At 77.2% G+C, this 53,757-nt stretch carries 62 protein-coding genes, 1 pseudogene and 1 riboswitch (2 of these 64 cut by a window edge); of the genes and pseudogenes, 23 read left to right on the forward strand and 40 right to left on the reverse strand.

Going from position 1 to position 53,757, the window contains the following annotated elements:
• On the forward strand, positions 1–915 hold the end of the coding sequence (locus ACI79R_RS09375; protein ID WP_456573329.1) for a DEAD/DEAH box helicase. Its footprint begins 1,677 nt before the window's first position; 915 of the gene's 2,592 nt are visible here — the last part of the coding sequence; the start codon falls outside the window, past its left edge; it ends in the stop codon at positions 913–915.
• 44 nt (positions 916–959) lie between these two features.
• Here the strand turns inward: ACI79R_RS09375 and ACI79R_RS09380 are convergent.
• The 7 genes and pseudogenes from ACI79R_RS09380 to ssd form a co-directional block, all read right to left on the reverse strand.
• Positions 960–1,310 (reverse strand): annotated as a pseudogene (locus ACI79R_RS09380) (Rv3654c family TadE-like protein); the annotation flags it as partial.
• The gene (locus tag ACI79R_RS09385; protein WP_456573330.1) at positions 1,307–1,654 is read right to left on the reverse strand and encodes a TadE family type IV pilus minor pilin; all 348 of its coding nucleotides are present in this window, start codon (positions 1,652–1,654) and stop codon (positions 1,307–1,309) included. The gene ACI79R_RS09385 and the pseudogene ACI79R_RS09380, both read right to left, overlap by 4 nt.
• Before the next feature lie 35 nt (positions 1,655–1,689).
• Positions 1,690–1,947, reverse strand: a complete 258-nt coding sequence (locus ACI79R_RS09390; protein WP_456573331.1) for a DUF4244 domain-containing protein — start codon at positions 1,945–1,947, stop codon at positions 1,690–1,692.
• A 117-nt stretch (positions 1,948–2,064) separates the two neighbouring features.
• Entirely contained in the window at positions 2,065–2,793 is a 729-nt protein-coding gene (locus ACI79R_RS09395; protein ID WP_456573332.1) for a type II secretion system F family protein, read from the reverse strand.
• Positions 2,790–3,572 (reverse strand): type II secretion system F family protein, encoded by a 783-nt coding sequence (locus ACI79R_RS09400; protein WP_456573333.1) that lies wholly within the window; start codon positions 3,570–3,572, stop codon positions 2,790–2,792. The genes ACI79R_RS09395 and ACI79R_RS09400 overlap by 4 nt, the downstream gene beginning before the upstream one ends.
• Entirely contained in the window at positions 3,569–4,708 is a 1,140-nt protein-coding gene (locus tag ACI79R_RS09405) for a TadA family conjugal transfer-associated ATPase (protein ID WP_456573334.1), read from the reverse strand. The genes ACI79R_RS09400 and ACI79R_RS09405 overlap by 4 nt, the downstream gene beginning before the upstream one ends.
• Positions 4,705–5,799 (reverse strand): septum site-determining protein Ssd, encoded by a 1,095-nt coding sequence (gene ssd, locus ACI79R_RS09410; RefSeq protein WP_456573335.1) that lies wholly within the window; start codon positions 5,797–5,799, stop codon positions 4,705–4,707. Before ssd ends, ACI79R_RS09405 begins: the two co-directional genes overlap by 4 nt.
• Before the next feature lie 126 nt (positions 5,800–5,925).
• Here ssd and ACI79R_RS09415 point away from each other — a divergent pair, with 126 nt between their 5' ends.
• Both ACI79R_RS09415 and ACI79R_RS09420 read left to right on the forward strand, forming a co-directional pair.
• Complete coding sequence (locus ACI79R_RS09415; protein ID WP_456573336.1) at positions 5,926–6,780, forward strand: HAD family hydrolase; 855 nt, start codon at positions 5,926–5,928, stop codon at positions 6,778–6,780.
• 65 nt (positions 6,781–6,845) lie between these two features.
• Positions 6,846–7,115 carry a hypothetical protein gene (locus ACI79R_RS09420; RefSeq protein WP_456573337.1) on the forward strand — a complete coding sequence of 90 codons (270 nt, stop codon included), beginning with the start codon at positions 6,846–6,848 and terminating at the stop codon, positions 7,113–7,115.
• An 8-nt stretch (positions 7,116–7,123) separates the two neighbouring features.
• Here the strand turns inward: ACI79R_RS09420 and ACI79R_RS09425 are convergent, their stop codons facing one another.
• Positions 7,124–8,092 (reverse strand): aldo/keto reductase, encoded by a 969-nt coding sequence (locus ACI79R_RS09425; RefSeq protein WP_456573338.1) that lies wholly within the window; start codon positions 8,090–8,092, stop codon positions 7,124–7,126.
• Positions 8,093–8,137: 45 nt separating this feature from the next.
• Positions 8,138–8,926, reverse strand: coding sequence for an oxidoreductase (locus ACI79R_RS09430; RefSeq protein WP_456573339.1), 789 nt, complete (start codon positions 8,924–8,926; stop codon positions 8,138–8,140).
• A gap of 86 nt (positions 8,927–9,012) precedes the next feature.
• Between ACI79R_RS09430 and ACI79R_RS09435 the strand changes: the two genes are divergently transcribed.
• Genes ACI79R_RS09435 through ACI79R_RS09445 form a run of 3 tightly spaced genes read left to right on the forward strand, consistent with a single transcriptional unit; the run spans position 9,013 to position 10,872 of the window.
• Positions 9,013–9,579, forward strand: a complete 567-nt coding sequence (locus ACI79R_RS09435) for a histidine phosphatase family protein (RefSeq protein WP_456573340.1) — start codon at positions 9,013–9,015, stop codon at positions 9,577–9,579.
• On the forward strand, positions 9,576–10,097 hold the full coding sequence (cobU, locus tag ACI79R_RS09440; protein ID WP_456573341.1) for a bifunctional adenosylcobinamide kinase/adenosylcobinamide-phosphate guanylyltransferase: 522 nt from the start codon (positions 9,576–9,578) through the stop codon (positions 10,095–10,097). Before ACI79R_RS09435 ends, cobU begins: the two co-directional genes overlap by 4 nt.
• A 13-nt stretch (positions 10,098–10,110) precedes the next feature.
• Entirely contained in the window at positions 10,111–10,872 is a 762-nt protein-coding gene (locus tag ACI79R_RS09445) for an adenosylcobinamide-GDP ribazoletransferase (RefSeq protein ID WP_456573342.1), read from the forward strand.
• A gap of 346 nt (positions 10,873–11,218) precedes the next feature.
• Here ACI79R_RS09445 and cobN read toward each other — a convergent pair whose 3' ends face one another.
• The 3 genes from cobN to ACI79R_RS09460 all read right to left on the reverse strand — a co-directional run bounded on the left by cobN (position 11,219) and on the right by ACI79R_RS09460 (position 17,665).
• Positions 11,219–14,839: a cobaltochelatase subunit CobN gene (cobN, locus tag ACI79R_RS09450; protein ID WP_456573343.1), complete on the reverse strand. Its 3,621-nt coding sequence runs from the start codon at positions 14,837–14,839 to the stop codon at positions 11,219–11,221.
• Between the two features lie 51 nt (positions 14,840–14,890).
• Positions 14,891–14,958, reverse strand: a riboswitch (cobalamin riboswitch).
• Between the two features lie 24 nt (positions 14,959–14,982).
• Complete coding sequence (locus tag ACI79R_RS09455; protein ID WP_456573409.1) at positions 14,983–16,881, reverse strand: ABC transporter ATP-binding protein; 1,899 nt, start codon at positions 16,879–16,881, stop codon at positions 14,983–14,985.
• A 154-nt stretch (positions 16,882–17,035) separates the two neighbouring features.
• Positions 17,036–17,665 carry a helix-turn-helix domain-containing protein gene (locus tag ACI79R_RS09460; protein ID WP_456573344.1) on the reverse strand — a complete coding sequence of 210 codons (630 nt, stop codon included), beginning with the start codon at positions 17,663–17,665 and terminating at the stop codon, positions 17,036–17,038.
• A 58-nt stretch (positions 17,666–17,723) separates the two neighbouring features.
• Between ACI79R_RS09460 and ACI79R_RS09465 the strand changes: the two genes are divergently transcribed.
• On the forward strand, positions 17,724–18,161 hold the full coding sequence (locus tag ACI79R_RS09465) for a nitroreductase family deazaflavin-dependent oxidoreductase (protein WP_456573345.1): 438 nt from the start codon (positions 17,724–17,726) through the stop codon (positions 18,159–18,161).
• A gap of 6 nt (positions 18,162–18,167) precedes the next feature.
• Here ACI79R_RS09465 and ACI79R_RS09470 read toward each other — a convergent pair whose 3' ends face one another.
• On the reverse strand, positions 18,168–18,500 hold the full coding sequence (locus ACI79R_RS09470) for a tetratricopeptide repeat protein (protein WP_456573346.1): 333 nt from the start codon (positions 18,498–18,500) through the stop codon (positions 18,168–18,170).
• A gap of 97 nt (positions 18,501–18,597) precedes the next feature.
• On the opposite strand from ACI79R_RS09470, the gene ACI79R_RS09475 reads away from it, so the two are divergent.
• Together ACI79R_RS09475 and ACI79R_RS09480 are read left to right on the forward strand one after the other, a co-directional pair.
• On the forward strand, positions 18,598–19,278 hold the full coding sequence (locus ACI79R_RS09475; RefSeq protein ID WP_456573347.1) for a DUF4383 domain-containing protein: 681 nt from the start codon (positions 18,598–18,600) through the stop codon (positions 19,276–19,278).
• A gap of 37 nt (positions 19,279–19,315) precedes the next feature.
• Positions 19,316–20,467 (forward strand): precorrin-3B synthase, encoded by a 1,152-nt coding sequence (locus ACI79R_RS09480; RefSeq protein WP_456573348.1) that lies wholly within the window; start codon positions 19,316–19,318, stop codon positions 20,465–20,467.
• A gap of 31 nt (positions 20,468–20,498) precedes the next feature.
• Here ACI79R_RS09480 and ACI79R_RS09485 read toward each other — a convergent pair whose 3' ends face one another.
• Positions 20,499–21,677, reverse strand: coding sequence for a glucose-1-phosphate adenylyltransferase family protein (locus ACI79R_RS09485; protein WP_456573349.1), 1,179 nt, complete (start codon positions 21,675–21,677; stop codon positions 20,499–20,501).
• A gap of 65 nt (positions 21,678–21,742) precedes the next feature.
• Here ACI79R_RS09485 and ACI79R_RS09490 point away from each other — a divergent pair, with 65 nt between their 5' ends.
• From ACI79R_RS09490 to ACI79R_RS09505, 4 genes are all read left to right on the forward strand, one after another.
• Positions 21,743–22,405: a precorrin-8X methylmutase gene (locus tag ACI79R_RS09490; RefSeq protein ID WP_456573350.1), complete on the forward strand. Its 663-nt coding sequence runs from the start codon at positions 21,743–21,745 to the stop codon at positions 22,403–22,405.
• The gene (locus ACI79R_RS09495) at positions 22,402–23,919 is read left to right on the forward strand and encodes a precorrin-2 C(20)-methyltransferase (protein WP_456573351.1); all 1,518 of its coding nucleotides are present in this window, start codon (positions 22,402–22,404) and stop codon (positions 23,917–23,919) included. Before ACI79R_RS09490 ends, ACI79R_RS09495 begins: the two co-directional genes overlap by 4 nt.
• Positions 23,920–24,005: 86 nt before the next feature.
• On the forward strand, positions 24,006–25,175 hold the full coding sequence (gene mftD / locus ACI79R_RS09500) for a pre-mycofactocin synthase MftD (RefSeq protein ID WP_456573352.1): 1,170 nt from the start codon (positions 24,006–24,008) through the stop codon (positions 25,173–25,175).
• Between the two features lie 58 nt (positions 25,176–25,233).
• A complete protein-coding gene (locus ACI79R_RS09505; RefSeq protein ID WP_456573353.1) occupies positions 25,234–26,478 on the forward strand; it encodes an MFS transporter in 1,245 nt (414 codons plus the stop codon).
• 7 nt (positions 26,479–26,485) lie between these two features.
• Here ACI79R_RS09505 and ACI79R_RS09510 read toward each other — a convergent pair whose 3' ends face one another.
• From ACI79R_RS09510 to ACI79R_RS09525, 4 genes are read right to left on the reverse strand one after another with little or no spacing between them, the layout of a single operon-like run.
• Complete coding sequence (locus tag ACI79R_RS09510; RefSeq protein WP_456573354.1) at positions 26,486–26,884, reverse strand: hypothetical protein; 399 nt, start codon at positions 26,882–26,884, stop codon at positions 26,486–26,488.
• A gap of 58 nt (positions 26,885–26,942) precedes the next feature.
• Positions 26,943–27,593 (reverse strand): HAD hydrolase-like protein, encoded by a 651-nt coding sequence (locus ACI79R_RS09515; RefSeq protein WP_456573355.1) that lies wholly within the window; start codon positions 27,591–27,593, stop codon positions 26,943–26,945.
• A complete protein-coding gene (locus ACI79R_RS09520) occupies positions 27,590–28,081 on the reverse strand; it encodes an FBP domain-containing protein (protein WP_456573356.1) in 492 nt (163 codons plus the stop codon). The genes ACI79R_RS09515 and ACI79R_RS09520 overlap by 4 nt, the downstream gene beginning before the upstream one ends.
• A gap of 47 nt (positions 28,082–28,128) precedes the next feature.
• On the reverse strand, positions 28,129–28,884 hold the full coding sequence (locus tag ACI79R_RS09525; protein ID WP_456573357.1) for a cobalt-precorrin-6A reductase: 756 nt from the start codon (positions 28,882–28,884) through the stop codon (positions 28,129–28,131).
• A gap of 26 nt (positions 28,885–28,910) precedes the next feature.
• Here ACI79R_RS09525 and ACI79R_RS09530 point away from each other — a divergent pair, with 26 nt between their 5' ends.
• Positions 28,911–30,002, forward strand: a complete 1,092-nt coding sequence (locus tag ACI79R_RS09530; protein ID WP_456573358.1) for a cobalt-precorrin-5B (C(1))-methyltransferase — start codon at positions 28,911–28,913, stop codon at positions 30,000–30,002.
• Positions 30,003–30,067: 65 nt separating this feature from the next.
• On the opposite strand, the gene cobM is transcribed toward ACI79R_RS09530, so the two are convergent.
• From cobM to def, 3 genes are all read right to left on the reverse strand, one after another.
• A complete protein-coding gene (gene cobM, locus ACI79R_RS09535; protein ID WP_456573359.1) occupies positions 30,068–30,808 on the reverse strand; it encodes a precorrin-4 C(11)-methyltransferase in 741 nt (246 codons plus the stop codon).
• 175 nt (positions 30,809–30,983) lie between these two features.
• A complete protein-coding gene (gene cbiE, locus ACI79R_RS09540) occupies positions 30,984–32,237 on the reverse strand; it encodes a precorrin-6y C5,15-methyltransferase (decarboxylating) subunit CbiE (protein ID WP_456573360.1) in 1,254 nt (417 codons plus the stop codon).
• Positions 32,234–32,791: a peptide deformylase gene (gene def / locus ACI79R_RS09545; protein ID WP_456573361.1), complete on the reverse strand. Its 558-nt coding sequence runs from the start codon at positions 32,789–32,791 to the stop codon at positions 32,234–32,236. The genes cbiE and def overlap by 4 nt, the downstream gene beginning before the upstream one ends.
• A 51-nt stretch (positions 32,792–32,842) precedes the next feature.
• Here def and ACI79R_RS09550 point away from each other — a divergent pair, with 51 nt between their 5' ends.
• Positions 32,843–33,808: a cobalamin biosynthesis protein gene (locus tag ACI79R_RS09550; RefSeq protein ID WP_456573362.1), complete on the forward strand. Its 966-nt coding sequence runs from the start codon at positions 32,843–32,845 to the stop codon at positions 33,806–33,808.
• Here the strand turns inward: ACI79R_RS09550 and ACI79R_RS09555 are convergent.
• The 9 genes from ACI79R_RS09555 to ACI79R_RS09595 form a co-directional block, all read right to left on the reverse strand.
• Entirely contained in the window at positions 33,780–34,496 is a 717-nt protein-coding gene (locus ACI79R_RS09555) for a PIG-L deacetylase family protein (RefSeq protein ID WP_456573363.1), read from the reverse strand. The genes ACI79R_RS09550 and ACI79R_RS09555 overlap by 29 nt on opposite strands.
• 137 nt (positions 34,497–34,633) lie before the next feature.
• The gene (locus ACI79R_RS09560; protein ID WP_456573364.1) at positions 34,634–35,326 is read right to left on the reverse strand and encodes a PIG-L deacetylase family protein; all 693 of its coding nucleotides are present in this window, start codon (positions 35,324–35,326) and stop codon (positions 34,634–34,636) included.
• On the reverse strand, positions 35,319–35,915 hold the full coding sequence (locus tag ACI79R_RS09565; protein WP_456573365.1) for a hypothetical protein: 597 nt from the start codon (positions 35,913–35,915) through the stop codon (positions 35,319–35,321). Before ACI79R_RS09565 ends, ACI79R_RS09560 begins: the two co-directional genes overlap by 8 nt.
• 105 nt (positions 35,916–36,020) lie before the next feature.
• Complete coding sequence (locus ACI79R_RS09570) at positions 36,021–36,749, reverse strand: HAD family hydrolase (RefSeq protein ID WP_456573366.1); 729 nt, start codon at positions 36,747–36,749, stop codon at positions 36,021–36,023.
• On the reverse strand, positions 36,746–37,918 hold the full coding sequence (gene wecB / locus ACI79R_RS09575) for a non-hydrolyzing UDP-N-acetylglucosamine 2-epimerase (RefSeq protein WP_456573367.1): 1,173 nt from the start codon (positions 37,916–37,918) through the stop codon (positions 36,746–36,748). Before wecB ends, ACI79R_RS09570 begins: the two co-directional genes overlap by 4 nt.
• A complete protein-coding gene (locus ACI79R_RS09580) occupies positions 37,915–38,982 on the reverse strand; it encodes an ATP-grasp domain-containing protein (protein WP_456573368.1) in 1,068 nt (355 codons plus the stop codon). The genes wecB and ACI79R_RS09580 overlap by 4 nt, the downstream gene beginning before the upstream one ends.
• Positions 38,979–40,199, reverse strand: a complete 1,221-nt coding sequence (locus tag ACI79R_RS09585) for an exosortase/archaeosortase family protein (RefSeq protein ID WP_456573369.1) — start codon at positions 40,197–40,199, stop codon at positions 38,979–38,981. The genes ACI79R_RS09580 and ACI79R_RS09585 overlap by 4 nt, the downstream gene beginning before the upstream one ends.
• Positions 40,196–41,632, reverse strand: coding sequence for a glycosyltransferase (locus tag ACI79R_RS09590; RefSeq protein WP_456573370.1), 1,437 nt, complete (start codon positions 41,630–41,632; stop codon positions 40,196–40,198). Before ACI79R_RS09590 ends, ACI79R_RS09585 begins: the two co-directional genes overlap by 4 nt.
• 55 nt (positions 41,633–41,687) lie before the next feature.
• Positions 41,688–41,969 carry a hypothetical protein gene (locus tag ACI79R_RS09595; RefSeq protein WP_456573371.1) on the reverse strand — a complete coding sequence of 94 codons (282 nt, stop codon included), beginning with the start codon at positions 41,967–41,969 and terminating at the stop codon, positions 41,688–41,690.
• Between the two features lie 61 nt (positions 41,970–42,030).
• Here ACI79R_RS09595 and yczR point away from each other — a divergent pair, with 61 nt between their 5' ends.
• From yczR to ACI79R_RS09615, 4 genes are all read left to right on the forward strand, one after another.
• A complete protein-coding gene (yczR, locus tag ACI79R_RS09600) occupies positions 42,031–43,476 on the forward strand; it encodes a MocR-like transcription factor YczR (protein ID WP_456573372.1) in 1,446 nt (481 codons plus the stop codon).
• A 226-nt stretch (positions 43,477–43,702) separates the two neighbouring features.
• The gene (locus tag ACI79R_RS09605) at positions 43,703–44,065 is read left to right on the forward strand and encodes an ANTAR domain-containing response regulator (protein WP_456573373.1); all 363 of its coding nucleotides are present in this window, start codon (positions 43,703–43,705) and stop codon (positions 44,063–44,065) included.
• 102 nt (positions 44,066–44,167) lie between these two features.
• Entirely contained in the window at positions 44,168–44,833 is a 666-nt protein-coding gene (locus ACI79R_RS09610) for a lysophospholipid acyltransferase family protein (protein WP_456573374.1), read from the forward strand.
• The gene (locus ACI79R_RS09615) at positions 44,830–46,332 is read left to right on the forward strand and encodes a cobyric acid synthase (RefSeq protein WP_456573375.1); all 1,503 of its coding nucleotides are present in this window, start codon (positions 44,830–44,832) and stop codon (positions 46,330–46,332) included. The genes ACI79R_RS09610 and ACI79R_RS09615 overlap by 4 nt, the downstream gene beginning before the upstream one ends.
• Here the strand turns inward: ACI79R_RS09615 and ACI79R_RS09620 are convergent.
• Entirely contained in the window at positions 46,319–46,708 is a 390-nt protein-coding gene (locus tag ACI79R_RS09620) for an acyl-CoA thioesterase (RefSeq protein WP_456573376.1), read from the reverse strand. The two genes, ACI79R_RS09615 and ACI79R_RS09620, sit on opposite strands and share 14 nt — an antisense overlap.
• Before the next feature lie 50 nt (positions 46,709–46,758).
• Here ACI79R_RS09620 and ACI79R_RS09625 point away from each other — a divergent pair, with 50 nt between their 5' ends.
• Positions 46,759–47,355 carry an MSMEG_1061 family FMN-dependent PPOX-type flavoprotein gene (locus ACI79R_RS09625; RefSeq protein ID WP_456573377.1) on the forward strand — a complete coding sequence of 199 codons (597 nt, stop codon included), beginning with the start codon at positions 46,759–46,761 and terminating at the stop codon, positions 47,353–47,355.
• A 76-nt stretch (positions 47,356–47,431) separates the two neighbouring features.
• Complete coding sequence (locus ACI79R_RS09630; RefSeq protein WP_456573378.1) at positions 47,432–47,857, forward strand: VOC family protein; 426 nt, start codon at positions 47,432–47,434, stop codon at positions 47,855–47,857.
• A 10-nt stretch (positions 47,858–47,867) separates the two neighbouring features.
• On the opposite strand, the gene ACI79R_RS09635 is transcribed toward ACI79R_RS09630, so the two are convergent.
• Together ACI79R_RS09635 and ACI79R_RS09640 are read right to left on the reverse strand one after the other, a co-directional pair.
• Entirely contained in the window at positions 47,868–48,251 is a 384-nt protein-coding gene (locus ACI79R_RS09635) for a nuclear transport factor 2 family protein (protein ID WP_456573379.1), read from the reverse strand.
• A 5-nt stretch (positions 48,252–48,256) separates the two neighbouring features.
• On the reverse strand, positions 48,257–48,454 hold the full coding sequence (locus ACI79R_RS09640; protein WP_456573380.1) for a hypothetical protein: 198 nt from the start codon (positions 48,452–48,454) through the stop codon (positions 48,257–48,259).
• A gap of 162 nt (positions 48,455–48,616) precedes the next feature.
• On the opposite strand from ACI79R_RS09640, the gene ACI79R_RS09645 reads away from it, so the two are divergent.
• The gene (locus ACI79R_RS09645) at positions 48,617–49,150 is read left to right on the forward strand and encodes a type II toxin-antitoxin system PemK/MazF family toxin (protein WP_456573381.1); all 534 of its coding nucleotides are present in this window, start codon (positions 48,617–48,619) and stop codon (positions 49,148–49,150) included.
• Between the two features lies 1 nt (position 49,151).
• On the opposite strand, the gene ACI79R_RS09650 is transcribed toward ACI79R_RS09645, so the two are convergent.
• Both ACI79R_RS09650 and ACI79R_RS09655 read right to left on the reverse strand, forming a co-directional pair.
• On the reverse strand, positions 49,152–49,898 hold the full coding sequence (locus ACI79R_RS09650) for a maleylpyruvate isomerase family mycothiol-dependent enzyme (RefSeq protein ID WP_456573382.1): 747 nt from the start codon (positions 49,896–49,898) through the stop codon (positions 49,152–49,154).
• Between the two features lie 19 nt (positions 49,899–49,917).
• Positions 49,918–50,556, reverse strand: a complete 639-nt coding sequence (locus tag ACI79R_RS09655; protein ID WP_456573383.1) for a TetR/AcrR family transcriptional regulator — start codon at positions 50,554–50,556, stop codon at positions 49,918–49,920.
• Positions 50,557–50,646: 90 nt separating this feature from the next.
• Here ACI79R_RS09655 and ACI79R_RS09660 point away from each other — a divergent pair, with 90 nt between their 5' ends.
• Entirely contained in the window at positions 50,647–51,372 is a 726-nt protein-coding gene (locus ACI79R_RS09660) for a class I SAM-dependent methyltransferase (RefSeq protein WP_456573384.1), read from the forward strand.
• Here ACI79R_RS09660 and ACI79R_RS09665 read toward each other — a convergent pair.
• The 5 genes from ACI79R_RS09665 to ACI79R_RS09685 form a co-directional block, all read right to left on the reverse strand.
• Positions 51,342–51,776 (reverse strand): hypothetical protein, encoded by a 435-nt coding sequence (locus ACI79R_RS09665; RefSeq protein WP_456573385.1) that lies wholly within the window; start codon positions 51,774–51,776, stop codon positions 51,342–51,344. The genes ACI79R_RS09660 and ACI79R_RS09665 overlap by 31 nt on opposite strands.
• A gap of 70 nt (positions 51,777–51,846) precedes the next feature.
• A complete protein-coding gene (locus ACI79R_RS09670; protein WP_456573386.1) occupies positions 51,847–52,137 on the reverse strand; it encodes a hypothetical protein in 291 nt (96 codons plus the stop codon).
• 36 nt (positions 52,138–52,173) lie between these two features.
• Positions 52,174–53,253, reverse strand: a complete 1,080-nt coding sequence (locus ACI79R_RS09675; protein ID WP_456573387.1) for an AbrB family transcriptional regulator — start codon at positions 53,251–53,253, stop codon at positions 52,174–52,176.
• A gap of 35 nt (positions 53,254–53,288) precedes the next feature.
• The gene (locus tag ACI79R_RS09680) at positions 53,289–53,582 is read right to left on the reverse strand and encodes a transcriptional regulator (protein ID WP_456573388.1); all 294 of its coding nucleotides are present in this window, start codon (positions 53,580–53,582) and stop codon (positions 53,289–53,291) included.
• Positions 53,579–53,757: the 3' portion of a hypothetical protein gene (locus ACI79R_RS09685; protein ID WP_456573389.1), read on the reverse strand. 277 nt of this gene lie beyond the right edge of the window; 179 of the gene's 456 nt are visible here — the last part of the coding sequence; its start codon lies beyond the right edge, outside the window; the stop codon is at positions 53,579–53,581. The genes ACI79R_RS09680 and ACI79R_RS09685 overlap by 4 nt, the downstream gene beginning before the upstream one ends.

The following is a 53,757-nucleotide window of genomic DNA, read 5'->3' on the forward strand; positions in this document are numbered from 1 at the left end:
GTGCACACCGGCGCGCTGTACGTGCACCGCGGGGAGACCTTCGTCGTCGACGAGTTCGACGTCGAGGACGCCTGCGCCGTCGTGCACCCGGAGAGCCCCGAGTGGACGACCGTGGCCCGCGACGTCACCGACCTGTCGATCGTCTCGATCGACCGCACCCGGCGGCTGGGCACGGTGACCGCGCACACCGGGGTGGTGGACGTGGTCAACCAGGTCGTCGCCTACCAGCGCCGGCGGGCCGGCACCGGCGAGGTGCTCGCGGAGTTCCCGCTCGACCTGCCCCCGCGCCAGCTGCGCACCCGTGCCGTGTGGGTCACCCTCGACGACCGGGCCGTGGCCCGCGCGGAGGTCGACGAGGTGGCGCTCCCCGGCTCGCTGCACGCCGCCGAGCACGCGGCGATCGGCATCCTGCCGCTGCTGGCCACCTGCGACCGCTGGGACCTCGGCGGGCTCTCGACCGCCCTCCACCCCGACACCGGGGCGGCGACGATCTTCGTCTACGACGGCCACCCCGGCGGCGCCGGCTTCAGCGAGCGCGGGTACGCGGCGCTGCGGCGGTGGCTGCAGGCGACCCGGGCCACCGTGGCCAGCTGCGAGTGCGAGCACGGATGCCCCTCGTGCGTGCAGTCGCCCAAGTGCGGAAACGGCAACGACCCGCTCGACAAGACCGGCGCGGTGCGGGTGCTCGACATCGTGCTGGACGAGCTGGCCGCCGCCGAGGACGACGGCAGCGGGGACGACCCCGGTGGTGCCGCGGACGACTCCCTCGAGGCCGACGAACGGCCGGCTCCGCGGGCCGTCGCGGCTCCCGCGCCGGTGGCCGAGCCCGCGCCCTCGCCCGCGCCCGCGCCCGGGTCCGTGCCAGAGACCGCGCCCGAGGCCCCCGCGGTGGACGAGGACGACCTCGTTTTCTGACCGGCGGCCACCGGCGCCTCGACGGGGGCGACCGGGCCGGCCCGTGCCCGGCCGGTGGCCTGGCGCGTGCCCAGCGGGCCGAGCCGCACCGGCACGGTGACCTCGACGTCCACGACGGCGTCGGCGCCGACGGAGCAGGTGCGCAGCTCGGCGCCGTTGGCGGCGGCCACCTCCGCGGCGCGCCGGCAGGCACCCGGATCGCCGGCCACCGCACGCACCGCACCGGCCAGGGCAGCGAGGTCGGCCGCCGCGGCGGCCCGGTGCCGGGCGACGACCGCCGCGCCGACCAGCACCGCGGCCACCCCGATCGCCGCCAGGACCCCGGCCAGCGCGACGACCCAGACGGTGGCCGAGCCCCGGTCCGAGGGATCCCCGGCCTGCCCGCCGGGCCTCACGGGACCGCCGCCGGACCGGGCTGCCCGGGCTCGCGCTGGGCCACCGCCGTGGCGGCCACCGCCGTGCGCAGCGGGAGCGGGCCGAGCGGGGCGATCTCCGCCTCGACGGTCACCCGCACCTCGTCGTCGGAGACGGCGACGGTCGTGCGCGCGCCGTCGGGCGCGGCCGCGGCGACGAGCGCCCGGACCACGGCCACCGGCTCGCCGCGGGCGGCGGCACGCGCCCCCTCCCGGGCCGCGTCGACGCAGCGCAGGTGCCCGCCGACGACGACGACCGCGGCGACCGCCCCGGCGAGCACCAGGAGCAGGACCGGCAGCACCACCGCCGTCTCGGCGGTGACCATGCCGGCCTCCCGGTCGCGGACCTGCCTGCGTATGGTCAGGAGAGCGTCGCGAGGGCGGAGTCGACCAGGTCGGTGAGCGCCGTGACGATCGAGCCGCCGGTCACCACCTTGTAGAGGACGGCGGCGAAGGCGCAGGCCGCCACGGTGCCGACCGCGTACTCGGCCGTGCTCATCCCCGCCTCCGGCTCCTGCCGCAGCCGGGTCAGCCGGCGGGCCAGCAGCCCGGGGCGCGGCGGGCGCTGCTCCTCCTCGACGAGCGGCGGCACGGCCTCGGGGACGTCGCTGGTGCTCATGGGGCCTCCTCGTTCCGGGCCCGCGGACCGGGCCGTCGCTCCCGACCCTGTCCGCGGACGGCGGGCGGCTCCACGGCCGCCGGGCATCTGTGGAGACCGGCTCCGGCTGTGGACGGCTCATCCGAAGACGTCGCCGGCGATGCCCAGGACGAGCGGGGCGACCCCGAGGCAGAGGAAGGCCGGCAGGAAGCAGGCGCCCAGCGGAGCCAGCACCCAGACACCGGCACGGCGGACGTCGGCCTCCGTGCGGGCCCGCTGCGCCGTCCGCAGGTCGGCCGCCAGCGCCCGGAGGGTGGGCACCGCGGCGGCACCCGACTCCCCCGCCCGCACGAACGCCCGGCCCAGCACGCCGAGCTCGTCGGGCAGGCCGGCCCACGCCCGCCGCGGGGCCGCGCCCAGCCGGTACAGGCCGGCCACCGTGCCCAGATGCGCGCCGAGGGGGCCGGGCAGGGCGCCGGCGACCGCGCCCAGGCTCCCCGGCACGGGCACGCCGGCGGCGAGGCAGACGGCCAGCAGGTCGCAGGCGACCGGCAGGTCGTCGTCGCCCCCGGGCGCCCGGCGGGAACCGCGGTCGCCGGCCCGGCGCAGCAGGCGTTCCAGCGCTCCCACCGCACCCGCCCCGACGAGCAGGCCGGCGACGCCACCGAGCAGCAGCGCGATCGCGGCACCGGCGGCCCCGGCGAGCGCCCAGCGGCGGACCGGCGGCGGCGGCCCGGACGGCGTCCCGGCGCCGGCCGGCGGTGCGATCCGCAGCCGCGCCACCCGCGCCCGCACCCGCGCGGAGCTCCCGGGCCAGGCCAGCATGGCCGCGGACAGCAGCAGCGCCGCAGCCTGGTGGGTGCTCACCGCACCGCGCGGCGCAGCAACCGCGCCGTCCAGGCCAGGCCGGCCGCCTCGAGCGCGACACCGAGCAGGAGCAGCACCTGCCCGGTGGCCGTACCGGTCAGCACACCCCAGGGATCGGCGCCCACGCCGCCGCCCATCGCCAGCGCCAGGAGCGGCAGGCCGGCGAGCAGCAGGGCGCTGGCCCGTGGCCCGGCCGTCGCCACACGGAGCTCCTCGCGGTGCCGCCGGCGGGCGCGCAGGTCGTCCTCCACGGCGCCGAGCACCGCGGCCAGGGAGCAACCGGTGCGGGCGCTGAGCAGCACTCCCGCCGCGACCCTGGCCAGCGCCCGGTCCTGCTCACTGCGCCCCTCCGATGGAGCACCCGCCGGAGCGCGCACCGCACGGGCGAGCAGGCGACCGGTGTGCGGATCCGGGCACGCGCCGGCCGCCGCGGTCGTCGCCGCCTCCAGCGGCCGGCCGCTGCGGAGCTCCGCGGCGAGCGCACCCAGCGCCTCGGCCAGGGCGTCGAGGCCGCGTTCGGCGTCGCGCTCGCGACGACGGCGGTGCCAGGCGCGGCCCGCGGCGAACCCGCCGACCGCGGCCAGCGCGGCGACCAGCGGTGGCCCGGCCAGCACCCCGGCGACCGCGGCGGCGGCACCCGCGACCGCGGGCAGCGCCGCGCCCGGCACGGCCGGCAGGCGCAGCGGCGGGAGGGGCCGCAGGTCCGCGGCCCGTCGCCGGCGGCGGTCGGGCCACACCAGCAGCGCGGCGGCGAGGGCGGCGAGGACCCCGGCGGTCACGGACCGGGATCCAGCAGCTCGGCCAGCCGCCCGCGCCCCGGGCAGGGACCGCCGTCCCCCCGCCAGCCGGGCTCGACGACGACGGTCTCCCCCGCGCGGCGGACGACGCCGATCTCCTCCACCCGGCGGCCCGACGGCGTCCGCCGCAGGTGGACGACGACGGCCAGCGCGGCGGCCGCCTGGCTGTGCACGGCCGGCCGGTCCAGCCCGGCGGCGACCCCGAGGGCCTCCAGCCGCGCCGGCACCTCCGCCGGCCGGTTGGCGTGCAGGGTGCCGCAGCCGCCGTCGTGCCCGGTGTTGAGCGCGGCGAGCAGGTCGGTGACCTCCGCGCCGCGCACCTCTCCGACCACCAGCCGGTCCGGCCGCATCCGCAGCGCCTGGCGGACCAGGTCGCGCAAGCCCACGGCTCCGACGCCCTCCACGTTCGCCGGCCGGGTGACCAGGCCGACCACGTGCGGATGGGCGGGGGTCAGCTCCGGTGCGTCCTCGCAGAGCACCAGCCGCTCGCCCGGCGGCACGAGCCCGAGCAGGGCCGACAGCAGCGTGGTCTTGCCCGATCCGGTGCCGCCGGTGACCAGGAAGGCCAGCCGCCGGGCGACCAGGCGGGTGAGCAGCTCGGCCGATTCCGCGGTCACGGTGCCGCGGGCGGCCAGCCCGGCCAGGTCGAGGGAGCAGCGGCGCAGCACGCGCAGCGACAGGCAGGTGCCCCGTGCCGAGACCGGCGGCAGCACCGCGTGCAGCCGGGTGCCGTCGGGCAGCCCGGCATCGACCCAGGGAGCGGCGTCGTCGAGCCGCCGGCCCGCCGCCGCGGCCAGCCGGACCGCCAGCCGGCGCACCGCCTCCTCGTCGGCGAACGCGACCGCGGCCCGCTCCAGCCCCCGGCCGCGGTCGACCCACACCTCGTCCGGGCCGTTGACCAGCACGTCGCTGACGCCGGGCTCGCGCAGCAGCGGTTCCAGCGGACCGGCGCCGGCCAGCTCGTCGACCGCCGTCCGCACGGCGGAGAGGACGTCGTCGTCACCGAGCAGGCCGCCGGCCTCCTCCCGGACCAGGGCGGCGACCGCCGCCCGGGTGGGCGGACCGGGCTCGGCGGCCAGCCGGGCGCGGACCCGCTCGACCAGCGGAACGGCGCTCATGCCGGCACCTCCGCCGGCGTCGCCGCGGCCAGCAGCCGCCGGGCGACCGAGCCCAGCGGCGACCGAGCGGAGACCAGCGGGGGCTCGCCCCGCTCGCTGCGCAGCGGCGCCGACCGGTCGGGGGCCAGTTCGGCCAGTACCGGCCGGCCGACGACGTCGGCCACCTCGGCAGCGGTCAGCCCGCCGGGCCCGCGCCGCACGACCAGCCGCGCGGCCGCCCACGGAGCGGGCGGATCGTCGGGGACGCCGTCGACCAGGAGCCGGGCGGCGACCGCCGAGCGCAGCCGGGCGGGCACGAGCAGGACCGCCAGCTCGGCCTCGGCCAGCACCGCCTCGGTGACCTCCCGGGGCGCCGACCGCGGCAGGTCGACGACCACCGGCCGCCCGCCGGCCCGGGCGGCCTCGACCACCGCCACGACGGCCTCCACCGGAGGCGGCGCCGGCGACGACCGGGAGGCGGCGAGCACGGAGACCCCGGCCACCTCGGGCAGGCAGGCCATCAGCGCCTCACCGCCGACCCGGCCGCGCAGCCCGCTCAGCTCCGGCCAGCGCAGGCCGTCGGTGCCCTCCCCGCCGAGCAGGAGGTCCAGCCCGCCACCCCAGCCGTCGGTGTCGACCAGCAGCACGCCGTCGGCGTCCGGAGCGGCCGTGAGCGCCAGCGCCACGGCGAGCGTGCTCGCGCCGGCGCCCCCGCAGCTGCCGCCGACCGCGACCAGCCGTCCGCGCTCGACCGGGGAGCGCAGCGCGTCCCCCGCCCGGGCCAGCAGCCATCCCTCGTCGGCCGGCAGCACCGCGACCCGCTCGGCGCCCAGCTCCACCGCCGCCGCCCACGCCGGCCCCGGCAGCTCGGCGGCGGCGACCACGACCACCCCGGGCCGGCGGGGCAGGTCGCGCACCGGCGCGGCACCGAGCACGTCGGCTCCGAGCAGCACCAGGGGCGCCTCGCGGTGCGCGCGGCGCAGGGCGGGGCCGCCGGTGGCGACCTCCGCCTCGGCACCGGCCGCGGCGAGCAGGCGGAGCACGTCGTCGAGGAGGTCCTCGTCGGTGCTGACCACCAGGGGACGGGCGGACGGGGCGCGGGACACGGGCACGCGTCCACCCCATCGGGAGGCCGCCGGGACGGGCGAGACGCACGGGAGATCTGTGGATGACTCGAACGGGTGTGGACGGCGAGGGTGACCTGTCACACCCGCCGGGTCGGCTTACAGTCGTGAACCGTGACCCGCGCCGCGGCGTTCTTCGACCTGGACAAGACGGTCATCGCCAAGTCCAGCACCCTGGCCTTCGGCCGCCCCTTCTTCGCGGGCGGGCTGATCAACCGCCGCGCCGTGCTCAAGGGCGCGTACGCGCAGTTCGTCTTCTCGCTGGCCGGCGCCGACGCCGACCAGATGGAGCGGATGCGCTCCCAGATCACCGGGATGGTGACCGGCTGGGACGTCGCGACCGTGCACGAGATCGTCCGCGAGACGCTGCACGAGATCGTCGACCCGCTGGTGTACGCCGAGGCCGCCGACCTCATCGAGGAGCACAAGGCCGCGGGGCGCGAGATCGTCATCGTCTCCAGCAGCGGCGCCGAGATGGTCGAGCCGATCGGCGAGATGCTCGGCGCCGACCGGGTGGTCGCCACCCGCATGGTGGTCGAGGACGGCCGCTACACCGGCGAGATCGCGTTCTACGCCTACGGCGAGAACAAGGCGGCCGCGATGCGGGAGGTGGCCGCGGCCGGGGGCTACGACCTGGCCGACTGCTACGCCTACAGCGACTCGATCACCGACCTGCCGATGCTGTCGGCCGTCGGCCACCCGACCGCGGTCAACCCCGACCGCGCGCTGCGGCGCGCGGCGACCGAGCGCGGCTGGCCGGTGCGGGAGTTCTCCCGGCCGGTGTCGATGCGGGCCCGGTTCTCCGTCCCCTCCACGCCGGTGGTCACCGGCGCGGCCATGGGGGTGGGCGCCGCGGTGGTCGGGCTGGCCTGGTACGCCCGCCGGCGGGCGCTGCGCGACGCCACGACGGCCGCTGCGCCGCTGCCCTCCGCACCGGCCGCCGGCCGGCGCCGCCGCCGGGGCGCCTGAGCTCCGGTTCCCTCCTCCGGCGGGTCACCGGGCACGGGGCCGGTCGCTGCGCGATCCTGCGGGTCGTGCTGACCCTCGCCCTCGCCTGGCTGGCGGTGCTGGGCGCCTGCACCGGCGCGGTCCTGTTCGGGCAGACGGCGCGGACCGGCCCGGCGCGACGCCCCTCGGTGCGCCGCCGGCTGGGCCTGGTCGTCTCGATGTCCGGACCGTGGCTGGTGCTGATCGGCGGGCTGGCGGTCGCGGCCGTCAGCGGCGCGTGGCTGGTGTCGGCGACGGCCACCCTGGCCGCGCTGGTCGCCGTCGCGGTCGCCGGCTTCGTGCTCGCGCCGCGCTGACCGGGCGGTCAGACCCCCAGCCGCTCCCGCACCCCGTCGACGAGGGTGCGCGCCGCCGAGACCGGGCGGAACGCCCGCGCCGCCGCGGTCAGCGCACGCTGCTCGTCCTCCCGCAGCCGGACGTCGGCCGCGGCGGCGTTGGCCTCCAGCTGCTCGACGCTCGACGCGCCGGGGATGACCACCACCCGGGGCAGCGAGACCAGCCAGGCCAGAGCCACCGTGGCCGGGCGCACGTCGTGCGCGTCGGCCACCTCCCGGAGGACGGCGAGCAGCGGCTCGGCGCGGCGCAGGTTCTCGGTGCCGAACAGCGGGTTGGCCGCGCGCACGCCGCTGGGCCGGTTCGCCCGCGAGTAGCGGCCGCCCAGCAGCCCCTGCGCCAGCGGGCTGTAGGCGATGACCAGCCGGTCCTCCCGCTCGGCGAAGGGCACGAGGTCGTCCAGCGGAGCCGGCCGCGCGAGGGAGAACTGCACCTGGTTGCTGACCACCGGGCGGCCGAGTGCCGCATCGGCGGCCTGCCAGCGGTCCAGCGAGTAGTTCGAGACCCCGACCGCGCCGATGCGGCCCTCCTCGAGCAGGTCCCGCAGTCCGGGCATGGTCACCGAGTCGGGCACGACGGGGTTGGGCTGGTGCACCTGGTAGAGCGGGATCCGCTCCAGGCCGAGCCGCGCGGCGCTGGCGGCCAGCCGGTTGCGGACCACCGGCGGGAAGGGCGCGATCGGGAAGACCTTGCTGGCGACGACGACGTCGGCCCGCTCGTCGCCCAGCGCCTCGCCGAGGATGCGCTCGCTGCGGCCGAAGCCGTAGATCTCCGCGGTGTCGAACAGCGTGATCCCCAGCTCGCGGGCGCGCGCCACGATCGCGCGGGCCTCCCGCTCGGCGTAGGCGTCGCCGTAGCCCCACTCCCGCGAGCCGAACTGCCAGGTGCCGAGGCCGATGCGGCTGACCGGGCCGAGCCCGGCGACGTCCAGGTGTTCCACGGCCTCCACTGTTCCCCCGCCCCGGGCGGGGCGCAGCCCGGGTGGTCAGCCGCGGAGCTGTGCCTCGCAGATGGCCAGGCCCTCGAGGGCGCCGTGCTCGGTGGCCCGGCAGCAGTGCACCAGCCAGGCCGCCACGCCCGCGGGGTCGCCGGACGCGTAGCCGGCGAGCGCCTCGCGGTAGGCGTCCACCCCGAGCTCCACGAAGCCGACCTCGGGCACCGACACCGCCTTGGGGTCCAGCCCGCGGGTGATCGCGGTGAGCCGGGCCGCGGCGCGGGCCACCACGCCGTCGGCGCTGCCGAAGGGAGCCAGGGCGGCCAGCTCGCCGTGCACCAGCCCCGCGACGAGCACCGCGGGCACCGTGGTGGTGCCGGTGACCAGCGAGAACATCCCCGACAGCCGGGGCCCGGCGTGCGGGCCGGGACGGCCGAGGTCGCCCCGCTCGGCGAGATCGGCGGCGGCGAGCACGTGCAGCCGGGCCAGCACCTGCCCGGGCGCGCGCGACCAGGTGTCGACCATCGAGCCCAGCGCCGCGGAGACCCGCAGCGCCCCCTGCACGACCGGGTCCTGCGCCGCGCCGGCCCGCAGCTCGGCCAGCGGCACGTCGGCCCCCTCCAGCGCCGCCGACGCCCGCGCCCCGCGCAGCGCCGACTCGGTGCTGACCTCGGCGGACCGGTTGCGCATGAGCCGGTGGGACAGCAGCCGGTCGATGCGGCCGCGGGCGCCCTCGGCGGCCTCGCGCACACCGGGCAGGTCGAGCAGCGGGAGCAGCGGATCGGGGGTGCCGGGCCGGGCGGCCGGCCGGGCGGCGCCGGGGCGGACGGGGATGGTCACGTCCCCGACGGTACGAGCCCGGCCGGGGGTGCCCACCGCCCGCCCCGGAGGCAGCCCGACGGCGCTCGCCTACGCTCGCGTGCACCATGGCCGGCCCGCTCACCCTCCTCCTCGTCCGGCACGGGCAGAGCGAGTGGAACGCCGCCGGCCTGCTGCAGGGCCAGACCGCCGGCGTGCCGCTCACCGAGCAGGGTCACGCCCAGGCCGCCGCGGCCGCCGCCGAGCTGGCGGCGCTGCGACCGGGAGCGCTGGTCACCAGCGACCTGCTGCGGGCGGTGCAGACCGCCGAGCACTGCGCCGCGGCCACCGGCCTGCCGTTCACCACCGCACCCGCGCTGCGCGAGCAGGGGTACGGCGTGCTGGAGGGCCGCCGGTCCCGCGACCTGTGGGACGTCGTCGACTGGACCGACGTGCACTGGAAGGCCGACGGCGGCGAGAGCCTGGCCGAGCTGCACGCGCGCGTCGGGGGCTACCTCGCGTCGCTGCGGGCCGCTCCCCCGGCGCCGGTCGTCGCCCTGGTCACGCACGGCGACACCATCCGGGCGGCGCAGGCGGTGGCGGCCGGGCTCGGACCGGAGGCGATGCCGGCAGTGACCCCGCACAACGGCACGGTCACCCGGTTGGAGCTGGCGCCCGGCGGGGTGCGGGCGTGAGCCGGGTCCTGGTGCTCGGGGGCTCCCGGTCGGGCAAGTCGGCGCACGCGGAGTCCCTGCTCGCCGGCCGGTCCGACGTGGTGTACCTGGCCACGTCGGCACCCGTGGCCGACGACGCGGAGTGGGCCGCGCGCATCGCCGCGCACCGCGCCCGCCGCCCGGCCGGCTGGACGACGGTCGAGACCACCGCGCCCAGCGCGCTGCTGCGGTCCGGGACGGTGCTGGTCGACAGCGTCACCACCTGGGTCGCCGCGCTCATGGACGAGACCGGGGTGTGGACCGAGGAGCCCGGCTCGGCCGACCGGCTGGCCCGGCGCTGCGACGCGCTGGTCGAGGCGTGGACGATGACGCCGGCGTCGGTGGTCGCGGTCAGCGACGAGGTGGGCCTCGGCGTGGTGCCCGAGACCCGCGCCGGGCGGCTGTTCCGCGACACCCTCGGCGCGGTCAACCAGCGCCTGGCCGGCACCGCCGACGAGGTCTGGTTCGTCGTCGCCGGGCTGCCGCAGCGGCTGCGGTGAGCGCGGCACGGCGATGAGGTGGACCGGGCCCCTGGAGTCCGCGGCGCTGCTGACGGTGCTGCGCGTGCCGGCGCGAGCCGCGGCCTCGGCGCGCGGGGTGCTGCCCTGGGCCCCGCTGGTCGGCCTGGTGCTCGGCGGGCTGGCCGCGGGGGTGGCCGTCGCCGGCAGCCGGCTGGTCGGCCCGCTGCCCGGCGCGGTGCTGGGCGTGGCGGTGCTGGCGTTCCTCACCCGCGGGCTGCACCTGGACGGCCTGGCCGACACCGCGGACGGGCTGGGTCCGCTGCGCGGGCGCGAGCGGGCGCTGGAGGTCATGCGGCAGGGCGACGTCGGCCCGTTCGGCGTGGTCGCACTGCTGCTGACCGTGCTGCTGCAGGTCGCCGTGGCGGCCGCACTGCTCGGTCAGGACGCCGGCTGGCTCGCGGTCTGGGCGGCACCGGTGGTGGCCCGGCTGGCGATGGCCCGCACCGGCCTGCCAGGAGTGCCGACGGCGGCGGGCTCGTCACTGGGTCGCGCGGTCGCCGGCACGGTGTCGCGGACGTGGTTCGCCGCGCTCTGCCTGGCCGCGGCGGTGCTCCTCGCCGGTGCCGGCCGGCTCGCCGGAGGCTGGGTGGATGCCGCCGTCCTGCTGGGCGCCGGGCTGGCCGGGCTGCTGGCCGCCGAGGTGCTGCGGGCGCGCGCCACCGCCCGGCTGGGCGGCGTGAACGGGGACGTGATGGGTGCGATGGGCGAGGTGGCGGCGACCGTCGTCCTGCTGGTCGCCGCCGCCCTCGCCTGAGGCCCCCCGGGGACAGGGGGCCGTCGCTCAGCGGCGGCCGGTCAGCGAGCCGATCAGCCGGCCCAGGCCACCGCCTGCCGGGGCGGCCATGCCCTTGCGGCCCATGCCGCGGGGCGCGGCGGCGCGGCCTGCGGACATGCGGCCCGTGGACATCCGGCCGGTGGTGGCCGGACGGCGCATGCCCCGGCCGGAGGCGGCGCCACGTGCAGCACCGCGCGCGGTGGACTCAGCAGTGCCCAGGAGTCGGTTGAGGATGCTCATGACCCCTGGGTGCCCAGCCGGGCGGCCCCGGACCCACCGAGAGTGACGCCCCCGGCGTGCCGCCACCGAGCGGAGTCGCTCGTGCTCAGGCAGGCGCCCCCTGCTGGGCCGGCGTCTCGCCGCCCTCCAGGTCGCCCTCGGTGTCGAGGTAGGCCTGCTGGAGCTCGGCCAGCAGCGCAGGGTCCGGCGACTCCCACATCCCCCGGTCCACCGCCTCCAGCAGCCGCTCGGCGATGCCGTGCAGGGCCCACGGGTTGGACTGCTCCATGAACGCCCGGTTCTCCGGGTCGAGCACGTAGGTCTCGGTGAGCTTCTCGTACATCCAGTCGGCGACCACGCCGGTGGTGGCGTCGTAGCCGAACAGGTAGTCGACGGTCGCGGCGAGTTCGAACGCGCCCTTGTAGCCGTGCCGGCGCATCGCCGCCAGCCACCTCGGGTTGACCACCCGGGCCCGGAACACCCGGGCGGTCTCCTCGGTCAGCGACCGGGTGCGCACCTGCTCCGGCCGGGTGGAGTCGCCGATGTAGGCCCGCGGCGAGGAGCCGGTCAGCGCGCGCACCGTGGCGACCATCCCGCCGTGGTACTGGAAGTAGTCGTCGGAGTCGGCGATGTCGTGCTCGCGGGTGTCGACGTTCTTGGCGGCCACCGCGATCCGCCGGTAGGCCGCCTCCATGTCCGGCCGGGCCTGCACGCCGTCCAGCCCACGGCCGTAGGCGTAGCCGCCCCAGACCGCGTAGACCTCGGCGAGGTCGGCGTCCCCCCGCCAGTTCCGCGAGTCGATCAGCGACAGCAGCCCGGCCCCGTAGGCACCCGGCTTGGAGCCGAACACCCGGGTCGTGGCCCGCCGCCGGTCACCGTGCCCGGCGACGTCGGCCTCGACGTGGGCGCGGACGAAGTTCTGCCCGGCCGGCTCGTCGAGGCCGGCGACCAGCGTCACGGCGTCGTCGAGCATGGTCACCACGTGCGGGAAGGCGTCCCGGAAGAAGCCGCTGATCCGCACCGTGACGTCGATCCGCGGCCGGCCGAGTTCCTCGAGGGGAACCGGCTCCAGGCCGGTCACCCGCCGGGAGGCGTCGTCCCACACCGGCCGGACGCCGAGCAGCGCGAGCACCTCGGCGACGTCGTCCCCCGACGTCCGCATGGCCGAGGTGCCCCAGACCGACAGCCCCACCGACGCCGGGTACGAGCCGGTGTCGGCCAGGTAGCGCTCGACCAGCGACTCGGCCATCGCCTGGCCGGTCTCCCAGGCCAGCCGCGAGGGCACCGCCCGCGGGTCGACGGAGTAGAAGTTCCGGCCGGTCGGCAGCACGTTGACCAGCCCGCGCAGCGGCGAGCCCGACGGCCCGGCCGGCACGTACCCGCCGTCGAGGGCGTGCAGCGTGGCGTCCAGCTCGTCGGTGGTGCGCTCCAGCCGCGGCACGACCTCGTCGACGGCGAAGCGGAGCACGGCGGCGACCTGCTCGTCGTCGCGGCCGAGCACGTCCTGGACGACGTCGGCGACGGCGCCGGCGGCCCAGCCGCGCTCCTCCATGCCCGCGACCAGCGCCTCCGCCTGCGCCTCGACCGCGTCGGTCGCGCGCAGCCCGGCGGTGCCGTCCTCGGTCAGCCCGAGCGCCTCGCGCAGGCCGGGCAGGGCCACCGACCCGCCCCAGATCTGGCGGGCCCGCAGCATCGCCAGCACCAGGTCGACCCGGTCCCGGCCCGACGGCGGGGTGCCCAGCACGTGCAGGCCGTCGCGGATCTGGGAGTCCTTGATCTCGCAGAGCCACCCGTCGACGTGCAGGATCATCTCGTCGAAGTGGTCGTCCTCCGGCCGCTCGTGGAGCCCCAGGTCGTGGTCCAGGCGGGCCGCCTGCAGCAGCGTCCAGATCTGCGCGCGGACCGCCGGCAGCTTGGCCGGGTCCATCGCCGCGACGTTGGCGTGCTCGTCGAGCAGCTGCTCCAGCCGGGCGATGTCGCCGTAGGTGTCGGCGCGGGCCATGGGCGGCACCATGTGGTCGACCAGCGTGGCGTGCGCGCGCCGCTTGGCCTGCGAGCCCTCGCCGGGGTCGTTGACCAGGAACGGGTAGACCAGCGGCAGGTCGCCGATCGCGGCGTCGGGGGCACAGGAGGCCGACAGCCCCACGGTCTTGCCGGGCAGCCACTCCATGTTGCCGTGCTTGCCGACGTGCACCAGCGCGTGCGCGCCGAACTCCGAGCGCAGCCACCAGTAGGCCGCCAGGTAGTGGTGCGAGGGCGGCAGGTCCGGGTCGTGGTAGATCGCGATCGGGTTCTCGCCGAAGCCGCGCGGCGGCTGCACCATCACCACGACGTTGCCGGCGCGTAGGGCGGCGAAGACGATCGAGTCGTCGGTCTCGTCCACGAACAGCGCACCCGGCGGCTCGCCCCACGCCTCGACCATGGCGGCGCGGAGGTCCTCGGGAAGGGTGTCGAAGAAGGCCCGGTAGGCCGCGGCGGGGATGCGCACCGGATTGCCCGACAGCTGCTCGGCGGTCAGCCAGTCGGCGTCCTGCCCGCCGGCGGCGATGAGCGCGTGCACCAGCGCGTCGCCGTCGAGGTCGGCGACGCCGGGCAGCGCGCCCGGCCCGTCGAACGGGCCGATGTCGTAGCCCTGGCCAGCCATCGCGGCCAGCAGCCGCACCACCGACGCGGGGGTGTCCAGGCCGACGGCGTTGCCGATCCGGGCGTGCTTGGTCGGGTAGGCGCTCAGCATCACCACGATGCGGCGCTCGGCCGGGGACGTGTGCCGCAGCCGGGCGTGGGCGACCGCCGTGCCGGCGACGCGGGCGGCCCGCTCGGGGTCGGCGACGTAGGAGGTCAGGCCGTCGGCGTCGGTCTCCTTGAAGGAGAACGGCACGCTGATCAGCCGGCCGTCGAACTCGGGGATCGCCACCTGGTTGCCGACGTCGAGCGGCGAGAGCCCGTCGTCGTCGGCCAGCCACTCCGCCCGCGAGCGGGTCAGGCACAGCCCCTGGATCACCGGCACGTCGAGCTCGGCGAGCGCGCCGACGTCCCACGCGCCGTCGTCCCCGCCGGCCTGCGCGGTGGCCGGCCGCGAGCCGCCCGCGGCGAGCACGGTGACCACGAGGGCATCGGCGCCGCGCAGCGTCTCCAGCAGCTCGGGCGACACCATGCGCAGGGACGAGGTGAACACCGGCAGCGCGCTGCCACCGGCGGCCTCGACCGCCCGGCACAGCTCCTCGACGAACGCGGTGTTCCCGGCCAGGTGGTGCGCCCGGTAGTAGAGGACGGCGACCCGCGGCCCCTCGGTGCGCGCCCCCGGCCGCTCGAGCACGCCCCAGTCGGGCGCGACCGCGGGCGGGTCGAAGCCCTCGCCGGTGAGCAGCACGGTGTCGGAGAGGAACCGGTGCAGCTGCACCAGGTTCTCCGGGCCGCCCTGCGCCAGGTAGCCGTGCGCCTCGGTGGCCACGCCCATGGGCACCGTCGAGAGCTCCATCAGCTCGGCGTCGGGCACCTGCTCCCCGCCGAGGACGACGACCGGCGCGGGCCCGGCCAGCAGCGGCGCCAGCATCGCCTCGTACTGCCGGCGCACGCCGAGGATCCGGACGACGACGAGCTCGGCGCCCTCCGCGAGCGCGGCGACGCCGTCGTCGCCGAGCCGGGTCGGGTTGCCCAGCCGCCACTCCGCGCCGCTGGCACGGGCGGAGAGCAGGTCGGTGTCGCTGGTGGAGAGCAGGACGAACACGCGTGGTCCTCACTCGGGGTCCGCGCCCCGGGTCGTCGGGCACGGCAGCCGCGGTGTCTGGCTCGCCCCCGACGGGGCACACAGTGGCGGGACCGCGCCGGGGTCTCACCGGCTTCCCGGCGCACTGCCGTGATGCCCGGACGCTACCCGGCGACCGGGGCCCCGGCGCCGACGGCCACCGGCTCGTCCGGTTCGGCGAACTGCGTGCGGTACAGCTGCGCGTAGCGCCCCCCGGCCGCCAGCAGCTCGGCGTGCCGGCCGCGCTCGACGATCCGCCCGCCCTCGAGCACGAGGATGCAGTCGGCGGCCCGCACGGTCGACAGCCGGTGCGCGATGACGATCGCCGTCCGCCCCTCCAGCGCCTCGTCCAGCGCGGCCTGCACGGCCGCCTCCGACGTCGAGTCCAGGTGCGCGGTGGCCTCGTCGAGCAGCACCACCCGCGGCCGGGCCAGCAGCAGCCGGGCGATGGTCAGCCGCTGCCGCTCCCCGCCGGAGAACCGGTAGCCGCGCTCCCCGACGACGGTGTCCAGCCCGTCGGGCAGGGCGCGGACCAGATCGGCCAGCCGGGCCCGCTCGAGCACCGCCCACAGCTCCTCGTCGGTCGCCTCCGGTGCGGCCAGCAGCAGGTTGGACCGCAGCGACTCGTGGAACAGGTGCCCGTCCTGGGTCACCAGGCCGAGGGTCCGGCGGATCGAGGCGAAGGTGAGGTCGCGGACGTCGACGCCGCCCAGCCGCACGGCGCCGGCGTCGACGTCGTAGAGCCGCGGCAGCAGCGAGGCGATCGTCGACTTCCCGGCGCCCGAGGAGCCGACGATGGCGACGACCTGCCCCGGCTCGACGGTGAACGAGACGTCGTGCAGCACCTCGACGCCGCCGCGGCCGTCGAGCTGGGCGACGTCCTCCAGCGATGCCAGCGAGACGCGGTCGGCCGACGGATAGCCGAAGGAGACGGAGTCCAGCTCGACCCGGACCGGCCCGTCGGGCACCTCCCGGGCGTCGGGCCGCTCGCGCACCAGCGGCACCAGGTCGAGCACCTCGAAGACCCGCTCGAAGCTCACCATCGCCGACGAGACGTCCACCCGGGCGCTGGCCAGCGCCGTGAGCGGGGCGTACAGGCGGGTGAGCAGCAGGGCCAGCGCGACCACGGCGCCGGGGTCGAGGGAGCCGCGCAGCGCGTAGAAGCCGCCGAGGCCGTAGACCAGCGCGAGCGCCAGCGCCGACACCAGCATCAGCGCGCTGACGAAGGCCCACTGCACCATCGCCGTCCGCACCCCGATGTCGCGCACGCGGCGCGCCCGCGCCGCGAACTCGGCGGACTCCCGGTCGGGGCGGCCGAACAGCTTGACCAGCGTGGCGCCCGGCGCGGAGAAGCGCTCCGTCGTCTGCCCGGTCATGGCCGCGTTGTGGTCGGCGGCCTCGCGGCCGAGCCCGGCCAGACGGCTGCCGATCCGCCGCGCGGGCAGCAGGAACGCCGGCAGGAGCAGCAGCGACAGGACCGTCACCTGCCACGAGAGCGTCAGCATCACGCCGAGGGTGAGCAGCAGCGTGACCGTGTTGCTCACGACCCCGGCCAGGGTGTCGCTGAAGGCCCGCTGCGCCCCGATGACGTCGTTGTTCAGCCGGGAGACCAGCGCACCGGTCTTCGTGCGGGTGAAGAAGGCGACCGGCATCCGCTGCACGTGGTCGAAGACGGCGGTGCGCAGGTCGAGGATGAGCCCCTCGCCGAGGCTCGCGGACAGGAAGCGGCCGAGCAGCGACAGCCCGGTGCCGACGACGGCGATGACCGCGATGAGCACGGCCAGCCAGATCACCACCGACGCGTCGCTGCCCTCCACGATGGCGTCGACCACCCGGCCGGCCAGCAGCGGGGTGGCGACGGTCAGGACCGCCTCGACGACGCCGACGGCCACGAACGACACGATCCGCCGCCGGTGCGGCCGGGCGAAGGCCATGACCCGGCGGACGGTCGCCCAGGAGAACGGCCGCCGCTCGGTGCGGCCGTGCATCGCGTTGGACAGCGCCGACCACGCCGTCATCTCCATGCTCACGGCCGCCCGCCTCCCGCCTGCCGGGGGGCGCGCTGCCCCCGGAGGGTCGGACCGGCGCCACGGCCGGAACTCATCGTCGGGTGCGCGGCGGGCGGCATGCGCCGGACGCTAGGAGCTCGATCGCACTCGAGGTCAAGCGGCGCGGACGTCAGCGCAGCAGCAGGCGGGCCACGGCGTCGACCAGCCAGTCGGCGTAGCGCTCGGCCGACCAGCCGAGCTCCCGGATGAACCGGTCGGCCGGCTCGTGCCCGAGGACGGCCCACCAGATGTCGGTGGCCGCCTCGGCGTCGAGGTCCGCCCGCAGGTCCGGTGCGAACGCCTCGACCATCCGGCGCATGTCCGCGCGGCGCCGGCCCTCGTAGTCGGCCCAGGCCGCGGCGATCTCCGCATCGGCCGCGGCAGCCGCCTGGAACACCCGCAGCATCGGGGTGACCGCCGGCACCCGATCGGCGGCGATCGCCCGCAGCGCGGCCAGCCGGCCGGCCCGGTCGGGGGCCTCGGCGAACCGCACGAACAGTTCGCGGGCCAGCAGCGGGGCCGCCTCGTCGTCCCCCACGAGCGTGCGGTCGACGCAGGCCAGCAGCAGCGCCGCCTTGCCGCCCTGCGCGAACACCGTCGGCACCGAGACGCCGGCCGCCGTCGCGACGTCCTTCATCGACGTGGCCGCGTAGCCGCGCTCGAGGAAGCACCGGGTCGCGGCGTCCAGGACGACGGCGCGGGTGCGCTGCGCCTGCGCCGCCCGCAACGGCGAGCGGTACCCCCTCTTGCCCTCGGCCACGGATTCACCCTACCGTGCCGATATTCGTCAGAGCGACACTCAAACGAAAGAGGCGGACATGACCCGTGACCAGCTGCTCACCGTCGTCAGCCGGCACGTCTCGGCGGTGCACGTGGCCCTCGTCCGGCGCACCCGCGGCCGGGTGGGCAGCCGGTTCCGGGGCGGTCAGGTGCTCCTGCTGACCCACCGGGGCCGCCGCTCGGGCCGGCTGTTCACCACGCCGCTGCTCCACGTGCGCGACGGCGAGCACCTCGTGGTGGCCGCGTCCAACGGCGGCATCGACGCCGAGCCGCAGTGGGCGCTCAACCTGGAGGCCGAGCCCGCCGCCGAGGTGGAGCTGGCCGGCCGGCGGTTCCCGGTGCGCGCCCGGCGGGCGGAGGGCGCCGAGCGGGAGCGGCTGTGGCAGCTCCTGCTCGGCGGCTTCTCCGGGTACGACGGCTACCAGGCGCAGGTCAGCCGGCAGATCGGCGTGATCGTGCTGACGCCGGTGGGCTGACCCGGATCAGCGGGCCGCGCCCAGGGCGTCGGCCACCCGGTGGTGGACGGCGGCCTCGCCGGCGCGGCTCTGCCGCTCCAGCGTGCGGGCCAGCGCCCGGCGGGCCCACCCGTTGGCCGGGGCGAGGTCGACCAGGCGGCCCAGCGCCTCCTCGGCGCGGCCGAGCTGGGCGGAGGCGAAGTAGCTGCGGGCCAGCAGCTCCAGCGCCGCCTCGTTGCGCGGCTCGGCCTCGACCACGGGCTCCAGCACGCGGGCGGCCTCGATCGGCTGCCCCATGGCGAGGAACAGGTCCGCGCGCAGGAACTCCGAGTGCAGGTCCATCTCGAACGGCTGGGTCATGCCCCCTCCAACCGCGGAGCCGGTCCGGCGCTTCCCGCATCCGGGGCCCGCGGCGGCGGCGAAGTCGGGATGTTCCCGGATCTCGCGAGGAGTCGCCATGACCCTGCACCTCCCCCGACGGCAGCGGACCGACCACCCGGCCGGCCCCGCGCCCACCCCCGGCGCCCGCGTCCCGGTCGTGCACCGGGTGGGCGCGGTCGTCGTCGCCGCCGTCCTCGCCGTCTTCGGCGTCCTCGGACTCGCCGACGGCCTGGACTTCTTCTCGACCGACGGCGAGCGGATCCTCGGCCTGTCGTCCAACGGCCTGCTCTCGACGATCTCGCTGGTCACCGCGGCGGTGCTGGTCGCCGCGGCGTTCCGCGGCCCGCGGATCGCCTCGACGGTCATGATCGTCGTCGGCGTGCTCTTCCTGGTCTCGGCCCTGGCGAACCTGGCCGTGCTGCGGACCGACTGGAACCTGCTCGCCTTCGGCCTGAGCAACGTGGCGTTCTCGGTCGTCGCCGGCCTGGTGCTGCTCCTGCTCGGCGCCTACGGGCGGGTGAGCGGCAACCTGCCGCCGGACAGCCCGTACGCCCGGCCGGCCGAGGACGACGGCTTCTCCGCCGCCGAGTACCCCTCCACGCCCGCGGAGTTCGCCGCCGAGCGGGCGATGCGCGACGCCGAGGTCGCCGTCGTGCAGCACACCGCCACCGCCGACCAGCAGCGGCGGGTGGCGGCGATGGCGGCGGTCACCGGCCGGGCCGAGCGCCGGCGGGTGTGGACGTCGTTCGACGCCTGACCGCCGGCGGCGCGGGCGACGTAGCCTCGCTGCCGCGATGACCGCTGCCCGTACCGAGCCCGACGCCTGCCCCGGCGCGCTGCAGACCCACGCCGCCGCCGACGGGGCCCTGGCGCGGGTCCGCGTGCCCGGCGGGCTGCTCGCCCCCGGCCAGCTCCGGGTGCTCGCGGCGGCCGCCCGCGACCTCGGCGACGGCGCCCTCGAGCTCACCAGCCGCGGCAACGTGCAGCTGCGCGGCCTGGCCGACGGGGCGTCGGCGGAGCTGGGCGACCGGCTGGCCGGCGCGGGCCTGCTGCCCAGCGCCACGCACGAACGGGTGCGCAACGTGCTGGCCAGCGCGCTGACCGGCCGGGCGGCGGGCAGCCTGCTCGACGTCCGCCCGTGGGTGCGGGCCCTCGACGCCGGCCTGTGCGCCGATCCGGCCCTGGCCGGGCTGCCCGGCCGGTACCTCGCCACGCTGGACGACGGCCGCGGCGACGTCGCCGGGCTCGGTGGGGACGTCGGCCTGCTGGCGCTGGCACCGGACGCCGTCGCGCTCACGCTGGCCGGCGCCGACAGCGGGCTGCGCGCCGCCCCGGACGACGCGGTGCCGCTCGCGCTGGCCGCGACGCGGGCCTTCCTCGACGAGCGCGCGGCGCAGGCCAGCGCCGCCTGGCGGCTGGCGGAGCTGACCGACGGCCCGGCCCGGGTCGCCGCCCGGCTGGGCGGGGCCGTCGCGCCCCGGCCGCTGCCGGCCGCGCCGCCTCCCGGCGCGGGGGCGGTCGCCCAGACCGACGGGCGGACGGCGCTGGTGGCGGTGATCCCCCTCGGGCGGCTGACCGCGCCGCAGGCCGAGCTGCTGGCCGCCGTCTCGACCGGCGAGCTGCAGGTGACGCCCTGGCGCAGCGTCGTCGTGCCCGACCTTCCCGACGCGCGGGTCGCCGACGCGCTCGCCCGTGCCGGCCTGGAGCTCGACCCGGGCAGCGCGTGGCTGTCGGTCACCGCGTGCGCCGGCCGGCCCGGCTGCGCGAAGTCGCTCGCCGACGTGCGCGCCGACGCCGCGGCCGCCGTCGCCGCCGGTGCCCTGCCGGCCGCCGGCGCCCGCCAGCACTGGGCCGGCTGCGCGCGCCGCTGCGGCCGGCCGCGCGGGGCGGTGGTGGACGTCGTGGCGACGCTCGACGGGTACCGGGTCGACCTGCCGGCGGACTGACGGAGCGGGAGCACTGCCCCGAGGGCGCCCCTCAGTCCTCCGACGGGTCCGGGTAGCGCGCCCCGGCGGCGATCTCCGCGCCGTCGTCGACCCGCACCCCCCGGCCGAGCAGCGCGATGTCGCCGTCCCCGCCGACGCTCGCGCCCTCCCCGACGTCGACGCCGTCGTCGATCACCGAGCGCGTCACGGTCGCCCCCGCCCGCACCCGCACCCCGGGCAGCAGCACCGAGTCGACGACCGTCGCGCCCCGCTCCACGATCACCCCCGGCGACAGCACCGATCCGCGCACGTCGCCGGAGATCCGCGTTCCGCCGGAGAGCAGGCTGTTCTCGATCTGCCCGTCGTCGAGCACCCGGGCGGCGCTGTGCCGGCCGCCGCGGGTGTGCACCGGCCAGGCGGGGGTGTCCAGGTCGAGCGGCGGATCCGCGGACAGGAAGTCCCGATGCGCCTCCCAGTAGGCCGGCACCGTGCCGACGTCGCGCCAGTAGCCGCGCAGCGGGAACGCGCGCGCCGCCCCGTCACGGGTCTGGGCGGGCAGCAGGTGCGAGCCGAGGTCCTCCAGCCCGTCCTCGCCGACCTCCTCGCCCAGTGCCTCCAGGCGGTCCAGCGTCTGCCGCGGGGAGAACACGAACACCTCGTTGGTGGCCGTGGTCGTCGCGGGCTCGTCGGGCTTGTAGGCGTAGTCGGTGACCCGGTCGCCGTCGACCTGCACGATCCCGTAGCGCGACGCGTCGTCGGCGGCGACCTCCGTGGTCACCATCGTGACCTCCGCGCCGGAGCCCAGGTGGGTGTCGACCACCTCGCGGTAGTCCAGCCGGTAGACCGCGTCGGCGCTGACCACGACCAGCGCGTCGGGGGCGAACCCGCGGACCAGCTCGGCCTGCCGCCACAACCCGTCGGCGGTGCCCTCGGTGAAGCCGCCGCGCTCGTTGCCCTGGAACGGCGGCAGCACCATCAGCCCGCCGGTGGTGCGGTCGAGGTCCCACGGCCGGCCGTTGGCCAGGTGCTCCGACAGCGACTGCGGCTGGTACTGCACCGACACCCAGACGTCGGCGATCCCGGAGTGCTGGCAGTTCGACAGCGGGAAGTCGACCAGCCGGTACACCCCCGCGAACGGCACCGCCGGCTTCGCACGGGTCTCGGTGAGCAGTTCCAGACGGCTGCCCTTGCCACCGGCGAGCACGAGGACGAGGACCTTGGGGAGCGCCATGGACGGCGGGATGCCCCGCCGCGCCGCGGGCCAGTCCTCTACCGGGAAGTAGCCTCCCTCCCGCGATGACGATGACCCGAGACGACCAGCCCCGGCAGCCGCAGCGCGCCTACGCGTACGAGAAGGACGGCGCCGAGATCTACCGGCAGTCCTTCGCCACGATCCGCGCCGAGGCCGACCTGTCGCGGCTGCCCGCCGACGTGGCCCGCGTGGCCGTGCGCATGATCCACGCCTGCGGGCAGGTCGACCTCGTCGACGACGTCGTCTTCTCCCCCGCCGTGATCGGCGACGCCCGCGCCGCGCTGCGGGCCGGCGCCCCGGTGCTGTGCGACGCGCAGATGGTCGCCTCCGGCATCACCCGCCGCCGGCTGCCCGCCGACAACGACGTCGTCTGCACGCTGGGCGACCCGCGCACCCCGCAGCTGGCCGCCGAGCTCGGCACCACCCGCACCGCCGCCGCCCTCGAGCTGTGGCGCGACCGGCTCGACGGCGCCGTGGTCGCCATCGGCAACGCGCCCACCGCGCTGTTCCACCTGCTCGAGATGGTCGCCGCCGGCGCGCCCCGGCCGGCGGCCGTCATCGGCATCCCGGTCGGCTTCATCGGTGCGGCGGAGTCGAAGGAGGCGCTGGTCGGGTCGGGTCTGGAGCACCTGGTGGTGCGCGGCCGGCGCGGGGGCAGCGCCATCACCGCCGCGGCGGTCAACGCGATCGCGAGCGAGGAGGAATGAGCGGCGGGCAGCGCGTGACCGGCCGCCTGTACGGCGTCGGGCTGGGCCCGGGCGACCCGGAGCTGGTGACGGTCAAGGCGGCCCGGCTGATCGCCGCCGCCGACGTCGTCGCCTTCCACGCCGCCCAGCACGGCCGGTCGGTGGCCCGCTCGGTCGCCGAGCCCTACCTGCGGCCCGGCCAGGTCGAGGAGCTGCTGGTCTACCCGGTCACCACCGAGACCACCGACCACCCCGGCGGCTACCAGGGCGCGATCGACGAGTTCTACGAGTCCGCCGCGGCCCGCCTCGCCGCGCACCTGGACGCCGGCCGCGACGTCGTCGTCCTGGCCGAGGGCGATCCGTTCTTCTACGGCTCCTACATGCACATGCACAAGCGCCTGGCCGACCGGTACCCGACCGAGGTCGTGCCGGGCGTGACCAGCGTCAGCGGCGCCGCGGCGGTGGTCGGCCGGCCGCTGGTCGAGCGCGACGAGGTGCTCACCGTGCTGCCCGGCACGCTGCCGGCCGAGGAGCTCGCCGAGTGGCTGGCGACCACCGACTCGGCGGCGGTGATGAAGCTCGGCCGCACGTTCCCGCAGGTGCGGGAGGCCTTCGACGCCGCGGGCGTGCTCGACCGCGCCCTCTACGTCGAGCGGGCCACCACCGGCCGCCAGCGCACCATGCCGCTGGCCGACGTCGACCCGGCGACCGTCCCCTACTTCTCCCTGGCCCTGCTGCCCAGCCCGCTCACCCGGCCGACGCCCGCGCAGGACCCTGCCGCGACCGCCGAGCAGCCGCGCACCGGCGAGGTGGTCGTGGTCGGCCTGGGCCCGGGCAAGCGCGCCTGGACCACGCCCGAGGCCGCCGAGGCCCTGGCCATGGCCGACGACCTGGTCGGCTACGGCCCCTACCTGGACCGGGTGGCGGCCAACCCGCGGCAGACCCGGCACGCCAGCGACAACCGGGTGGAGGCCGAGCGTGCGGCGCACGCCCTGGAGCTCGCGCGGTCCGGACGGCGGGTCGCGGTCGTCTCCAGCGGCGACCCCGGCGTGTTCGCGATGGCCTCGGCGGTGCTCGAGGTGGCCGCCCGGCCGGAGTACGTGGACGTCCCGGTGCGGGTGGTGCCCGGACTGACCGCGGCGCAGGCGGTCGCCTCGCGGGTGGGCGCGCCGCTGGGCCACGACTTCGCGGTGCTCAGCCTGTCCGACGTCCTCAAGCCCTTCGACGTCGTCCTGGACCGGCTGCGGCACGCCGCCGCCGCCGACCTGGTCATCGCGGTCTACAACCCCCGGTCGAAGGCGCGGCCGCACCAGCTGGGCGAGGCGCTGGCCGCGCTGCTCGAGGTGCGTGCCCCCGAGACCGTCGTGGTGGTCGGCCGGGACGTCGGCGGGCCGGAGGAGGAGCTGCGGGTGACCACGCTCGGCGCGCTGGACCCGGAGACGGTCGACATGCGCTGCCTGGTGCTCATCGGTTCCTCGCAGACCCGGCTCACCCCCTCGGGAGCGGTCTGGACGCCCCGCCGGTATCCCGCGTGACACTGAGTGCCATTTCGGTGCAGGATGGGCCCGCCGACTGACGGGCGCGACGGCGCGCCGGGTCGCCGGGGTCCGGAGGTAACGCCATGGCCAGCACGCGGGACTGGTTCGAGACCGTCGCCGAGGCGCAGGAGCGCGCCAAGCGGCGGCTCCCCCGCTCGGTCTACCTGGCGCTGTACGCCGGCACGGAGAAGGGCCTGACACTCAGCGACAACGTCGCCGCCTTCGACGAGCTCGGCTTCCGCCCGCACGTGGCCGACCTGCCCGAGAAGCGCGAGCTGGCCACCACCGTGATGGGCCAGGAGATCTCCTTCCCGGTGCTCATCTCCCCGACCGGCGTGCAGGCCGTGCACCCCGACGGCGAGGTCGCCGTCGCCCGCGCCGCGGCCGGCGCGGGCACCGCGATGGGCCTGTCCTCCTTCGCCAGCAAGCCGGTGGAGGAGGTCGCCGCCGCCAACGACAAGCTGTTCTTCCAGATGTACTGGGTCGGCTCCCGCGAGCGGATCCTCGCCCGCGCCGAGCGCGCCCGGGCCGCCGGCGCCACGGGCCTGATCGTCACCCTCGACTGGTCCTTCGCCTCCCGCCGCGACTGGGGCGCCCCGCCCATCCCCGAGAAGATCGACCTGAAGAACGCGGTCAAGTTCGCGCCCGAGGTGCTGCGCAAGCCGCGCTGGCTGGCCACCTACCTGCGCACCGGGTCGATCCCCGACCTCACCGTGCCCAACCTCGCCCTCGGCGACGAGCAGCCGCCCACCTTCTTCGGCGCCTACGGCGAGTGGATGGGCACCGCGCTGCCGCGCTGGGAGGACGTCGCCTGGCTCGCCGAGCAGTGGGGCGGGCCGTTCATGGTCAAGGGCATCACCCGGCCCGACGACGCCCGACGCGCGGTCGACGCCGGCGCCACCGCCATCTCCGTCTCCACCCACGGCGGCAACAACCTCGACAGCACCCCGGGCGCCATCCGGTCGCTGCCCGGGGTCGTCGACGCGGTCGGCGACCAGGTCGAGGTGCTGCTCGACGGCGGCGTCCGGCGCGGCGGCGACGTGGTCAAGGCCCTCGCGCTGGGCGCCCGCGCGGTGATGGTCGGCCGCGCCTACCTGTGGGGCCTGGCCGCCGGCGGCGAGCGCGGCGTCTCCAACGTGCTGTCGATCCTGCGCTCGGGCGTGGACGAGGCGCTGCTCGGCCTCGGCAAGGGCTCGGTACACGACCTGACCCGCGACGACGTCCTCGTGCCGGCGGGCTTCACCCGGGACTGACCCGGGCGGCGCGCCGGGCCGGGGAATGCGGACCGGCGCGTCCGCCTTGTCCGTTGGCGTGCCCAACCACGCCCCGTCCCGCACTCCCTCCCGCGCCGGGGCGTTCTGGTCGGTGACCGCGCTGCTGCTGCTGGTCCTGGCCGCCTCCGGGGTCCCCTCGCCGCTGTACCGCGTCTACCAGGAGCGGTTCGACTTCACCTCCGGCGTGCTGACGACGGTCTTCGCCGTCTACGCGTTCGCGCTGCTCGCCTCGCTGCTCGTCGTCGGCGCGCTGTCGGACCACCTGGGCCGGCGGCCCGTGCTCGCCGCGGGCCTCGCGCTGCAGGCGGGGGCCATGGTGCTGTTCCTCGCCGCGGACGGCGTCGGCTGGCTGATGGCCGCCCGCGTGGTCCAGGGCCTGTCGATGGGCGCGCTGACCAGCACGCTCGGTGCGGCCCTGCTCGACTTCCAGAGCAGCCGGCGGCCGCTGGGGGCGCTGGTCAACAGCGCCTCGCCCGGCGTCGGGCTGTCCCTGGGCGCCCTCGGTGCGGGGCTGGCCGTCGAGTTCGTCCCGGCGCCCACCGACTGGGTCTTCGGCGCCCTGACCGCCGTCCTGCTCGTCGCCGCGGTGGCCGTGCTGAGGCTGCCCGAGACCTCGCCGCGGCTGCCCGGTGCCGCCGCCTCGCTGTGGCCCCGCGTGCACGTGCCGCCGGCCCAGCGCGCGGCCTTCCTCGTCGCCACCCCGGCGCTGCTGGCCATGTGGGCGCTGGGCGGGCTCTACCTCTCCCTCGGCCCGTCGCTGGCCGACGGGGTCTTCGGCATCTCCGACCACCTGCTCGGCAGCCTGGTCATCGTCGCCATGCAGGGCGCCGCCGCGATCGGCGCGGTGCTCGCCCGCCCGCTGGCCCCCGAGCGCGCGATGGTCGGCGGCTGCCTGCTCTTCTGCGTGGGCGTCGCCGGCACGCTGGTCGCCGTCGCGCTCGCCGGCACCGTGCTGTTCTTCGTCGCCGCGCCGGTCTCCGGCCTCGGCTTCGGCGCCGCCTTCCTGGGCGCGGTCGCCACGATCACCGCCGGCACCGCGCCCGGGCAGCGGGGCGGCATCTTCGCCGCCATCTACGTGGTCGGGTACCTCGGCTTCAGCGTGCCGGCGATCATCGCGGGCATCGCCGCCGGCTCGGTGGGCCTGGAGACCGCCACCGAGGTCTACGCCGCCACGGTCATCGCGCTGGCCCTCGTCGCGGTCGCCGGCCTGGCCCGGCAGCGGCGGGTGGTCCGCCGGGCGGCCGCGCCGGCCGCGGAGCCGGCACAGCCCATGGCCGCCTAGGACCGGCTCAGGCCCGGACGGCGAGATCCACGGCGAGCCGGTCGTCGGCGAACACGGTGACCTGCGCCGGCCCCGGGGACGCCGAGTCCGGCACCCGGAACACCAGCCGGCCGGTGGAGTCCTCGGCGGTGCTGCTCACCGTGCCGACCGGCACGCGCACGCCGCCCTGCACGAAGCCCACCGGCACGTCGGTCAGCGGCCGCTCGTCGCCGGTGCCACCGGTGTCGTCGCACCCCTCGAACAGCCGGTCGACGGTGAGCACGACCTCCTCGCCCACCCGCGCCTCCGGAGGGCTGACCATGGCGTGCGGGCCGGCGCACGACGCGGCCGCACCGCCCCCTCCCCCCGAGCAGGCGGTCAGGAAGAGCGCGAGCGACAGCCCCGCCGCACGGATCCCCCACCGCATGCACCGACGATGGCCCCGGCGGTCACCGAACGTCCACGGCCGTGACCGGATCGTGCCGTCAGATCCTCCGCAGCGCCGCCGGCACCTCCGCCGGGTGCGCCACGACGGCGGCCGCACCCGCGCGCGCCAGCTCCCCCTCCGGCGCCGGGCCCCATCCGGCGCCGATGCACGGCAGCCCGTGCTCGGCCGCCCCGAGGACGTCGTGCTCCCGGTCGCCGACCAGCACCGGGGCCGCCGTGCCCGGGTGCGCGGCCAGCGCGGCGGCGACCACCTGGGCCTTGCTGCGCACCGTGCCGTCGAGGGTGGCCCCGTGCACCGAGGCGAACGCCGGCCGCAGCCCGGTGTGCTCGAGGATGCGCAGCGCGAAGGGCTCGGGCTTGCTGGTGGCGACCGCGAGCACCGCCCGGTCGTCCCGGAGCCCGGCCAGCAGCTCCGGCACGCCGTCGTACACGCCGACGTCGAGGACGGCGCCCGCGGCGTAGTGCGCCCGGTAGGCGGCGACCGCCCGGGGGACGTCGGGCAGCGGCACGCCCAGCACCAGCGCGAACCCGTCCTGCAGCGGCGGGCCCACCATGTCCCGCAGCTGCGCGGGCGTGGGCTCGGGCAGGCCGAGCTCGGCCGCCGCGACCCGCACGGAGGCCCAGATGCCGGGCGTGGAGTCGACCAGCGTGCCGTCGAGGTCGAACAGCACCAGCCGCGGTGCGCTCACCGCCGCACGGAGTCCAGGAACCCGTGCACCCGCGCCCGGAGGTCCGCCGTCCGCTCGGCGACGACCTCGGCGGGATCGCGGTCCAGCAGCCACGGCGGGATCTCGCTGCGCGCCCGTTCCGCGCACCGCAGGTCCGCGCACATGTAGGTGCCCACGGTGTTGCCGTTGCGGCCGGCCTCCCCGGCACGGCGGGCGGTGAACAGCGAGACCGCGTCGCCGGACTGGGCGGTGGAGCAGAGCAGGCACATGGCCGGCGTCCGGCTGGACATCCGGGTGTCGGCCGCGCGCAGGGCGACCCCGACCGGGGCGCCGTCCCGCCAGAGGACCAGGTAGCCGCGCAGCGGGGCCTTGGCGTCCCGCCAGCCGAGCACCTCCAGCTCGTCCCACGGCAGCGTGCCGAAGTCCTTGGGCAGGGTGAGCGCGTTGGCCTCGCCGCGCGAGCAGTTGACGAAGGACCGGCGCAGCTGCGACTCGGTCAGGGCTTCCACGGGAGTGCTCCTCGGGTGGTGCGGGTGTTCCGGCCGAGCATGATCCGTCATCCCCGCGGCGAGGTCGAACCCGTTTCACGTGCCAACCAGTCCAGCGCCTCCTCGACCGTGGCGACGACCGCCACCCCGGCCGGCAGCGCCGGCCGCCGGATCAGCACCACCGGGACGCCCAGCTCCCGGGCCGCGGCCAGCTTCGCCGCCGTCATCGCGCCGCCGCTGTCCTTGGTGACGACGACGTCGACGCCGTGCTCGCGCATCAGCGCCCGCTCCTCCTCGACGGTGAACGGCCCGCGGGCCAGCACGACCGTGACCCGGGCCGGCAGCGGCCCCTCCGGCGGGTCCACCGAGCGCACCAGGACCGCGCCGGTCAGGCCGGCGAACGCGGCCAGCCCCTGCCGGCCGGTGGTGAGGAACACCGACCGGGCGCCGGCGACCGCGGCCGCGGCGTCGGCCGGGGAGTCGACCCAGCGCCAGTCGTCGCCCGGGCCGGCGGTCCAGCCGGGGCGCTGCAGCCGCAGCAGCGGCGTGCCCGTGGCGGCGGCCGCCGCGGCGGCGTTCGCGGTCATGCCGGCGGCGAAGGGATGGGTGGCGTCGACCAGCGCGCGCACCGGCCGGGCGCGCAGCTCGGCGGCCAGCCCCTCGACGCCGCCGAAGCCGCCGATCCGCACCGCACCCGGCGGCAGCACCGGATCGGCGACCCGGCCGGCCAGCGAGCTCTCCACCTCGACCCCGGCGGCCACCAGGGCCGCGGCCAGCCGCCGCCCCTCGCCGGTGCCGCCCAGCACCAGCACGCGGCCGGTCACCGCGGGTGCCCGTGCATGCTGGTGCGGTGACCACCGCGGGACGCGAGCGCAGCACCGGGCTGCGCTACGGCTGGACGACCGGCGCCTGCGCGACCGCCGCCACCACCGCGGCCTACACCGCGCTGCTGACCGGCGAGTTCCCCGACCCGGTCGCCATCGACCTGCCCAACGACAAGCACCCGGCCTTCGCGCTGGCCACCGAGTCGCTGGACGACGGCGCGGCGAGCGCCGGCGTGGTCAAGGACGCCGGCGACGACCCCGACGTCACCCACGGCGCCCTGGTCTCGGCGCGCGTGACGCACGGCGAGCCCGGCAGCGGGGTGGTCTTCCGCGCCGGGACCGGCGTCGGCACGGTGACCAAGCCCGGCCTGCCCCTGGCCGTCGGCGAGCCGGCGATCAACCCCATGCCGCGGCAGTTCATCCGCGAGCACGTCGCCGCGGTCGCCGCCCGGCACGGCGGCACCGGCGACGTCGTGGTGGAGGTGTCGGTCGAGCACGGCGAGGAGCTGGCCCGCCGCACCTGGAACCCGCGGCTGGGCATCCTCGGCGGCCTGTCCATCCTGGGCACGACCGGCGTCGTCGTCCCGTACTCGTGCTCGTCGTGGATCGACTCGATCCGCCGCGGCATCGACGTGGCCCGTGCGGCCGGGCACCGGCACGTGGCCGGGTGCACCGGGTCGACCAGCGAGCGGGTGGTCACCGAGCTGTACGGGCTGCCCGAGGACGCGCTGCTGGACATGGGTGACTTCGCCGGCGCCGTCCTCAAGTACCTGCGCCGCCACCCGGTGCCCCGGCTGACGATCGCCGGCGGGATCGGCAAGCTGGCCAAGCTCGCCGACGGCCACCTCGACCTGCACTCCGCCCGCTCGCAGGTGTCGCCCGAGGCGCTGGCCGCGCTGGTGCGCGGGGCGGGCGGGTCGCCGGCGCTGGTCGAGGGCGTGCGCGGGGCGAACACCGCGCTCGACGCGCTCCAGCAGTGCCAGGCCGCCGGGCTGCCGCTGGGCGACCTGGTCGCCGCCGGCGCGCGGGACACCGCGCTGGGCGTGCTGCGCGGGGCGCCGGTCGAGGTCGACGTCGTGGTGATCGACCGGGCCGGCACCGTCGTCGGCCGCGCCTGACGGCCCCGTCGCAGGGGCCCGCCGCGAGCTCGCGAGAGGTGGGGGGCGACGGGGTCCTTCCACCACTAGCGGGGGCGGGTCGTCGAGTACAGGTGGCTGTCGGGGAACGCCTCGGCCGCCAGCACCGGGCCGACGACGACGATCGCCGTGCGCCGGACGCCGGCCGCCTCGACCTGACCCGCGATGCCGGCCAGCGTGCCGCGCAGCACCAGCTCGTCGTCTCGGCTGGCCCGCGCCACCACCGCGACCGGGCCGTCGGGCCCGTAGTGCTCGGCCAGCTCCGGAGCCAGCTCGGCGAGGCGCTGCACCGCCAGGTGCAGCACGAGGGTGGCGCCGGTGGCCGCGTAGGCGGCCAGCTCCTCCCCGGGGGGCATCGGGGTGGACCGGGCGGAGGTCCGGGTGAGGACGACGGTCTGCCCGACCCCGGGCACGGTCAGCTCCCGCTTGAGCGCCGCGGCCGCCGCCGCGAAGGCCGGCACCCCCGGCACCACCTCGTAGGGCACGCCGGCCGCGTCGAGCCGGCGCATCTGCTCGGCCATCGCGCTGTAGATCGACGGATCGCCGGAGTGCAGCCGGGCGACGTCGTGGCCCGCCTCGTGCGCGGCGACCAGCTCGGCGGTGATCTGGTCGAGGTCGAGGTCGGCGGTGTCGACCAGCCGGGCTCCGGGCGGTGCGGTGTCGAGCAGCTCGCGCGGCACCAGGGCACCGGCGTAGAGGCAGACCGGCGCCGCGGCGATCAGCCGGGCGGCGCGCAGGGTGACGAGGTCCGCGGCGCCGGGGCCGGCGCCGATGAAGTGGACGGTCACGATGACTCCGTCGGCCTACCGGCCGACACGGCCAGCGATGACATCGTCGGCCTCCCGGCCGACACCGCCACCAGGTGCCGTCCCCTTGTCGCGCTGAGCCGCGGCCCGTGTCCCGGTCGGGAGACCCTCCGGGCCTCCGCGACCGGTCCACCCGGACGGTTCGCGGACGACGCCCTCACCACCGGGTCACGGACCAGATCGTCACCGGCATCGCCGGCTTCCAGCCGGTGTAGGAGCCGACCGGCTCCGCCCGCTGCACCGACACCCGCACCAGCTCGCCGCCCACCCGGGCGTGCCACTGGGCGAGCACCATCTCGCTCTCCACGGTCACCGCGTTGGCCACCAGCCGGCCGCCGACCGGCAGCGCGTCCCAGCAGCTCTCCAGCAGCAGCGGCGTGGTGATGCCGCCACCCACGAACACCGCGTCCGGGGCACGCAGCCGCGACAGCACCTCCGGGGCGTGGCCGTGCACCACCCGCAGGTAGGGCACGCCGAGCCGGGCGGCGTTGCGGGCGATCCGCTCGGCCCGCTCCTCGGCGGCCTCGACGGCGACGGCGCGGCAGGTCGGGTGCGCCCGCATCCACTCGATGCCGATCGAGCCCGCGCCCGCGCCGACGTCCCACAGCAGCTGGCCGGGCACGGCCGCCAGCCGGGCCAGCGTGATCGCCCGCACCTCGCTCTTGGTCAGCTGCCCGTCGGACTCGTAGGCACCGTCGGGCAGGCCGGGCGTGGTCGGCAGCGGCATGGTGCCGCGCTCGGCGCGGCACTCCACCGCGGTCACCACCAGCGCCGGCGCCGGCTGCGACCAGGTGGCCGCGGTACCGGTGCGCACCTCCTCGTCCGGGCCGCCCAGCCCGCCGAGCACGGTGATCAGGCTCTGCCCGTAGCCGCGGTCGGCCAGCAGCCGGGCCACCTGGGCCGGCGTCTCGCCGTCGGAACCGAGCACGAGCAGCCGGCGGCCGGGCTGCACGTGCGGGTGCAGCAGCTCGATGGGCCGGCCGACCAGGGTGACGACGTCGGTGTCCTCGACCGCCCAGCCCAGCCGCGCGCAGGCCAACGACACCGACGACGGCGCCGGCAGCACCCGCACCCGGTCGGCGCCCAGCAGCCGGGTCAGCGTGGTGCCGATGCCCGACAGCATCGGGTCGCCACTGGCGAGGACGACGACCGCGCGGCCGGTGTGCTGCTCGACCAGCCCGGGCAGCGCCTCGGTCAGCGGCGAGGGCCACGGCACCCGCTCGGCGGTCACCGTCTCCGGCACCAGGGCCAGCTGCCGCTCGCTGCCGAGCAGGACGTCGGCGCGCTGGACCTCCGCGCAGGAGGTCGGCGCCAGCCCCTCCCAGCCGTCGGCGCCGATGCCGACGACGACGATCGGCGGGGCCGATGTCCCCTGGGCGGGGGGCGCCGCCTGGTCCTGGACCTCGCTCATGCCGGCAGCTCCCCTCCCGGGCCGGCCGCCTCGGCCAGCAGCCGTTCCCTCAGCTCCTCGGGCAGCCGGTCCACGTAGACCGTGCCGTCGAGGTGGTCGACCTCGTGCTGCAGGCAGCGGGCGGCCATGCCGGTCGCCTCGATCGCGACCGGCTCCCCGGAGGCGTCCACGCCGTCCACCCGGGCGCGGAAGGCCCGCGGCAGCTCGGCGTAGGGGCCGGGCACCGACAGGCAGCCCTCCTCGGTGACCTCCTCCGCGGGCTCGCCGTCCAGCGGCTCGAGGATGGTCAGCCGCGGGTTCACGACGTAGCCGACGACGTCCTCCCCCGCGGCGTCGGGGCAGTCGATGACGAACACCCGCGCGTCGACGCCGATCTGGTTGGCCGCCAGGCCCACGCCGTCGGCGGCCTCCATGCTGGCGAACATGTCGAGGACCAGGCGGCGCAGGTCGCGGTCGAAGGTGGTCACCTCGGCGCACCGCCGGTGCAGCACGGGGTTGCTGCCGTAGGTGACGATCGGCCGGGCGACGCCGTCGTAACGGCCGGGCAGGCGCATGGCGCCGATCCTAGGGAGCGCCTCCCGGGTTCCGGTTGACACGATGGACCGGTGGCGACCCGGGCAGACCTGCCGACCGCGCTCGGCCTGGCCCTCGGTGCCGCGGCCGACCTGGCGCTCGCCGATCCGCGCCGCGGGCACCCGGTGGCCGGCTTCGGCACGCTCGCCGCGGCCCTGGAGCGGCGGCTGTGGCGCGACACCCGGGCGGCCGGCGCGCGGTACGCGGCGCTGCTGGTCGCCGGCGCCGCCGGTGCCGGGGCGGCGCTGGACCGGGCCGGCCGCGGGCGGCCGGTGCTGCGCACGCTGACCACGGCCGCGGCGACCTGGACCGTGCTCGGCGGCACCTCGCTCGGCCGGGCCGCGGGCGCGATGGCCGGCGCGCTGGAGGCCGGCGACGTGCCGGGGGCCCGCCGGCTGCTGCCGGCCCTGGCCGGCCGCGACCCCAGCGCCCTGGACGCCGGGGAGCTGGCCCGCGCGACCGTCGAGTCGGTCGCCGAGAACACCTCCGACGCCGCGGTGGCGCCGCTGTTCTGGGGCGCGGTCGCCGGGGTGCCCGGGCTGCTGGCCTACCGCGCGGTCAACACCCTCGACGCGATGGTCGGCCACCGCTCGCCGCGGCACGTCCGGTTCGGCTGGGCGGCCGCCCGCACCGACGACGTCGCCAACTGGCTGCCCGCCCGGCTGACCGCTGCGCTGACCGTGGCCACCGCGCCGGTCGCCGGCGGCTCGCCGGCGGGGGCGCTGGCGGCCTGGTGGCGCGACGGCGCCGCGCACCCCAGCCCGAACGCCGGCCGGTGCGAGGCGTCGCTGGCCGGGGCGCTGGGACTGCGGCTGGGCGGCCGCAACGTGTACGGCAGCCGCGTCGAGGACCGCCCGGTGCTGGGCAGCGGCCGCCCGCCGGAGCCGGGCGACGTGCCCCGGGCGGTGCGGCTGTCCCGGGCGGTCTGGACCGCCGCAGCCGGGCTCGCGGTGCTCGCCCGGCTCCCGCTCAGAAGGCGGCGGACACCGAGGGCGTGAGCGACCAGGCGGCGGGGACGGCGGCCACGGCGGCGCCGCGGGCCGGCGCCAGGTCGACCACCATGCGGGTGGGCTGGAAGGCCTCCGCGTAGCCGATCCGCGCCTGGGCGCCCCAGTGCCGGGCCGAGGCGACGACCGCGTCCGGCTCGACCATCGCCGACTGCTCCACCTGCGAGGCGTGCGCAGCCAGGGCGGCGACCTTGCCGGAGAGGTGGGCGGTGACGTCGACGTAGACGGTGGGCGTGAACGACAGCGTCGAGGGGCTCTGGTAGTGCAGGACCCGGGGCAGCCGGCGCGCGGCGCCCAGCGTGGCCGAGGCGACGGCGCGGTGGTCCTGGTGGCTGTCGTCGGGCGCGTGCACGTAGACCAGGTCGGCGCCGGTGGCGTGCAGGACGGTCTCGATCAGGCGGACGGTCGCCGAGTCGGGCACGACCTCGCAGTCGCGCAGCCCGCCCCACACCAGCCGGGCCCCGATCAGCGCGGCGGCCTGCTCCTGCTCGGCGCGGCGGCCGGCGCCGCGGGCACCGTCGCCGGGCCCGTTCTCCCCGCCGGTGACGACCAGCATCGTCACCGTGTGACCGGCGGCGACGTGGGCCAGCAGCGCACCGCCGCAGCCCAGCTCGATGTCGTCGGGATGCGCGCCGATGGCCAGGACCCGCAGTCCCGCGCTCGTACCGGTGCCGTCCATGGCGTCGTCCTTCTCTCCTGCTCCCAGGGCGGCCCTACCGCCCGACGTCCCTCCATCGGCAGGGCGCGGGTGCCCCTCCACGGCAGCGGCCCGGCACTCCCCCCTCGGGGGGAGCACCGGGCCGTTGCCGCGACCGGTCAGCCGGCCAGCGTCGGCGACGGGACCAGCCGGTGCCCGGCCGGGACGTCGGAGGCGCGCCGGCGCGGTTCGGGCACGAGGTCGAACACCATGCGGGTCGGCGCGAACGCCTCGGCGTAGCCGATGCGGGCCTGGGCGCCCCAGTGCCGGGCCGAGGCCACGACCGCGTCGGGCTCGACCATCGCCGACAGCTCCACCTGCGAGGCGTGCGCGCCGAGGGCGTGCAGCTTGCCGGTGAGGTGGGCCGTCACGTCGACGTAGACCGTCGGGGTGAAGGAGAGGGTCGACGGGCTCTGGTAGTGCAGCACCCGCGACAGCCGACGGGCCGCCCCCTGCGTGGCGGCGGCCACGGCCCGGTGGTCCTGGTGGCTGTCGTCGGGCGCGTGCACGTAGACGACGTCGGCGCCGGTGTCGGCCAGCACCCGCTCGATGACCGCCACGGTGGTCGCGTCGGCGGTCAGCGTGCAGTCGCGCATCCCGCCCCACACCAGCCGGGCCCCGAGCGCGGCTGCCGCCGCCTCCTGCTCCTGCCGGCGTCCGGCCAGCTGCTCGGGCTCGCCGGGGCCGTTCTCCCCGCCGGTCATCACGAGCATGGTGACCGCGTCCCCCGCCGCCGCGTGGGCGAGCAGGGTGGCGCCGCAGCCGAGCTCGACGTCGTCGGGGTGGGCGCCGATGGCGAGGACGCTACGCACTGGTGGACACGGCACTGGTGGACACGGCACCGGTGGACACGCCGTCCGGCGTGGTCGCGCGCGCCAGCCGGCGGCGGAAGCGCACCAGCACGACCGCGCCGGCCAGGCCGGCGGCGCTCAGGCCGATGGCGGTGCCGGCGCCGTTGCCCTCGGCGGGCATCTGGGTGGTCGGCGGGCACACCGTCGCGTACTGCACGTACCACGCGTACTGCAGCGTCGTGCCGTTGAGGATCCACCGCGCGTTCTGGTTGAAGATCTCGTCGTAGGTCAGCGTCACCGTCCAGGCGCCGTGGAAGGTGCCGGCCTCGAACTGCTTGGGCTGCTGGCCCTGCAGCCGGGTCGGGTAGACCTGGTTGGCGGGGCCGTAGGCGTAGGTCTTCCGCGATCCGGTCGTGTTCGAGTACCCGAGCACGACGGTGAACGTCCCGTTGGTGTTCTGCCGGTAGCAGTCGACGATCGGCGCCACGGTGGCGGTCGCCGACGCCGTCCCCGGCGTGAAGACCAGGGCCAGGGCGGCGATCACCCCGATCGCGCCGATCCGTGCCAGACCCGCGCCGATCCGCGAGCGTGTCCTGCTGGTGCCTGCCATGGCCGTCCCTCTCCTCGGAGCGGCGGTCCCGCTCCACCCGAGTGGTGTCGGCCGGTCGCGGCTCCGGCTGGAGGGTCCGCGCCCGGATCTCACCCCAACGAGGCATCAGGCGGGGACGGGAGCCCCGTCCAGCACGGCCAGGGCCAGCTCCGCAGCGGCGGGGAACGAGCCGGTGACCGCCCACGCCGGGGGGACGTCGGGGGCGGTGGCGTACTCGCCCTGCCGGACGCGGATCGCGCGGGCACCGACGGCGGCGGCCACCGCGACGTCCTTGCCCGGCCGGTCCCCGATGACCAGGAGCCGGCCGGCGGGGACGCCCATCCGGGCGGCGAGCGCCAGCAGGCCGGCCGGGGCGGGCTTGCGGGCCGCCCGGCCGCCCAGCGTGTCGGTCACCAGGACCACCGGCAGCAGGCGGTCCAGGCCCGTGGCCGCCAGCTTGGCCTCCTGGATGACCGGGTTGCCGTCGGTGAGGCAGCCCAGCGGCGCCCGGGCGGCGAGCACGGTCAGCGCCTCCCCGGCCCCGGGATAGGGCGTCAGCCGCGCCGGCCGGTGCCGGGTGAAGGCGGCCACCAGCGGCGGCACGAGCAGCGGCAGCGCGTCCGCGGGCACGCCCACGGCCAGCAGCGCCCGGTCGATGGTGCCGCCGGCGTCGGAGCCGGCGGCCAGCTCGGCCAGCAGCGCCGCGTGCACGGCCGGCCCGTCGAGGCCCGCGTCGGCCGCGGCCCGCCCGACGGCGCCGGCGGCGCTGGCCAGGTAGTCCGCCTGCGGGTAGAGGGTGTCGTCGAGATCGACGACCACGCCCAGCGGCGCGGGACCGTCCCAGGAGGGGGTCACCACGGCAGCCGGCCGCCGGTGTAGTCCGGCTCGTCGATGGCCAGCAGGGCGTCGGTGGCCGGGTCGGCGAGGATCGCGGCGACCTGCGGGCCGGTCGTGCCGTCCCCGTAGGGGCAGGGCGCCGACGCGGCCAGGGCCTGTCCCTCGGTCGAGGTGTGGCGGGCGGCGGCGGCGAGCACGGCGTCGGCGGCGGAGTCGTCGGCGAGGGTGGCCAGCGTGGTGGTGCCGGCCTCGACGCCCTCCCAGCGCGGGGTGGAGCCGCGCAGCACGACGGCCGGCACCCCGAGGAAGGCGGCCTCCTCCTGGATGCCGCCGGAGTCGGTGACCGTCAGCCGGGCCGACGCCAGGGCGGTCAGCAGGGCGTCGTAGCCGACCGGACCGGTCAGCGTGATCGCGGGGTGCTCGAGCTCGGCGTCCAGCCCGGTGGCGGCCAGCCGGCCGGCGGTCCGGGGGTGGACCGGGAAGGTGACCGGGCCGACCTGGTCGGCCAGCGACCGCACGATGCCGACCAGGCGCTTGAGCCGCACCGGGTCGTCGACGTTGGTGGGCCGGTGCGCGGTCACCAGCACCCCCGCGCGGTCCGCCACCGGCACCGGGCGCACGCCGCGGGCCACCAGCGTGTCGACGACCGGGTTGCCGACCACGAACACCCGGCCGGCCGGCACGCCCTCGGCGGCGAGGAAGGCCGCGGCCCGGCGGGTCGGCGCCAGGTGCAGCGCCGCGACGGCCGCGGCCACCCGGCGGTTGACCTCCTCGACGCTGCGCGGGTTCATGCTGCGCAGCCCGGCCTCGAGGTGGGCGAACGGGATCCCGGCGCCGCGGGCGGCCAGCGCGTAGGCGGGGACGGTGTTGGTGTCCCCCAGCGCGAGGACGACGTCCGGCCGGTGCGCGGCCACCGCGCGGGCGGCGTCGGCGTACAGCGCGCCCAGCCGGGTGGCCGGGTCGTCGGTGGGCAGCGCGAACCGGTGCGTGGGCGCCAGCCCGAGGGTCCGCTGCAGCTCGGTCGACAGCGCCGGGTCGGTGTGCTGGCCGGTGTCGACGACGTCGACCCGGTGGCCGGCGGCGGTCAGCGCCGTGACCACCGGGGCCAGCTTGACCACCTCCGGCCGGGTGCCGAAGGGCACCAGGACGTGCCGGGTGCGACGTCCGGCGCCCTCCGGCCCGCTCACGCGCGCACCGCCGCGGCCGTGCTGGGGTCGGCCACGAGCCGGCCCTCGGCGTCGGTGTAGACCTCGGCGAAGTAGCGGCGCATGCGGACGCCGGGGGTGAAGTACAGGTGCCCCAGGCGCCGCTCCGGGTGCCGGATGCCCTCGAGGTAGGCGCTGACGACGTCGGCGCCGGCCGCCAGGGTCAGCGGCAGGCCACCGGAGAACCGCGGGTTGATCTCCACGACCGTCGCCCGGCCGTCCTCGCCGACGAAGCCCTGCACGTTGGCCGGCCCGGTGAGCCCCACGGCCTCCAGCGCGCCGGCGACCACGTTGGTCACCGTGGTGGAGTCGAAGGTGCTGCCCTTCACCGAGATGCCGGCCTTGACCTCCTCGCGCCAGCGCGGCACGACGGTGAGCACCTCGCCGTCCCGCCCGACGAGGGCGTCGGCGGTGAACTCGCGGCCGGGCAGCCGGGTCTGGGCGATCAGCGAGGGCTCGGCACGCAGCGCCTCGACCACGGCGGTGCGGGTGTCCAGCAGCCGCAGGCCCCGGCTCCCCCGGCCGGTGCGGGGCTTGACCACCCACGGGCCGGGCACCTCGACCAGGCCGGCCGGGGTGTCGGTGGTGGCCGGGTGCGGCACGCCGGCGGCCCGCAGCGCGCGGGCGAAGGCGGCCTTGTCGCAGCAGGTCTCGACGGCGGCCGGGTCGGCCAGCCAGGTGGCCACGCCGGCGCGGGCCAGCTGCCCGGCGCCGGCGGTCAGTGCCGGCAGCTCCTCGGCCACGGTCGGGATCAGCGCGTCGACCCCGTGCGCCAGGGCCACGGCGACCAGCGCGTCCACGAAGTGCACGTGGTCGGCGCGCGGCACGATCGCCCCCGCCGTGGCCAGCGCGCAGCCGGTGGCCGCGGGGTCGGCGTCGACGCCCACGACGCGGTGGCCGAGCGCGACCAGCCGCCGGACGACCGCGATCCCGGCCGGGCCGCCGGCGCCGGTCACCAGCACCGCGGGGGGTGCGGCGGGGCCGGACGGCGGCAGCGGCCCCGCCCCGGTGGGCGCGGGCGGGCGCGCGGGCAGGGTCGACGTCACCGGAGGACCTCCTGGCGGGCGGGCCCGACGGACGGGCGGGCGAAGCTGGGCAGCTGCGGCTCGGGGGCGCTGTGCCGCCCGCGGCGGGCCGGTGCGGGGGGCGCGACCGGGCCGGCGGCCACCGGGGTGACCTGCGGCCGGACGACCCCGGCCAGCAGGGGCGCGGTCTCGAAGGGGTCGGGTTCGGCGGGCGCCGGCTCGGCCTCGGATGGCGCCGGGGGCCGGGCCAGCAGCCAGCCGCGGGCCCACAGCCGCAGCGCGGCCACCCGGTGGTTGGTGACCGGCTCCCACTGGCGGGCGGCGATCGCCTCGGCGAGGCAGTCGAGCACCAGCAGGTCCTCGTCGTAGGTCGCGACCGCCACCAGCGAGGCGGCGTGCGCACCCAGGCCGTCGGCGGCCAGCTCGCGGATGCGGGCCATGCGGTCCACGACAGGCAGGTGGCCGATGCGGTAGTCGATGCGCCCGGCCTCGCGGCGGGCGGCCAGCCGCCGGGACAGCCACCTCGGCAGCACGTAGCGGTGCAGCAGGCCGGTGACCGTCGTCCGCCGGCGCCGGGCCTGCCGGATCTCGTGCTCCGGTGCCCGGTAGCCCAGGCCCGGCCGCGCCCAGCTGTCCGGACGGCGGGCGGTGTGCCGGCCGTCGACGTCCTGCTCGGCCCGCTCCAGGGTGGGCAGCGTCAGCCACACCATGAGCAGGAACCCGCCGAGGGTGGCCACCAGGTTCCAGAGCGTGCCCACCCAGTCGTGGAAGAGGACCAGCGACCCCTCGCCCCACCACAGGCCGGCCATCGCCGACAGCAGCAGCCGCAGGTGGTTGAGCAGGAGCAGCGCACCGATGGCGACCAGCAGCCCGCCGACGGCGTGCAGCTTGCGGCTGCGCAGCACCACGGCGGTCAGCGCGGTCAGCCCCAGCACCGACAGCACCGACGAGCACGACGCGGTGACGACGGCGTCGATGATCGAGCCGTCGTCGGGGAACAGCAGGATGTGCGCGGGCTGGATCCCGGAGACCCGGCCCGGGGCGATCCACGACATGACCAGCGCGACGCCGGCGGCCTCGAGCTCCTGCAGCGGGCGGGCGACGAAGCGGAAGCCGAGCACGCAGATCGCCGCGGCCAGCACGAGGTCCAGGCCCACGGGCAGCAGCCGGCGGCCGCTGCCGCGCCGGATCAGCCCGGGCCGCCGCACGTGCGCCCCGGGGGCGGGCACCACGGTCATCGGGCGTCCTCCTCGCCGCGCGCGGCAGCCAGCGCGAAGCTGCTCGGGCGGGCCGGGCCGGCCGGGACCTCGACCGCGGCGGCGACCAGCGGCGCGGCGGCGGCGCGGACGGTCGAGGTGGCACCGGACCGGCTGGTCTTCACCCACGAGTAGGGACGGCCGAGCATGCCGTCGACGTAGGCCCGGCTGGTGATCCAGATGGACAGCGCGAAGGCGGGCAGGAAGCCCAGCAGCCGCCAGGCCGACCGTCGCTCGACCCGGCCGATGAGCAGCCCGACGCAGAGCTCGGCCAGCGGGCCGACGAACAGCAGCATCGACAGCGGGAGCAGCGCCACGACGGGCAGGTCGCCGATGCCGAACGCCCGCAGCACGGTGAGCACCAGGCCGATCCCGGCCAGCACCGGCACGTGGTAGACGAGCAGGAACAGCGTCGTCTCGAACTTCTCCAGGAGGGAGAGGTACGGCGAGCGCATCAGCGGCCGCCAGTAGTCGCGCAGGCACTTCTGGTGCCCGCGGGCCCAGCGGTAGCGCTGCTTCCAGAAGCGCTGCGCGGTGACGACGGCTTCCTCGAAGTCGATCGCCGAGACGTCGTACCGGACCCGCTGGCCCCGCATGAGGATGCGCAGCGTGAGGTCGGTGTCCTCGGTGACCGTGTGGGGGTTCCAGCCGCCGAGCTCGCGCAGCGTGGACATCCGGACGGCGCAGTTGGCACCGCCGTAGGCCGGCAGCTCGAACAGCGCCTGCCGGCCGTACTCGTTGACGAGGTAGCCGGACAGGTAGTCGACGAAGACGGTGGCCGCCATCGTCGAGTCCTTGCCGTTGCGGATGACGCAGCGGCCCATGACCGCGCCGACGGAGGGGTCGCGGAAGTGCCGGACCAGCCGGCGCAGCGCCGTCGGCTCGGGCTCGTGGTCGGCGTCGAAGACGAGCACGACCTCGGCCTCCACCAGGCCCAGGGCGTCGTTGAGCGCGCCGGACTTGCCGCCCCCGGAGCCCACGGCCCGGTGCAGCACGCGCAGCCGGGGCTCGACGGCGGCCCAGGCGTCCAGCTTGGCGCCGGTCGCGTCGTCCGAGCCGTCGTCGACGACGACGAGGGTCAGCTTGTCGGCCGGGTAGTCCAGCGCCAGGAGCGCGGTGACCATGCCGTCGACGACGAGTTCCTCGTTCTTGCAGCCGACGAAGACCGCGACCTCGGGGGTGTAGCTGTCCAGTCCGACGTCGGCGGCGAGGAGGTCGCGCTCGGCCCAGCGCGCCGCGGCCACGGCGAAGGCCAGGTGCCGGCAGAAGTAGATGCCGAAGACGACGTTCAGCACGCCGGCGAGGACGCCCAACGTGGAGTCGAGGCCGTGGAACCAGCAGACACCGGACAGCACGACGACGTACCCGAGGAGGGCCAGTGGCCGCCCCTCGGGCCGGTCGTTGCCGTGGGCCACCGGCACCTCCTCCTCGCGTGCGGACGCGGGGATCGGTGCGGGCGCCCGATCCACCTCATCCCTGCATCGGCAGGGACCGCGCCGACCTGAAGCGGAAGCGGCGCGCCGTGCGGATGCGACCCGGACGCGCGGACCGCCCGGCCGCCACGGATCGGCGCAGCTCGAGGGCCGGCCGGGGCGCCGGCAGCACCGGGAAGCCGGCGGGGTCGACCCGCGCGTGGCTGGCCGGCGGGTCGCCCGGGCCGCGCCCACCACGGACGGCGATCAGGAGGGTGGTCGTGGCCAGCGCACCCAATCCGAGGAAGAACAGCAGGACGAGGACTCCAGTGACGGTCATGAGGGCAGAGTGGCACCGTCGCTACTGGCCTTTTTCAGTCCACTGCGGCATGGTGGACCGCATGCCACCGACCGCGGAGCAGTCCACTCCGGCTCACGAGCTGGCCACCCTCGTGGGCGAGCTGGACGCGGTCGCCGGTCCTCGGTACGCGGGCCTGGCCCGCCGGGTCCAGGACCTGCTCACCAGCGGGCAGCTCGCCCCCGGCAGCCGGCTGCCCGCGGAGCGGGAGCTGGCCGCCGCGCTCGGGCTCAGCCGGGTCACCGTCGCCTCGGCGTACCGGCAGCTGCGGGAGGACGGCTACGCCCGCACCCGGCACGGCTCCGGCACGGTCACCGACCTCCCCGAGACCGGTGCGGGCTGGCTGCCGCCGACCACCGACCCCACGGTGCTCGACCTCGCGCACGCCGCCTCCGAGGCCGCACCGCAGCTGACCGGCGCCTACGCCGAGGCCCTCGCCGCGCTGCCCGCGCACACCTCCGGCCACGGCTACGCGGCCACCGGCCTGCCCGCGCTGCGGGCGGCGATCGCCGACCGGTTCAGCGCCCGGGGCCTGCCCACGACCCCCGAGCAGGTCGTGGTGACCGCCGGCACCGGCGACGCGCTCGCCGTCGTCCTGGAGACGCTGCTGCAGCCGGGTGACCGGGTGCTGGTCGAGCACCCGACCTATCCCGGGGCGGTGCGCGCGGTGGCGGCGCACGGCGCCCGGTGCGTGCCGGCGGCCCTGGACGCCGCGGACCCCGACGCCCTCGTCGGGACGGCGCACCTCGTGGCCCGGCAGAGCAGTCCGCGCCTGGCCTTCCTGATGCCCGACTTCTCCAACCCCACCGGGGCCCGGCTCAGCGCCACCGGCCGCCGCCGGCTGTCGGCGACGCTCTGGCAGCAGGGCGTGCTGGCCGTCGTCGACGAGGTCACCGCCGATCTCCACCTCGACGGCGGCCCCGAGCCGCCGTTCGCCGCCGGGCTCCCCGACGCGGCGACGGTGACCGTCGGCGGGTTGTCGAAGGCCGTCTGGGGCGGCCTGCGGATCGGCTGGCTGCGCACCGAGGAGGCGCTGGCCGCGTCGCTGGGCGAGGCACTGGGCCGGCGGCAGCTGTCGGTGGGCATCCTCGACCAGCTGGCGGCCACCCTCCTCGTCCGCGACCTGGACGCCGTCCTGGAGCAGCGCCGGGCCGACCTGCGCGAGCGGCGCGACGTGCTCTGCGCCGAGCTGGCCCGCGCCCTGCCCGACTGGACGGTGCCGCGGCCGGCCGGCGGGCTGTCGCTGTGGTGCACCCTGCCGCCGGACCTGGGGTCGGCGGCCCTGGTGGCCGCGGCCGCCCCGCGCGGGCTGCTGCTGGCCGAGGGGCGGGCGTTCGGCACCGGCACGGCCTTCGACGACCACCTGCGGCTGCCCTTCACCCGGCCGCCGGCCGAGCTGCGCGCCGCGGTGGCGCTGCTCGCGGAGGTCGCCGCCGAGGTGCGCGACAGCGGCCGGGGCCGGGCCACGCCGGCCCGGGCCGTGGTCTGACCCCGCCGCCGGACGGTGACCTCGCGCGACGGTGGGTGACGGCATGCGGAGGATCCGGTACGGCACCGTCCGGCTCTTGCCGGCGTCCCCGTGCGAGTTCCGCCGCAAGTGGTTAGCGTCGGGGGGCGACGGCCGTGTGGATCAGCGGCCCGCCCACGGACGGTCGAAACCACGGCTCGGTGGCCCGGGGCCCCTTGCGCGGGGCCGGAACTGCCCAGGAGACCGCATGACCGTGACGACGTCCTTCCCAGCCCCCTCCCGCCGGCGCACCGCCGTGCACCCCGCGGGCCCCTCCCTGCCCCCGGCCGACGACCGGGTGCGCGCCCTGGAGGCCGAGGTCGAGCAGTTGCGCACCGCGATGGCCAGCCGGGCGGCCATCGAGCAGGCCAAGGGCATCCTGATGCTCCTGACCGGCTGCGGGGAGCAGGCCGCGTTCGAGACGCTGGCGCACATCTCGAGCAACACCCACCGGAAGGTGCGCGACGTCGCCGTCGCGATCACCGACTCGGCGTGCGGCCGGTCGCCGCTGCCGGCCGACGTCCAGGAGCTGATCCGGGACGTCTGCCCGCCCGCGGTGCGGATGCACTGAGCCCGGTCCCCGACGGCCGGGCCCTCGACGCCGCGGGGGAGGATGCCGGGGACCGCCGGCAGCCGCCGGTGGTCCCCGCCCGCGCTGAGAGGGAGGCCGACGGTGCTCTACCTCGTCGCCCGGCTGCTGCTGCGACCGCTGTTCCGGCTGGTCTTCCGGCCCCGGGTGACCGGGCGGGAGAACGTGCCGGCCACGGGTGCGGTCATCTTCGCCAGCAACCACCTGTCCTTCATCGACAGCATGGCCATCCCGCTGTCGGCGCCCCGCCGCGTGCACTACCTGGCCAAGGCCGAGTACTTCACCGGCACGGGCATCGGCGGCTGGGCCACCCGCACGCTGTTCACCGCCCTCGGCGCCCTGCCGGTGCAGCGCGAGACGCACCGGGCCGCGCAGGAGGCCCTGGACACCGCGCTGCAGGTGCTGCACGACGGCGAGGGGTTCGGCATCTACCCCGAGGGCACCCGGTCCCGCGACGGCCGCCTGGCCCGGGGGAAGACCGGTGTCGCCTGGCTGGCCCTGACCGCCGACTGCCCCGTCGTCCCCGTCGCCGTCGCCGGCACGGACAGGATCCAGCCGGTCGGCGCCCGCTGGCCGCGGCCGCACCGCTTCTCGGTCACCTTCGGGAAACCGTTGACCTTCCCCGAGCACGCCGGCATGGCCCGCAACGGCCGGGCCCGCCGCGAGGTCACCGACCGGATCATGGAGGCGATCGCCGAGCTCTCCGGCCAGGAGAAGGCCGGCTGGGGCGCGCCCCGCGACGCGGCGTGAGCGGCGCCCTCCTCGTCGCCGGCACCACCTCCGACGCCGGCAAGTCCGTCGTCACCGCCGGCATCTGCCGCTGGCTGGTGCGCCAGGGCGTGTCGGTCGCGCCGTTCAAGGCGCAGAACATGAGCAACAACTCGATGGTCACCGCCGACGGCGCGGAGATCGGCCGGGCCCAGGTGATGCAGGCCGCCGCCGCGCGGGTCGAGCCCGAGGCGGCGATGAACCCGGTGCTGCTCAAGCCCGGCGGCGAGGACGCCAGCCAGGTGGTCGTCCTCGGCCGGCCGGTCGCCGAGGTGACCGCGCTGTCCTACCGGCCGATGAAGGCGGCGCTGCTGGAGCAGGTACTGGCCAGCCTGGCCGAGCTGCGGTCGCGCTTCGACGTCGTCGTCTGCGAGGGGGCGGGCTCCCCCACCGAGATCAACCTGCGCGCCGACGACATCGCCAACATGGGCCTGGCCACCGCGGCCGGCCTGCCGGTCGTCGTGGTCGGCGACATCGACCGCGGCGGCGTGTTCCCGGCGCTGTACGGCACCGTCGCGCTGATGCCGCCGGAGGACCAGCGGCTGGTCGCCGGGTTCCTGGTCAACAAGTTCCGCGGCGACGTCCGGCTGCTGCGCCCGGGCCTGGACCAGCTCGCCGCGCTGACCGGCCGGCCCACCCTCGGGGTGCTGCCGTGGCTGGGCGGCCTGGAGCTCGACGTCGAGGACTCCCTCGGCGTGGGCGCGGCCCGCGAGCCGGCCGGCCCGCCGCACGGCGAGGACGTGCTGCGGGTGTCGGTGGCCCGGCTCCCCCGGCTGTCCAACTTCACCGACCTCGACGCGCTCGCCGCCGAGCCCGGGGTGCTGCTGCGCTACGCGACCCGGCCGGAGGAGCTGGCCGACGCCGACCTCGTCGTCCTGCCCGGCACCCGCGCCACCGTCGCCGACCTCGCCTGGCTGCGCCGCAGCGGGCTGGCCGACGCCGTCGCCCGCCGCGCCGCCGAGGGCCGGCCGGTGCTGGGCATCTGCGGCGGGCACCAGATGCTGGCCCGCACCATCACCGACGACGTCGAGTCGCGGGCCGGGACGGTGCCCGGCCTCGGCCTGCTGCCGGCCGACGTCCGCTTCGCCCGGGAGAAGACCCTCGGCCGCCCGGAGGGGACGGCGCTGGGCGAGCCGGTGCGCGGCTACGAGATCCACCACGGCGTGGTCACCGTCGACGACGGCGCCGAGCGGTTCCTCGACGGCGCCCGGGCCGGCTCGGTCTGGGGCACCACCTGGCACGGGGCGCTGGAGAACGACGGCTTCCGGCGGGCCTTCCTCACCGAGGTGGCGCGGGTGAGCGGCCGCCGCTTCGCCGTCGCCCCGGACACCGACTTCGCCGCCGTCCGGGAGGCGCGGCTCGACCGGCTCGGCGACCTCGTCGCCGAGCACGCCGACACCGACGCGCTGTGGCGGCTGGTGGAGAGCGGCCCGCCGGCCGGGCTGCCGCTGCTGCCGCCGGGCGGGGTCAGCCCGCGCTGAGCCGCGCCCGGACGTCGTCCGGCCAGGGGGCCGCGGCGCCGTCGACCGTGCACACGTAGGTGGTGCGCACCTCGCAGCAGACCCGCTCGCCGACGCGCACGGTGAACCGCACGGTCGCGCTGGTGCGGCCGAGCGCGTCGAGCCCGGCGTCGACGTCCACGGTGTCGCCCCACCGGGCCGAGGAGCGCCACTGCAGGGCGCTGGCGACGACGACGTACTCGACGCCGGCGGCGTTCAGCGGAACCCAGTCCACCCCCTGCGCGGCCCACCAGGTGTTGACCGCCTCGTCGGCCCACACCAGGTAGTGGGCGTTGAAGACGATCCCCTGCTGGTCGCACTCGACGTAGCGGACCGGCGAGCTCCACAGAGACGGCACGGCGCGGACGCTACCCAGGCCGGCCGTGGGGGCCGGGCTAACGTCACTGCGTGAGCACGTCCGAGATCCTCCCCGGCTACCACCTCCCGTCGCAGATGGTGAAGGACAAGGAGATCGACCGCATCGACCGGCACTGCCGGGCGTTCATCGAGATCTCTCCCTGGGCCACCCTCGCGACCGCGGACGCCGACGGCTTCCCCGACGTCTCCCCCCGCGGCGGCGACCCGGGCTTCGTCAAGGTGCTCGACGAGCACCGGCTGGCGCTGCCCGACCGGCCGGGCAACAACCGCGTCGACAGCCTGCGCAACGTGGCGGCCAACCCGCGGGTGGCGCTGATGTTCCTGGTGCCCGGCATCGAGGAGACCCTCCGGGTCTTCGGGACGGCGAGCATCGTCGGCCCCGACGACCTGGGCATCGACCTCACCGAGTTCGGCCGGCCGCCGCGGTCGGTGCTCGTGCTCGAGGTGCAGCGGGCCTACTTCCAGTGCGCCAAGTCGCTCATGCGCTCGGGGCTGTGGGAGCCGGAGAAGTGGCCCGGCCGCGGCGACTTCGCGCCGATCGGGCAGGTCTTCCGCGACCACTGCAAGCTGCCGGCGCCGCTGCCGCCGGACGAGGTCATGCGCGCCGACCTCGCCCTCGAGCTGTGACCGGAGTGCCAGGGACGCACTTTCCGCGCCCTGGCACTCCGCCCGATGTCGGTGGGGCGCTCTACCCTGCCCGGCCATGGCGACCGACTTCCAGGTGACGATCGACTCCGCCGATCCGCACGGGCTGGCCGACTGGTGGGCCGAGGCGCTCGGCTGGACCGTCGAGCCCAGCGACGAGGCCCTCATCCGCAGGCTGGTGGAGGCGGGGCACGCGTCGGAGGAGGACACGACGACGCACGACGGGGTGCTGGTCTGGCGGGTGGGCGCGGCCATCAGCTCCCCCGACCCCGGCCGGCCGCGGGTGCTGTTCCAGCTGGTGCCCGAGGCCAAGACGGTCAAGAACCGGGTCCACCTGGACCTGCGGGTGGGCGCCGAGGGCCGCGACCGCGAGGTCGCCCGGCTCACCGCGATGGGCGCCCGGGAGCTGTACCGGGCCGCGCAGGGGCCCTTCGACTGGGTGACGATGGCCGATCCGGAGGGCAACGAGTTCTGCGTCGCCTGAGGGCACCGGCTCAGCCGGTCGTCTCGGTGCCCTGGTGGTAGACCGCGCGCCAGTCCGCGCCGCTGCGCTCCCAGACCGTGGCCCGCCGGGTGAGCCGGTCGCCCTGGCGCAGCAGGTAGGTGACGAGCACCGTCTGCCCGCCCAGCGGCCGGCAGGCGAAGTCGCCGGCCTCCCACTCGTCCGGGCCGCCCCGTGCATAGCGCTGCTCGAGCACCGCCCAGACGTGCTCCCGGTCGTAGCGGGCGCCCGAGGCCCCGACCTCCCAGAAGTCGGGTGCCGTCATCGCCTCGAAGTCGGCGCGGCCGGTTCCCCGTTCGATCCGGTGGAACAGCGGTTCGCGGTCCACCAGCTCGGCGAGTGCCACGGCCGGATCCGGCGCGCTCGGGCCGCTCATCGGGACTATCCGGCGCGCAGGTCCCGGGCCAGCCGCCGGGAGGCGACGGTGCGCTCGGCCATCGCGCGGCGGCGGCCGCGTCTGGTCCGCCGCTCGGTGCCGAAGTAGCGGGCGTCCTCGACCAGCTGGAAGGCGGCCAGCACGCTGGCCTTCACCTCACGGGGACGCGGCGCCGCAGGTGGCACCGGCTCGGCCGAGGTCATGGGCCCTCCTCTCAGGGACAGCCCAGTCGCGACCCGCCCCGTGCCGACGATGGTGCCCACTATCGGCAGTTCCAACCAGATTCGTGACCATTTGGTACCGGTGTGTCACAGGTGACACGCGGGACGTCGGGCGTGTCGGACGGCGGTCCGTACGGTGCCCCCATGGCGGGAATCGGGAGACAGCTGGTCGGCCTGCTGCGGACGGTGCTGCGGCCGGCACCGGGCACCCGCCGTCCCGCGCGCCGCGGACCGGCGCGACCGGTGCCCCCGCCCCGCCCGGCGGTCGTCCGCGACCTGCCCGGCGACCCCGGCGACGCCGACCTCGACTACCGGCCGCGCGACGACGGCCGGCCCGATCCGGGCGAGGTCGTGTGGGCCTGGGTGCCCTACGACGAGGGCGACGGGCGCGGCAAGGACCGGCCGGTGCTGGTCATCGGGCGCCGCGGCCGGGACCTCCTCGGGCTGATGCTCACCAGCAAGGACCACGACCGGGACGCCGCCGACGAGGCCCGCCACGGCCGGGTGTGGATGGACGTCGGCACGGGCGGGTGGGACTCCCGCGGGCGGCCCAGCGAGGTCCGGCTGGACCGGCTGCTGCTGCTCGAGCCGGACGACGTCCGCCGCGAGGGCGCCGCGATCGGCGAGGCGCTGTTCGGCGAGGTGGTGGCCGCGGCCCGGCGCGTGCAGGGCTGGTGACCTAGAACGGCACCTGCTCGGCGAGCAGACCCGGACCGGTGCCGCGGCCGGACAGGAGCCGGCAGAACTCCACGGCGTCGAGCTCGTGCGCCTCGCCGCCCTCCCCGGCCGACCAGGTGCCCCCGGCCGGGCCGGTGAGCGTCAGCCGGAACGGGCGGCCGTGCCGGCCGGCCCACTCGGCCACGACGTCGGCGACCAGGACGCCGTCGTGCCCGGGGGTGAGCTCGAGCGGCCGGCCGGTGGCGCGGGCGAGGTCGACACGGTGCATCCACGTGTCCCGGGTGAGGACGACGTCCAGGAGGAACCCGAAGGTCCACCGCTCCCGCCGGTCGCCCACCACCTGCTGCTCGGGGATCGGCAGCCGGCCGATGACCGCCGCCATGCGCCGCCGGCCCCGGACCGCCCGCGGCGCCGTCGCCGCGAGCCGCGCCACCAGCTCCCCGGTCGAGAGCCCGGCCGAGTCCCGCACCTGGAGGGCGGTGAGGGCGTCGATCCCGCCGCCGGCCCGGGCGGCGAGCGCGGTCTGGCGCGCGAAGGCCGGCAGCGAGGACACCATCCGCGCCATCCCGAGGACGTGCCCGGCCATGGCGCGCACGTCCCAGCCGGCGCAGTCGGTGGGCCGGGCCCAGTCGCCGGCGTCCAGCGACCGCAGCAGGTCCAGGACGCGGCCGTACTCGGTGGCGGCCAGCTCGGAGGCGACACCCCGGACGACGGCGGGGGTGCGGACGGCGACAGCGGTGGTGCTCATCGCGACTCCTCGGGATCGGTCAGCCGGCTCCGTGCGGGCCGAACTGCGACAGCCACATGGCGATCACCACGGGCAGCGTGGACGTGTAGGCGCCGGTCTCGAACGGCTCACCGGGCGCGTTGGACAGCTGCTGGCTGATGACGCCGCTGGTCACCGCGGTGAGGGCGCGGAAGGCGAGGTCGAGGTCGGCCGCGGCGGACAGCACACCCCGCGCCTGCAGCTCGGCCAGCAGCGCCCGGCCGCGGTGGGCCGTCTCCACCGCGGGCGCATAGGCGGCGGCCGACGGCGTGAACCCGGGGACGGGGCGCCAGAACATCAGGGGCGCGTACGCCGGGTGCTCCACGGCCCACCGCACGAAGGCCCGGTTGTAGGCGAGGACGGCTCCGGGATCCCCCAGGTCGAGCGCGTCCTGCACGTCCTGCAACACCGCGAGCAACCGCCGCCAGCCCCGCTCGAAGAGCGCGTCGTACAGCGCGGCCTTGCTGTCGACGTAGACGTAGAGCGACGGCGGCCGGATGCCCATGCGGCGGGCCACCTCGCCCAGCGTCAGCCCGGCGACGCCCTGGTCGGCCATCACCTCGGCGGCGACGTCGAGCACCTGCTCGATCGTCTCCTGCCGCCGCCGCTGCCGGCGGTCCAGCGGCGCCGTCCCGGTCATGGCGGAAGTGTTCTCCTAACGCCCTTAGGAAGTCAACACGGCCGTAGGTATCCGGTCGACCCAGGGGGCGGCGACCCGCACGATGGCGGCGTGGACGCGGAGCTGTTCTGGGCGGTGCACACCGGCCTCCCCCGGGAAGGCGTCGGGTCCGACGCCACCGCCCGGCGGCTGCTGGCTGCCGCCGGGCCGCTGCCACCGGCCACGGTCGCCGTCGACGTCGGCTGCGGGCCCGGCCGGTCGTCCCTGGTGCTCGCCGGCGCGGGGCTGCCGGTCCTCGCCGTGGACACCCACCGGCCGTTCCTCGACCGGCTGCGCGCGGACGTCCGCGCCGCCCGTCCGGCCGGTCCGGTGGTCCCCGCCCTCGCCTCGATGGCGGCGCTGCCGGTGGCGCCGTCGTCCGTGGGACTGCTCTGGTGCGAGGGGGCCGCCTATGTCATGGGGGTGGACGCGGCCCTCCGCACGTGGCGGCCGCTGCTGCGTCCGGGCGGGGTGCTGGTGCTCAGCGACGCCTGCTGGACCGACGTCCCGGCCGGGCCGGAGGTGCAGGCGTTCTGGGCCGGCGCCTACCCGGCGATGCGCCCGGTGGCGGCGACGACCGCGGCGGCGGAGCGCGCCGGCTACGAGGTCCTGGCCGCCGAGGTGCTGCCGGAGTCCGACTGGACGGCCTACCTCGGACCGATGGCCGATCGGCTGGCGGCGCTGGCGGCCGCCGGCGTGCCGGCGGCCGCGCTCGCCCCGTTCCGCGCGGAGATCGACCTGCGCCGGGCGCACCCCGGCGAGTACGGCTACGCCGCCTGGGTGCTGCGCCGGCCCTGAGCGGCGACCAGCCGGCGCCCGGCCACCGCGATCGGCAGCTGCCCGACCAGCGCGGGGAGCACCCAGGCGACCGGGCTGCCGGTGCGGACGACGAGCAGGGCGGTGACCAGCGCGATGTAGGAGCCGCCCAGCAGGTGTGCCTGCAGCAGCGGCCACCGCCGGGCCCGCGCGACCGCGCCGGCGCCGGCCATCGCCCCGGTGAGCACGGCGACCGGCAGCAGCCAGGCCAGCCCCGGCCGGGCGAGGGCCAGCGCACCGCCGGTGACGGCGACCCCGGCGACGGCGACCAGGTAGGCCGCGGCGAGCGCGCGGGCGGCCCCGGCCGGCCGGGCGAGCAGCCAGAGGGGGCCGAGCAGCAGCCCCGCGGCGCCGGCGACGACGTGGACGAGCAGGAGGTCGGGCATGCCCGGAACGGTCCCGCCGCGCACCGCCCGACCGGCAGTGCCGCCCGTCAGGTGCCGGGGGTGACGCCCGTCAGTCCGCGGCCGAGCCGTTCCGCTCGGGCGCGGCGACCCGCGGGCGCAGCGTGTAGACGCCGGCCCCGCCCGGCAGGGGCTGGAGGTCGTAGCGGGACACCACCTTGGGGCCGTCGTGCAGGTGCACGTGGGTCACCGTGGGCAGCGGCTCACCGTGCCGGGCCGGCCGCACCTCGACCCGGCCGTCGAGGGGTCCCCCGACGAAGAGCAGCACCGCGTCCTCCTCGGGGACGGGCGCGCCGGCGGCAACGGGTTCGGACAGCTCGCTCCTCCTCGACGCGTGGGACACCCGGTCGAGGGTAGGCGCGCGCGGCGCCCGAGGCGATCACCCCGACGAGCGGCCGCCCTCTCCGCGGCGCAGCCAGCGGGCTACCAGCGGCGCGCTGAGCAGCATCACGAACAGCCGCAGGACCTGGACGGCGAGCACGAACGTGGCGTCGGCGCCGCCGTCGGTCGCCGTCGCCAGGACGGCGTACAGCCCGCCCGGCGTGGTCGCGAGGTAGGCGTCCAGCGCGCCCGCGCCGGTGGTGGCGGCCAGCACGGCGCCGAGCCCGGCGCAGCCCGCGACCAACCCGGCGATGACCGCCAGGGCCAGCGGGAGCGCCCGGCCGACCGCCGCCAGGCTGGCCCGGTCGAAGGCCACCCCCACCGAGAGGCCGATGACCACGAAGGCCGCCGACTCCAGCGGCACCGGCACCCCGGCGCCGCCGGAGAGCCCGCCGAGGTCGAGCGCCGCGGCGACGCCCAGCGGGCCCAGGAGGGCCGGCACGGGCACGTGCAGCCACCGGGCGAGGAACAGCCCGGCGACCGCGCAGCCGGCGGTGAACAGCAGCCCGAGCGGCCACCCCGGCCCGTCGTCCCCGGCGACCGCGCCGCCGGACCCCGGCTCGGCGCCGTACAGGGTGGTGGCGACCACCGGCATGAGGACGACGATCAGCAGCACCCGCAGGTACTGGAGGACGGCGACCATGCGGTCGTCGGCGCCGAGCTCGCGGGCCATGACGGTGATGCCCGAGGCGCCCCCGGCGATCATCGCGAACGCGCCGGTGACCGGCGTGATGCCCGGCTGGAGGCGCAGCAGCAGCCCGGCGGCCAGGCTCAGCGCCAGCGTGCCGACCACGACGAGCAGCACCGGCAGCCAGTCCGCGCCGAGCGCGGCCAACGTGTCGGGGTCGACCAGCGCGCCGATCGACACCCCGACGGTGGCCTGCGCCGCGGTCGCGGCCGGCCGCGGCAGGTCGAGCCGGCGCCGGGCGGCCAGCCCGCGGACGAGGCCGGCCAGCAGGCCGCCGAACAGCGGTGCGGAGGGGAGGTCCAGGGCGTCGAAGGCCACGGTGGCCGCGAGGGCGCCGGCCACGACGAGCGCCAGGTCGGCCGCCCGCGCGCCCCACCCCCGCTCCGCCACGGGTGCAGTCAACCGGGCGGCCCGGCGCTGCGCCCCTAGACCCCAGTGATCCGCCGCAGCTCGGCGACGTGCGCGTCGAACGCGGCCCGCCCGGTCCGGGTCAGCGACAGGCTGGTGCGCTGGCGGGAGGCGATCGTCGCCTTCTGCACCGCGACGTACCCGGCCTCCTCCAGCTGCTTCACGTGCTTGGACAGGACCGAGTCGCTCACCCCGATGGCGTCGCGGACGGCGGCGAACTCCATCGTGTCGACGGCGGCGAGCAGGCCGCAGATCTGCAGGCGGGGCGGCGGGTGGATGACCGCGTCGAACCGCGCGGCCACCGCGGTCACAGCGAGCTCCGCAGGTCCTCGACGAGCGCCCTGCCCCAGTAGCGGCCGAACACGATGACGGCGAGGCCGAGGACCGCTCCGGCCACCACCATCGCCCAGCGCTGGTCGAAGCCCTCGGCGAGGACGAAGCCGGCGACCAGGACCGGCAGCGCGACGGCCAGCCAGGCCGACATGG

It is taken from the genome of Blastococcus sp. SYSU D00820, from assembly GCF_054050695.1.

Bases quoted from the DNA above. Each gene is read 5' to 3' on its own strand.
- ACI79R_RS09390 (WP_456573331.1), bottom strand. From the start codon at position 1,947: ATGAGCACCAGCGACGTCCCCGAGGCCGTGCCGCCGCTCGTCGAGGAG.
- ACI79R_RS09655 (WP_456573383.1), bottom strand. From the start codon at position 50,556: ATGACCGGGACGGCGCCGCTGGACCGCCGGCAGCGGCGGCGGCAGGAG.
- ACI79R_RS09435 (WP_456573340.1), top strand. From the start codon at position 9,013: ATGGCCGGCCCGCTCACCCTCCTCCTCGTCCGGCACGGGCAGAGCGAG.
- ACI79R_RS09605 (WP_456573373.1), top strand. From the start codon at position 43,703: ATGACCGTGACGACGTCCTTCCCAGCCCCCTCCCGCCGGCGCACCGCC.
- ACI79R_RS09665 (WP_456573385.1), bottom strand. From the start codon at position 51,776: ATGCCCGACCTCCTGCTCGTCCACGTCGTCGCCGGCGCCGCGGGGCTG.
- ACI79R_RS09640 (WP_456573380.1), bottom strand. From the start codon at position 48,454: ATGACCTCGGCCGAGCCGGTGCCACCTGCGGCGCCGCGTCCCCGTGAG.
- ACI79R_RS09470 (WP_456573346.1), bottom strand. From the start codon at position 18,500: ATGACCCAGCCGTTCGAGATGGACCTGCACTCGGAGTTCCTGCGCGCG.
- ACI79R_RS09455 (WP_456573409.1), bottom strand. From the start codon at position 16,881: ATGGAGATGACGGCGTGGTCGGCGCTGTCCAACGCGATGCACGGCCGC.
- yczR (WP_456573372.1), top strand. From the start codon at position 42,031: ATGCCACCGACCGCGGAGCAGTCCACTCCGGCTCACGAGCTGGCCACC.
- mftD (WP_456573352.1), top strand. From the start codon at position 24,006: ATGGCCAGCACGCGGGACTGGTTCGAGACCGTCGCCGAGGCGCAGGAG.
- ACI79R_RS09465 (WP_456573345.1), top strand. From the start codon at position 17,724: ATGACCCGTGACCAGCTGCTCACCGTCGTCAGCCGGCACGTCTCGGCG.
- cbiE (WP_456573360.1), bottom strand. From the start codon at position 32,237: ATGAGCGAGGTCCAGGACCAGGCGGCGCCCCCCGCCCAGGGGACATCG.
- ACI79R_RS09585 (WP_456573369.1), bottom strand. From the start codon at position 40,199: ATGACCGTGGTGCCCGCCCCCGGGGCGCACGTGCGGCGGCCCGGGCTG.
- ACI79R_RS09595 (WP_456573371.1), bottom strand. From the start codon at position 41,969: ATGACCGTCACTGGAGTCCTCGTCCTGCTGTTCTTCCTCGGATTGGGT.
- ACI79R_RS09630 (WP_456573378.1), top strand. From the start codon at position 47,432: ATGGCGACCGACTTCCAGGTGACGATCGACTCCGCCGATCCGCACGGG.
- ACI79R_RS09495 (WP_456573351.1), top strand. From the start codon at position 22,402: ATGAGCGGCGGGCAGCGCGTGACCGGCCGCCTGTACGGCGTCGGGCTG.
- ACI79R_RS09645 (WP_456573381.1), top strand. From the start codon at position 48,617: ATGGCGGGAATCGGGAGACAGCTGGTCGGCCTGCTGCGGACGGTGCTG.
- ACI79R_RS09490 (WP_456573350.1), top strand. From the start codon at position 21,743: ATGACGATGACCCGAGACGACCAGCCCCGGCAGCCGCAGCGCGCCTAC.
- ACI79R_RS09510 (WP_456573354.1), bottom strand. From the start codon at position 26,884: ATGCGGTGGGGGATCCGTGCGGCGGGGCTGTCGCTCGCGCTCTTCCTG.
- ACI79R_RS09405 (WP_456573334.1), bottom strand. From the start codon at position 4,708: ATGAGCGCCGTTCCGCTGGTCGAGCGGGTCCGCGCCCGGCTGGCCGCC.
- ACI79R_RS09635 (WP_456573379.1), bottom strand. From the start codon at position 48,251: ATGAGCGGCCCGAGCGCGCCGGATCCGGCCGTGGCACTCGCCGAGCTG.
- ACI79R_RS09650 (WP_456573382.1), bottom strand. From the start codon at position 49,898: ATGAGCACCACCGCTGTCGCCGTCCGCACCCCCGCCGTCGTCCGGGGT.
- ACI79R_RS09385 (WP_456573330.1), bottom strand. From the start codon at position 1,654: ATGGTCACCGCCGAGACGGCGGTGGTGCTGCCGGTCCTGCTCCTGGTG.
- ACI79R_RS09565 (WP_456573365.1), bottom strand. From the start codon at position 35,915: ATGGCAGGCACCAGCAGGACACGCTCGCGGATCGGCGCGGGTCTGGCA.
- def (WP_456573361.1), bottom strand. From the start codon at position 32,791: ATGCGCCTGCCCGGCCGTTACGACGGCGTCGCCCGGCCGATCGTCACC.
- ACI79R_RS09445 (WP_456573342.1), top strand. From the start codon at position 10,111: ATGAGGTGGACCGGGCCCCTGGAGTCCGCGGCGCTGCTGACGGTGCTG.
- ACI79R_RS09480 (WP_456573348.1), top strand. From the start codon at position 19,316: ATGACCGCTGCCCGTACCGAGCCCGACGCCTGCCCCGGCGCGCTGCAG.
- ACI79R_RS09555 (WP_456573363.1), bottom strand. From the start codon at position 34,496: ATGGACGGCACCGGTACGAGCGCGGGACTGCGGGTCCTGGCCATCGGC.
- ACI79R_RS09485 (WP_456573349.1), bottom strand. From the start codon at position 21,677: ATGGCGCTCCCCAAGGTCCTCGTCCTCGTGCTCGCCGGTGGCAAGGGC.
- ACI79R_RS09475 (WP_456573347.1), top strand. From the start codon at position 18,598: ATGACCCTGCACCTCCCCCGACGGCAGCGGACCGACCACCCGGCCGGC.